33 protein-coding genes are annotated in these 44,135 nt (G+C 75.8%); 13 read left to right on the forward strand and 20 right to left on the reverse strand.

The features are described 5' to 3' along the window. The first annotated feature begins 1 nt into the window (after position 1). A complete protein-coding gene (cyoE, locus tag OZ948_09420; GenBank protein ID MEB2344949.1) occupies positions 2 to 913 on the forward strand; it encodes a heme o synthase in 912 nt (303 codons plus the stop codon). 14 nt (positions 914 to 927) lie between these two features. On the opposite strand, the gene OZ948_09425 is transcribed toward cyoE, so the two are convergent. The 4 genes from OZ948_09425 to OZ948_09440 all read right to left on the reverse strand — a co-directional run bounded on the left by OZ948_09425 (position 928) and on the right by OZ948_09440 (position 6,691). Further along, positions 928 to 2,412, reverse strand: coding sequence for a sulfatase (locus OZ948_09425; GenBank protein ID MEB2344950.1), 1,485 nt, complete (start codon positions 2,410 to 2,412; stop codon positions 928 to 930). A gap of 37 nt (positions 2,413 to 2,449) precedes the next feature. Further along, positions 2,450 to 3,634 (reverse strand): hypothetical protein, encoded by a 1,185-nt coding sequence (locus OZ948_09430; GenBank protein ID MEB2344951.1) that lies wholly within the window; start codon positions 3,632 to 3,634, stop codon positions 2,450 to 2,452. Between the two features lie 62 nt (positions 3,635 to 3,696). Then, complete coding sequence (locus OZ948_09435; protein ID MEB2344952.1) at positions 3,697 to 4,962, reverse strand: hypothetical protein; 1,266 nt, start codon at positions 4,960 to 4,962, stop codon at positions 3,697 to 3,699. Between the two features lie 55 nt (positions 4,963 to 5,017). Next, positions 5,018 to 6,691 (reverse strand): NAD(P)/FAD-dependent oxidoreductase, encoded by a 1,674-nt coding sequence (locus OZ948_09440; GenBank protein ID MEB2344953.1) that lies wholly within the window; start codon positions 6,689 to 6,691, stop codon positions 5,018 to 5,020. Positions 6,692 to 6,885: 194 nt separating this feature from the next. On the opposite strand from OZ948_09440, the gene OZ948_09445 reads away from it, so the two are divergent. Further along, positions 6,886 to 7,506, forward strand: coding sequence for a LemA family protein (locus OZ948_09445; GenBank protein MEB2344954.1), 621 nt, complete (start codon positions 6,886 to 6,888; stop codon positions 7,504 to 7,506). A 3-nt stretch (positions 7,507 to 7,509) separates the two neighbouring features. Then, positions 7,510 to 8,484, forward strand: coding sequence for a DUF3137 domain-containing protein (locus OZ948_09450; GenBank protein ID MEB2344955.1), 975 nt, complete (start codon positions 7,510 to 7,512; stop codon positions 8,482 to 8,484). A 21-nt stretch (positions 8,485 to 8,505) separates the two neighbouring features. Here OZ948_09450 and OZ948_09455 read toward each other — a convergent pair whose 3' ends face one another. Both OZ948_09455 and OZ948_09460 read right to left on the reverse strand, forming a co-directional pair. Then, on the reverse strand, positions 8,506 to 9,096 hold the full coding sequence (locus tag OZ948_09455) for a hypothetical protein (protein ID MEB2344956.1): 591 nt from the start codon (positions 9,094 to 9,096) through the stop codon (positions 8,506 to 8,508). Further along, entirely contained in the window at positions 9,093 to 12,920 is a 3,828-nt protein-coding gene (locus OZ948_09460; GenBank protein MEB2344957.1) for an NAD(P)-dependent oxidoreductase, read from the reverse strand. The genes OZ948_09455 and OZ948_09460 overlap by 4 nt, the downstream gene beginning before the upstream one ends. Positions 12,921 to 13,032: 112 nt before the next feature. Here OZ948_09460 and OZ948_09465 point away from each other — a divergent pair, with 112 nt between their 5' ends. Further along, a complete protein-coding gene (locus OZ948_09465; protein ID MEB2344958.1) occupies positions 13,033 to 15,306 on the forward strand; it encodes an MMPL family transporter in 2,274 nt (757 codons plus the stop codon). Between the two features lie 9 nt (positions 15,307 to 15,315). Here OZ948_09465 and OZ948_09470 read toward each other — a convergent pair whose 3' ends face one another. Genes OZ948_09470 through OZ948_09490 form a run of 5 tightly spaced genes read right to left on the reverse strand, consistent with a single transcriptional unit; the run spans position 15,316 to position 20,725 of the window. Then, positions 15,316 to 17,115, reverse strand: coding sequence for a TRAP transporter large permease subunit (locus tag OZ948_09470; GenBank protein MEB2344959.1), 1,800 nt, complete (start codon positions 17,113 to 17,115; stop codon positions 15,316 to 15,318). Continuing rightward, positions 17,112 to 18,125 carry a TRAP transporter substrate-binding protein DctP gene (gene dctP, locus OZ948_09475; GenBank protein ID MEB2344960.1) on the reverse strand — a complete coding sequence of 338 codons (1,014 nt, stop codon included), beginning with the start codon at positions 18,123 to 18,125 and terminating at the stop codon, positions 17,112 to 17,114. The genes OZ948_09470 and dctP overlap by 4 nt, the downstream gene beginning before the upstream one ends. Further along, entirely contained in the window at positions 18,122 to 19,066 is a 945-nt protein-coding gene (locus OZ948_09480) for a TRAP transporter TatT component family protein (GenBank protein MEB2344961.1), read from the reverse strand. The genes dctP and OZ948_09480 overlap by 4 nt, the downstream gene beginning before the upstream one ends. 30 nt (positions 19,067 to 19,096) lie before the next feature. Continuing rightward, entirely contained in the window at positions 19,097 to 19,435 is a 339-nt protein-coding gene (locus OZ948_09485; GenBank protein MEB2344962.1) for an exosortase system-associated protein, TIGR04073 family, read from the reverse strand. A gap of 33 nt (positions 19,436 to 19,468) precedes the next feature. Next, a complete protein-coding gene (locus OZ948_09490; protein ID MEB2344963.1) occupies positions 19,469 to 20,725 on the reverse strand; it encodes a DUF4185 domain-containing protein in 1,257 nt (418 codons plus the stop codon). 110 nt (positions 20,726 to 20,835) lie between these two features. Here OZ948_09490 and OZ948_09495 point away from each other — a divergent pair, with 110 nt between their 5' ends. Next, a complete protein-coding gene (locus tag OZ948_09495; protein ID MEB2344964.1) occupies positions 20,836 to 21,717 on the forward strand; it encodes an alpha/beta fold hydrolase in 882 nt (293 codons plus the stop codon). Positions 21,718 to 21,726: 9 nt separating this feature from the next. Further along, entirely contained in the window at positions 21,727 to 22,602 is an 876-nt protein-coding gene (locus OZ948_09500) for a phosphorylase (GenBank protein MEB2344965.1), read from the forward strand. Between the two features lie 4 nt (positions 22,603 to 22,606). Here OZ948_09500 and OZ948_09505 read toward each other — a convergent pair whose 3' ends face one another. From OZ948_09505 to OZ948_09525, 5 genes are read right to left on the reverse strand one after another with little or no spacing between them, the layout of a single operon-like run. Next, on the reverse strand, positions 22,607 to 23,062 hold the full coding sequence (locus OZ948_09505; protein ID MEB2344966.1) for a hypothetical protein: 456 nt from the start codon (positions 23,060 to 23,062) through the stop codon (positions 22,607 to 22,609). Beyond that, the gene (locus OZ948_09510) at positions 23,059 to 23,655 is read right to left on the reverse strand and encodes a twin-arginine translocation signal domain-containing protein (protein ID MEB2344967.1); all 597 of its coding nucleotides are present in this window, start codon (positions 23,653 to 23,655) and stop codon (positions 23,059 to 23,061) included. The genes OZ948_09505 and OZ948_09510 overlap by 4 nt, the downstream gene beginning before the upstream one ends. Next, the gene (mauD, locus tag OZ948_09515) at positions 23,652 to 24,278 is read right to left on the reverse strand and encodes a methylamine dehydrogenase accessory protein MauD (protein ID MEB2344968.1); all 627 of its coding nucleotides are present in this window, start codon (positions 24,276 to 24,278) and stop codon (positions 23,652 to 23,654) included. The genes OZ948_09510 and mauD overlap by 4 nt, the downstream gene beginning before the upstream one ends. After that, entirely contained in the window at positions 24,275 to 24,796 is a 522-nt protein-coding gene (locus tag OZ948_09520) for a methylamine utilization protein MauE (GenBank protein ID MEB2344969.1), read from the reverse strand. Before OZ948_09520 ends, mauD begins: the two co-directional genes overlap by 4 nt. Continuing rightward, positions 24,793 to 26,013 (reverse strand): amine dehydrogenase large subunit, encoded by a 1,221-nt coding sequence (locus tag OZ948_09525; GenBank protein MEB2344970.1) that lies wholly within the window; start codon positions 26,011 to 26,013, stop codon positions 24,793 to 24,795. The genes OZ948_09520 and OZ948_09525 overlap by 4 nt, the downstream gene beginning before the upstream one ends. Positions 26,014 to 26,086: 73 nt before the next feature. Here OZ948_09525 and OZ948_09530 point away from each other — a divergent pair, with 73 nt between their 5' ends. After that, positions 26,087 to 28,303 carry a response regulator gene (locus OZ948_09530; GenBank protein ID MEB2344971.1) on the forward strand — a complete coding sequence of 739 codons (2,217 nt, stop codon included), beginning with the start codon at positions 26,087 to 26,089 and terminating at the stop codon, positions 28,301 to 28,303. A gap of 28 nt (positions 28,304 to 28,331) precedes the next feature. After that, positions 28,332 to 29,660, forward strand: coding sequence for a sodium:proton antiporter (locus OZ948_09535; protein ID MEB2344972.1), 1,329 nt, complete (start codon positions 28,332 to 28,334; stop codon positions 29,658 to 29,660). A gap of 156 nt (positions 29,661 to 29,816) precedes the next feature. Here the strand turns inward: OZ948_09535 and OZ948_09540 are convergent, their stop codons facing one another. Continuing rightward, positions 29,817 to 31,985: a cation:proton antiporter gene (locus tag OZ948_09540; GenBank protein MEB2344973.1), complete on the reverse strand. Its 2,169-nt coding sequence runs from the start codon at positions 31,983 to 31,985 to the stop codon at positions 29,817 to 29,819. Positions 31,986 to 32,067: 82 nt separating this feature from the next. Between OZ948_09540 and OZ948_09545 the strand changes: the two genes are divergently transcribed. From OZ948_09545 to OZ948_09565, 5 genes are read left to right on the forward strand one after another with little or no spacing between them, the layout of a single operon-like run. Then, positions 32,068 to 33,342: an extracellular solute-binding protein gene (locus OZ948_09545; protein ID MEB2344974.1), complete on the forward strand. Its 1,275-nt coding sequence runs from the start codon at positions 32,068 to 32,070 to the stop codon at positions 33,340 to 33,342. Continuing rightward, positions 33,339 to 34,241 carry a sugar ABC transporter permease gene (locus OZ948_09550; protein ID MEB2344975.1) on the forward strand — a complete coding sequence of 301 codons (903 nt, stop codon included), beginning with the start codon at positions 33,339 to 33,341 and terminating at the stop codon, positions 34,239 to 34,241. Before OZ948_09545 ends, OZ948_09550 begins: the two co-directional genes overlap by 4 nt. Beyond that, positions 34,238 to 35,071, forward strand: coding sequence for a carbohydrate ABC transporter permease (locus OZ948_09555; protein MEB2344976.1), 834 nt, complete (start codon positions 34,238 to 34,240; stop codon positions 35,069 to 35,071). The genes OZ948_09550 and OZ948_09555 overlap by 4 nt, the downstream gene beginning before the upstream one ends. A gap of 1 nt (position 35,072) precedes the next feature. After that, entirely contained in the window at positions 35,073 to 38,300 is a 3,228-nt protein-coding gene (locus OZ948_09560; protein ID MEB2344977.1) for a discoidin domain-containing protein, read from the forward strand. A 14-nt stretch (positions 38,301 to 38,314) separates the two neighbouring features. Next, positions 38,315 to 42,130: a glycosyl transferase gene (locus OZ948_09565; protein ID MEB2344978.1), complete on the forward strand. Its 3,816-nt coding sequence runs from the start codon at positions 38,315 to 38,317 to the stop codon at positions 42,128 to 42,130. A gap of 19 nt (positions 42,131 to 42,149) precedes the next feature. Here OZ948_09565 and OZ948_09570 read toward each other — a convergent pair whose 3' ends face one another. The 3 genes from OZ948_09570 to OZ948_09580 form a co-directional block, all read right to left on the reverse strand. Further along, positions 42,150 to 43,259: an ATP-binding cassette domain-containing protein gene (locus OZ948_09570; GenBank protein MEB2344979.1), complete on the reverse strand. Its 1,110-nt coding sequence runs from the start codon at positions 43,257 to 43,259 to the stop codon at positions 42,150 to 42,152. 99 nt (positions 43,260 to 43,358) lie between these two features. Next, positions 43,359 to 43,520 (reverse strand): hypothetical protein, encoded by a 162-nt coding sequence (locus OZ948_09575; protein ID MEB2344980.1) that lies wholly within the window; start codon positions 43,518 to 43,520, stop codon positions 43,359 to 43,361. A gap of 120 nt (positions 43,521 to 43,640) precedes the next feature. After that, positions 43,641 to 43,850 (reverse strand): Rho termination factor N-terminal domain-containing protein, encoded by a 210-nt coding sequence (locus OZ948_09580; protein ID MEB2344981.1) that lies wholly within the window; start codon positions 43,848 to 43,850, stop codon positions 43,641 to 43,643. Positions 43,851 to 44,135 lie beyond the last annotated feature (285 nt).

Here is a 44,135-nt window from a genome sequence, read left to right on the forward strand (position 1 = left end):
GATGGCATCGCCGGCGTCCTCGCCGCGGATCCCGGCGGGCGCGCTCGCAGCCCCGCTCGGGCGGGCCGCCGACTTCCTGGCGCTCACGCGCCCGCGCATCGTGCTCGCGGTGGCGCTGACCGCGCCGGCCGGGCTGCTCCTCGGCGGCGCCCCGCACCCGGCCCCGGGGCTCCTGCTCGGCGTCCTCGCGGGCACCGTGCTGCTCGGGGGCGGCTCGGGCGCGCTGAATGCCTGGTGGGAGCGCGAGCGCGACGCCCGGATGCGACGGACCTGCGAGCGCCCGCTCCCGACGGGCCGGCTCGAGCCCCACGAGGCCCTGGTCTTCGGGCTCGTGACCTCGGCGACGGGCCTCGCGGCGCTCGGCCTGGCGGGCGGCGGGCTCGCGGCCGTGCTCGGGCTCGCGACCCTCGTCCACTACCTCGGCGTCTACACGCTGTGGCTCAAGCCGCGCTCGCACTGGAGCACGGTGGCCGGCGGGGTGGCCGGCGCGGCGGCGCCGCTGATCGCCGACGCGGCGGCCGACGGTGCGATCGGGCCCTGGGGCCTCGTGCTCTTCGCGATCGTCTTCACCTGGCAGCCGCCGCACGTGTGGGCGATCGCGCTCTACCGCCGCGACGAGTACGCCGCGGCGGGCTTCCCGATGCTGCCGGCCGTGAAGGGGGCCCGCGTCGCGCGCCGGCACATGCTCGGGTGGGCGCTCGTGCTCGTGGCGGTGACGCTGCTGCCTTGCCTCGGCGGTGTCGCCGGGCCGTGGTACGCGCTGGCGGCCCTCGCGGCCGGGGCCTTCTTCGTGGCGCGGATCGCCGCGGCCATCTGCGCCTGCGACCCGGCCGCCGACCGGCGCGCCTTCCGCGCCTCGCTCGTGCAGCTCGCCGTGGTCTTCGCCGCGCTCCTTGCCGACCTCCTGATCTGAGCCGGCGCGCCCGATCAGCGCCAACCGCGCGGATTGCTTCGCACCTCCTCGGTCATCGCGTCGAGCGCGCTGCGCAGGCGCGCCGCCTCCTCGGGGTGGCGCCTCACGAGGTTGTGGGCCTCCTCGTCGAGGCGCAGGTCCGAGAGGTGCGGCTTGCTGCGCAGCTCCTGGCCGGTCTCGCGCCGGTACTTGAAGCGCCCGTCGCGCACGGCGTCCGGCGCGGCGCCGATCGCCGGGAAGTAGAAGAGGAAGCGCTCCGGAACCGGTGCGCCGCCGAGCCAGACGGGCCCGATGTCCGCGCCGTCGACGATCCGGTCGCGCGGCAGGGAGAGCCCGGCCAGCGCGAGCAGAGTCGGGAAGAGGTCGATGTTCATCGCCGGGGTGTCGGTCACCGCGCCCGCCGCGATCCGGCCCGGCCAGCGCACCAGCAGGGGCACCCGCATGCCGCCCTCGTAGGTCTCCTGCTTGCGCCCGCGCAGCCCGCCCGGGCTGCCCTCGTAGTCGGGGCCGTTGTCGCTCGTCACGATCACGAGCGTGCGCTGCGCGAGGCCGAGGCGGTCGAGGGCCGCGAGCACCGCGCCCGTGCTGCGGTCGAGGTCCTCGACGAGGTCGCCGTAGGGACCACCCTCCGATCCGCCCGCGTGCGCGGGGTCCGGGAAGTGCGGGACGTGGGGGGCGTTGTGCGCGAGGTAGAGCAGGAAGGGCTCGTCCCGATGGCGCTCGAGGAAGGCGACCGCCTCCTCGGTGTAGCGGCGCCCGAGGAGGCGCTGGTCCACGCCGCGCGGCTCGCGCTCGCCGTCCTCGTCGAAGAAGCCGAGCGGGGAGAAGTCCGTCTCGTCGCGCGTCTCGATCGCGCGGTTGCGGTAGAGGTGGAGCGGCTGCATGTCGTTGCTCCAGAGCACCCCGTAGTACTCGGCGAAGCCGAAGTCGTTCGGCAGGTGCCCCGGGATCCCGCCGAGGTGCCACTTCCCGACCATGCCCGTCGCGTAGCCCGCGGCCGCGAGCGCCTCGGGCAGGAGGATCTCGTCGCGCGGCAGCTCGTTCGCGGCGCCGAGCATCTTGCGCACGGTCGCCGCCAGGCTCTCCTCGGGGAAGAAGACGTGCTGGTGGGTGCGCGAGCGCACGGGATAGCGGCCCGAGAGGAGGGCCGCGCGCGACGGCGTGCAGACCGGGGAGGCCGCGTAGAAGCGGGTCATGCGGAGCCCCTCGGCGGCGATCCGGTCGATCGAGGGCGTCCGGATCAGGCGGTTGCCCTGGACCGAGAGGTCGCCCTGGCCGAGGTCGTCGAACAGGATCACCACGAAGCTCGGTGCCGTCTCCGGGTCGACGCGCGGCAGGGAGGCCAGGTAGGCGGCCTTCGCGGCGGCATGGACGGGCTCGGTCGGCCGGTAGAGCCAGGAGACCCACGCGAGACGCAGGAGCAGCGCCACCCCGATCAGGCCGAAGGCTCCGATCCCGACGAACCCGACCCCGCTCGCGAGCCGCCGCAGCCAGCGCATGGCCCGATCCTACCCGAGCCGGGGCAGATGCGACGCCTCAGCGGCGACCCGTGCCCGGGTCGGCGAGCGGCTCGCCGAAGGACCAGATCCGCAGGTGATCGACGAAGAGCGTCTGGTCCTGGTCGAGGTCCAGGAAGCTGGTGCCGATGCCGTCCGGGGTGACCTCGAGCCGGTAGTTGTCGATCCACGCCACGAAGCCGAGGGGGTCGGCGGGGGCGGCGCTCGTGGCGGCCAGCGGCCGGTCGTCGACCGTGAAGGTGACACCGGACGGCGTCCACACGATCCCGTAGCGATGCCACCGGCGCAGGTCGGTGGGGAGCGCCTGGAGGAAGACGGGCTGGCCGCGGTCGAAGACCGTCGCGGCCAGGATGCCGAAGCCGAGGCTCTCGGGGGAGATCGAGAGGAACCAGGCGTTGGTCATCGCATCCGGCGCCCCGGGGCCTCCGCGCCCCAGGTTCCAGAAGCCGAAGCCGCGCGTCCCGCGCCCGCCGTCGCTGTCGAGCCCGTTCGAGTCCGAGGCCCGCGCGCGCAGCTCGAGCCGCAGCCCCGGGCCCCAGGGGAAGCCGCGCTCGGGGCCGCGGCGATAGTCGTTGATCTCGGCATCCGAGTAGGCGCCGGCGTGGCTCGCGCCGGTGACGGTGAAGGCCGCGCTGCCGCCCGCGAGCGCGTGGGTGCCGGTGCCGTTCTGGTACCACTCCCAGTAGGATCCCTCGTCCTCGAAGGCGTCGTCGATCACGAGCTGCGCGGGGTGCTCGCGCGGCGTGGCGAGCTCGAGGTCGCAGTCGTTCTCGGGGTTGCCGTCCGTCTCGACGGTCGCGGCGCAGGCGAAGAAGAGGACGGGCTCGCCCTCGGCGAGGCCGCCGCTCGGCGCCTTCCAGCGGAAGAAGGCGAGGGTGGAGCGCCCGGGTGCGAGCTCGATCGGCCGGACGCGGATCGGCTCCGCGGGGCCCAGGTCCGCGCCGCCTGCCGAGCGTGCGAGCAGCTCGACGCCCGTGACGTGGACGGGGAGCGGGCCCGGGTTGCGGATCCGCACGCGCAGGAAGGTCCGGAACCGGTGGCGCCGAGGAAGGATCCGAGGCGCCCGGAGATCCACGGCGACGTCGTAGACCTCGAGCGGGATCGGGTCGACCGGGACCGGGTCGATCGGGATCTGCGCCCGCGCGCTCCCGGCGGCGAGGCCGAGCAGCAGCACGGTGGGGAGGAGCAGCGCAGGCCCGCGCATCGGGTGATTCTCTCATGGCCCCGGCGATCGGCGCAAGGGTGGCGATCGCGCGTGCGGCGAGCTCAGGCGCGGGCGGAGCGCGCCCTGCGGGCTCGACAGGCTCCGAGCGCCAGCAGCGCCACGAGCGGAGCCGCAGCGGGCTCGGGCGCATGGAAGATCTGGCTGCCGGTCTCGCCGGAGCGCCGCCACACGACGACCGGACCGACCGGCGGCACGGAGCGGAAGCCGAGCACCGCGGTGCCGTCGAGCTCGGCGTCGTCGGTGATCGGTGTCACCACCGCCCCGTCGATCTCGAAGAAGGCGATGTCGAACTGCGACACCGGATGGGGGAAGATGCGCTGGAAGACCATCCAGCCGCCCGAGATCGCTTCGAGGGCGGTATACGGCGAGCCGGCCAGGAACGGATCGGACGCCGGGAGCCCGAGGACGTTCGCGGGGTCGCCATTGCACTGGGTGCAGTAGAGGAGCGCGAGCGGCCCCGTCGCCTCCCAGGCGATCGCGGCCTGCTCGTAGAGGAAGAAGCCCGTTGCGTAGCTGGTGACCTGTGGGAAGTAGTGGCTCCGTCCCGCCACAGGGGTGATCGTGGTCGTGCTGCCGCTCCACGCCAGGATCCGGGAGGAGCCGCCGGCATAGGTGGTCCAGGAGACGACGGGGTAGGTCCCCGCAAGGCCCCGCACCGCCGTCACGGTGGGGCGCTCGTCCGGGACCGCGTCGTCCGTGAGCCGCTGCGGGGTGCTCTCGGGGCTGCTCGCGTCGAGGAGCCAGACCTCGCTGGCGTCCTCCTCCCCCTCCTGCCAGACGACGTAGTCGCCGTCGAGGTGGGGGTAGGAGGCGTTCGACCCGACGACGCGGGCGGTGTCCGCGACCCGGTCGTGCACCACCACCTGGCCGCCGCGAAGCCAGACGACGCGCGTCGCGGAGATCAGCGGACAGGCGTAGAAGACGGAGTCGACGCCGGCCGCGGAGAGGACCGTCTCGCCGGCGTCGAGGTCGCGCAGCACCACCTGCCCCGCGCCGATCCCGCGCCGGAAGACCACGTCGCGGCCATGGATCGCGACGCACTCGTCCTCGACGGCGTTGTCCGTGATCGCCTGGGCCGGCCCGGAGCCGTTCGCGTCGTGGACCCAGATCTCGCAGGTCAGGGGATCCCATTCGTCGATCGGATCCGGCACGCACGAGACCCAGCCCGCCACGGCGCCGCTCATCGTGAGCGAGTTCTTGGTGAGGGCGTTGGCCGTGAGCGGGCGCATGGGGAAGTCGTAGGCGTGCGACACCCCCGCGAGCAACCCACCTGCCGCCAGCACGAGAAGGAAGCGACCCGCTTGCATCACGATCTCCTTGGTTCCGGCCCGGCCCGGGGCCGGCATCGCGCCGGCCGGAGGATCAACGGCTCGCCCGCCAGGGATCCCAGCCCGCGGCGAGCGGCGGGAGCCGGGCCGGGTCCCCGATGCGCTCGCCGGCGCGCAGCAGGGCGAGGAGATCCGTCTCGAGGACCGCGCCCGCCGCGACGACGCCGCTGCGCAGCACGTTGGCGATGCCATGGCCCGAAGGGGTGCTCGCCCCGGCCAGGAAGAGCCCGCCGATCTCGGTCTCGGGACCGATCCGCAGCGGGCCGATCTGGTCGAGTGCCGGCTCGATGCCGTAGGAGGTGCCACCCGTCGAGCGCGTGAAGCGCTCCTGGGTCACCGGCGTCGCGGACTCCTTCCACACCACGTGCTTCGCGAGCCCGGGGATCACGCCGTCGGCGATCCCGATCAGTCGCTCGACCAGCTCCGCCTTGCGGCGGCGGTACTCGCGATCGAGGTGGTAGCGGTTGTTGCCCGCCTCGTGGGGGCCCTGCCCGACGTTCCACAGCGCGTACTCGCGCGGGACGAGGGTCATGATCTGGAGGTTCGTGTGCCCCTTCGGCGCGAGGTGGGGATTGCCGGGGTCCTTCAGCGACGCCGCCGTCACGTAGGCGAGCGGCGTCGTGCTCATCTGCCCGCTCTCGAGCTCCTGGTAGATGCCCTCGATGTCCGTGCTGCCCCAGATCCAGTAGTTCGTGTTCGGCACGCCGAGGCTGGCGAGGTCGACGTCGAGGTCGAGGTAGCTCGCGAAGAGCGGCAGCGTCATCCGGAAGCCCCGCACGCGGCCGGCCGTCTCCGGGCGCAGGTGCTCGGCGCCCACCAGCTCGAGGAGTGTCCGCTTCAGGTCGGCGTTCGAGACCACGACGGGCGCCTCGATCCGCTCTCCGTTTCGCTCGAGGACGACGCCGCGGACGCGCCCGCCTTCGATCTCGATGCGCGACACCGCCGTGCGCACACGCACCTCGCCCCCGAAGGCCCGGATCGCCTCGACGAGGCGTGCCGCCAGGACCTGGCCCCCGCCTTCGGGGTAGAAGGCGCCGCGCATGTAATGGTCGGTGAGGCCGGCCGCCAGGAAGCAGGGCGTCTTCGAGGGGCGCACGCCGTAGTCGCCCTGCTCGCCGAGCAGCACCGCCTGCGCGCGCTGCGAGAGGCCGTGCGCGGCGAACAGCTCCGTCACCGGCCGCAGCGCCCAGCGCGCCACGTTCGGCGCCGACGCGAAGATCTCGCCGGCGGCCGCCTCGCGGTTCTGCAGCCTCCGTCCCTGCTCGCCGAGCTCGCGCAGGAGGTCGACGCTGCGGCCGAGCGCCTCGCGCTCCTCGGGAAAGGCCTCGAGCAGGCGCGCCTTGTAGCGGTCCCAGCCGACCGGCACCCGGAAGCGGAAGCCGGGGAAGACGAGCGTCGAGAAGCCGTCGGGGTCGAGCGGCCGGAAGACGACGCGCTCGGCGAGCCCGAGACCGTCGAGGACGCGCGTGATCACGCCGTCGCGCCCACACTCTCCGATGTAGTGGATACCGACGTCGAACTCGTATTCGTCGCCGCGTACGCGGCGACGGAAGACCTGCGAGTTGCCGCCGGCGACGGAGTGCGCCTCCAGCACGAGCGTGCGCCGGCCCGCGGCGCACAGGTACGCGGCACACGCGAGCCCACCGAGGCCCGAGCCGATCACGACGGCGTCCCAGCCCTGGCGCGGTGCGGCCGAAGCGGCGGTCACGAGTGGATCCCCTTCCGGTCCGGTGGGCCGGCGACAGCGTCCCTCCCCGGCGCGGCGCCGGCAAGGCCCCCGCGAGTCCCGCCGGCCGGCGACGGCCGGCGGAGCGGCGGGTGGCCGTCCGGACCCGGTCCGGGTCGCCGCACCTCTCAAGCCAGGCCCCCGGCGTGCCGAGGCGACGCCGGGGGTGGGGGTCCATGCACTCGATCTGGCTGATCGCCGGCGCACTGGCGCTCTTCGCGCTCTGGATGCTCGAGGTGGACGGGCGCTGGCTCGCCGCCGGCGCGGTGGCGTGGCTCGGGCTCGCCTTCAACTCCGTGATCCACGCCCGCAACGCGGCGGAGACGGCGCTCGCGAGCGTCGGCGTCATGCTGAAGAAGCGCTTCGACCTGATCCCGAACCTGGTCGACACCGTGCAGCGCTACGTCGAGCACGAAGCGGATCTGCTGGCGGAGCTGGTGCGCCTGCGCGCGCAGGCGGTACAGCTTCCGCCCGAGCAGGCGGCCGCCGTCGACGGCCAGATCGGTCCGGCCGTGAGCCGGATCCTCGCGACCGCCGAGAGCCACCCCGAGCTCGAGGCGAGCGAGACCTTCCAGCAGCTCCAGCGCTCGCTGAACGAGGTCGAGGAGCAGATCTCGGCAGCCCGGCGCAGCTACAACATGGCGGTCAAGGGCTACAACGACGTGGTCCGGATGTTCCCGACCAACCTCCTGGCGCTCGTCCTGGGCTACCGGGAGCGGCCGTACTTCGAGGTGCCCGCGGGCCACGACGCAACGCCCGAGGTGATGGCGCGCTTCCGGGCCCACCAGCGCTCCTGAGCCATGCGCTCGCCCGAGGAGTTCGAGGCGTTCCTGCGCGGCGAGCTCGCGGGCCTGCTCGCGGACGTGGAGCGCGAGCGCCAGGCGGTAGGCGCACGCAGGCAGGCAGCCCGGCTGCCGGCGCCCTGGAAGCTCGGGATCGGCGCCGCCGGCGTGGCCCTCGGTACGTGGGTGGGGAGCTTCGAGCTGGTCGTGCTCGGGATCGTGCTGCCCTTCGCGATCGACGCCCTGCGGATGCTGCGCGTTCCCGACACCGCCACCCCCCGCATCCGCCAGGAGGTGCTGCGGCGGGCCGTCGAGTTCTGGGACCCGAGCTTCCGCTATCTCCCGAAGGGCTCGATCACGCGCGCCGAGTTCGACGCGAGCCGCCTCTTCGAAGGGGAGCCGATCCATCGCTTCCGCGGCGAGGACCTGGTGCAGGGCCGCCACGGGGCCACGGCCTTCCGCTTCTCGGAGCTGCGGGCGGTGCGGGTGCGCCGGCGCGGCAAACGGGTGGAGGAGGTCCCCGTCTTCCACGGCCTCTTCTTCGTCGCCGACTTCCCCAAGCACTTCGGCGGCACGACGCTCGTGCTGCCCGACCGGGCCGAGCGGCGCCTCGGAGCCTTCGGCCGCTCGCTCCAGGCGCTCGACGGGGTCTCCGGGCTGCGCCTCGTGCAGCTCGAGGACCCCGGCTTCGAGCGCGCCTTCGCCGTCTACGCGAGCGACGACACGGAGGCCCGCTACCTGCTCTCGCCCTCGCTCATGGAGCGCCTCCGGCGCTTCCACGAGAACACGGGCTCGCAGCTCCGCGTGAGCCTCTGCAGCGGGCGCGTGGCGATCGCGATCCCGCTCGCGACCGACTTCTTCGCCGTCGACACCGCCGCTCCGCTCGAGGCCTCGACCCTGCGCCGCTGGATGGGCGAGCTGCACTTCGCGACCGGCATCGTGGACGAGCTCGACCTCGACACGCGCATCTGGTCGAAGCCCCCCGCCGCCTAGGCCGGACCGGCTGGCCGGCCGCTAGGCCGGACCGGCTGGCCGGCCGCTGCGGCGGAGCGCGCGCCACGCCACGAGCAGCGAGACGGCGATCCCGTAGGCGATCGCCGCGAGCACGATCGCGAACTTGAGCGCGGCGCAGGCGGCGGCCCACGCCGCCCGGGTGCCGTCGGCGCCGGATTCGAGCTGCGCGAGGAGCTGGCGGTTCTCGACGGCGTCGAGCGCGCCGGCAGCCAGCAGCGCCCAGGCGAGGACGACCCCGAGGCGGGACGCACCGGGGCGTCCCGCGCGCCGCGCTCCCCAGGCCACCCAGGCCGAGAGCGCGACGACGTAGAGCGGGATGAAGACGGCGCCGTCCCAGAAGGTCTGGGTGCGCGCGGCCTCGCGGGCGGCGCCGTCCCAGGAGGCGAGGATCTCGCCCGCGCGCGCGGCCGTGCCCGCGAGCTCGAAGTCGACGATCCCGGACGGGCTCGCGGGCGTGACGAGCGGCCGCCCGAGCGCGGACATCCAGGCGCTCGCGGCGAGCAGCGCGAGCAGCAGGCCGAGCACGAGCCGCGACTCGAAGCGCGCGGGGAGCGGGATCGGGACGCGCGTGCCCCGCTTCGAGGACGTCACGCCATGAGGTCGCCGAGCGCGCGCAGCTCGGCGACGACCTCGTCGGGCAGGGTGGGAGGCTCGCGGCCGACGGCGCGGCAGCCGAGGATCACCTGCGCCGAACGCTCGATGATCTCGCAGCTGTCGGCGGCGCGGCGCAGGCTGCGGCCCGCGACGAGCAGGCCGTGGTTCACCATCAGCACGGCCCAGCTCCCGCGCGCGGCCTCGCCGACCGCCTTCGCGAGCGCCTCGCTGCCCGGCATCACGAAGGGCACCCGCGGCAGCTCGCCGAAGAAGGCCGCCTCGGTCGAGATCGGCAGGAAGGGGAGGCCGGCGTTGGCGAGGATCGTCGCGTGCGGCGCGTGCGCGTGCACGACGGCCTGCGCCTCGGGTCGGGCTTGATACACCGAACAGTGCATGAGGCGCTCGCTCGACGGGGCGGCCCCCGGGGTCTCGAGCGTCGCGCCGTCGAGCCCGACCCGGACCAGGATCTCGGGCCGCAGGTCGCCCTTGAAGAGCTGGCTCGGCGTGATCCAGAGCTCGTCGCGACCCGGAATCCGCACCGAGACGTTGCCGCCGGTCGCCGTGATCAGCCCCTGGGCGTAGAGCTCGCGCACGACCTCGACGAGCTCCTCGCGCAGCGCGTCCGGTGCCGACTCGGATCGCGGCGGATCCGCGCCGAGCGCCGCCAGGTCGCCGGGATCGCCGACCTCGTCACGCGCGGCGCCGTAGTGGCGCGAGAGCGCGGGCTGGATCTGCTGCAGGGTCATCGCCTTGGCGGCGTCGCCGGTGAAGGAGAGGCGGCCCTCCATCGCGGCCTGCATCGGGTTCAACCGCCCGGTGAACATCCCGTCGAGCACGTCGGCGGGCAGCGTGAGCTCCACCTCGGGGCGCCCGTCGGGCGCGCCGAGGGCGCCCGCGAGGCCGGCCCGCAGGCGCAGCCAGAACGCGAGGCCGAGGTCGTCGAGCCGGAAGTGCAGGGTCACGTCGTGGTCGCCCGCGAAGCGGGCCAGCTCCGGGTCGGCGAGCGCGCGCGCGACGAAGCCCGCGAGCAGCCGCTCCATGTGTGCCCGCACCGGGCCGGCAGCGGCCGCCGCGCGCGAGCTGCGGCCGGGCGCTGCGCCAGCGGGCGCGGCGGCACGCCGCTCGATCCCGGAGACGGCGGGTGTGGCGGCGTCGCGCTGGAGGTCGGAGACGGCGGGGGCGGGGCGGCCGGCGAGGGCGGCCAGGCGGGCGCCGTCGGGCGCGGGGCGCGGGGCGGTCCAGGAGAAGCCGTCGAGGGTCTCGGGGTTCCGGACGTGCAGGGGGCGCTCGCCGCGGACCAGGCGGGCCAGGTCGGCGGCGACGATGCGGCCCTGGTGGGCGCCCACCTCGTGGGTGTTGCCGCCGACGTGGGGCGTTGCGATCACGTGCGGGAGCTGGAGCAGCGGGTGGTCGGCGCCGGGCGGCTCGACGGCGAAGACGTCGAGCGCGGCGCCGGCGAGGTGGCCCTCGCGCAGCGCCGCGGCGAGCGCGTCCTCGTCGACCAGCGCGGCGCGCGCGGTGTTGATCAGGAACGAGCCCGGCCGCATGCGCGCGAGGCGCGCCGCGTCGAGCAGGCCGCGGGTCGCGGCCGTCACCGGCGCGTGGAGGCTCACGACGTGGCTCAGCGACAGGAGCTCGTCGAGCTCGAGCCACTCGGTGTCGGCGAGGGCCGCGGCCTCGGGCGAGACCAGGGGATCGTGGACCACGACGCGCACGCCGAAGCCGTGCAGGCGGCGCGCGACGCCGCGCCCGACCGCGCCGAGCCCGACGAGCCCGACCGTCTTGCCGCCGAGCTCGTGGCCGCGCAGCTGCGAGAAGGCCTGCCCCATCCGGCCCAGGTCGCCGGCCGCGATCCCGGGCTGGCGCAGGAAGGCCCCGGCCTCCGGCAGCTTGCGCAGGAGCGCGAGCGCGCAGGCCACGGTCAGGTCCGCCACGGCGTCGGCGTTGCGGCCGGGCGCGTGGAGGACCGGGATGCCGTAGGCGCTGCAGGCCTCGACGTCCACGTTGACCGCGTCACCCCGGCACGCGGCGACCACCCGCAGCGCCGGCAGGCGGGCGAGCGCGGCTGCGTCCACCACGTCCACCTCGGTCACGAACACCGCGAAGCCGGCGAGCGCCTCGACCAGCGCCGGTCCGGCCAGGAGCCGCATCGCCTCGCGGAAGGGCGCGTGCTCGACCGGGCCCAACGCGCGCAGCGCGGCGAGCGAGTCCGGATCGAGGTCCGCGGTCGCGAGGATGCGCGGCGTGACGCCCGCTTCGCCTGCGACGCTCGCCCGGGCCCGCTCGCGCAGGAGCTCCGGGAGCAGGCGCTCGCCGGCGGGCGCGTCGGCCGAGGCTCGCGCCTCGGCGTGGCGGCGCCACACATGATAGTGTCGATCGTAGGCCGCGAGGCGGGCGGGGTCGGGCTCCGCGGCGACGCCGTCGGGGGCGGCGAGCCGCGCCCCCTCGCCGAGGTCGCGGAACACGCCGGCCGCGACGCCCGCGCACAGCGCCGCACCGAGGGCGCTCGCCTCGGGCGCGGGCCCGGTGCGGATCGGCACGCCGAGGACATCGGCCAGCACCGCGAGCCAGGTGGCGCTCGCGCCCATGCCGCCGGCCGCATGGACGGCGTCGGGCGTCAGGCCCGCGACCCCCGCCGCCCGCGCGAGGTTCGCGCGCACGGAGAAGGCCGCGCCTTCGACGAAGGCGCGCGCCGCGAGCCGGCGCCGATCGGGATCGCCGGCCGCGACCAGCGGCGAGAACGCGAGGCTCGTGATCGGGAGCCCGAGCGCGCGCGGGTCCGAGGCCGGCGGGCCGAAGCAGGCGAGCGTGCCGGCCGCGCCCTGCGGCGCGCGCGCCGCCTCGGCGAAGAGCCTCGCGACCGGCCGCGGCGCACCCGGGAAGAGCATGCCGGCGGCCCAGTCGAGCGCCTCGCCGAGCGGCCCCGCGTTGCTCTCGAGCACCCAGCGGTCCGGCACCACGTGGCGCTCGGTCCAGACGCGCGCCTCGGGATCGACGATCGCCCGCTCGCAGACGAGCTGCACAGGAGCGCTGGTGCCCGTCACGAGCCCCGCAGCCCCGGCGGCGATCGCACCGGCTCCGAGCAGTGCGCACTGGGTGTCGGCGCCGCCGGCTGCCACCGCGAGGCCCGCGCGCAGGCCGAGCGCGCCCGCCGCCTCCGCGCCGAGCGCGCCGATCCGCGCTCCGGAGGCCACGATCGGCGGGAGCCAGGCGCGCGGGATCGCGTTCGCGTCGGCGAGATCCCCGGCCCACGCGTCGCGAGCCAGGTCGAAGAGGCCGCTCGTGCTCGCCTGCGAGAGATCGGTGGCGAGCGCGCCGCACAGCCGGAAGGCGATCCAGTCGGAGAGCGCGAGCGCGTGGGCGACCTGCGCCGCACGCTCCTCGCGTACGAGCCAGCGCAGGCGGGAGAGCAGCGAGAACGGGGCGGGTCCGTGGCCGGTGCGCGCGTGCAGCGCTGCTCCCTCCGCGGCGGGCTCGCCACACACGCCGGCGGGGCGCGCGTCGCGGCTCGGGGCCGCGAAGAGCGGCGTCCCGTCGCGAGCGATCACGACGTTCGCGAAGCGCATCGCCGAGGCCGCGACGCCACCGATCGAACCCGGCGCGACCCCCGCTCGCCCGACGGCCTCGCGGACGGCGGCTGCGATCGCCCGCCAGGCCGCGTCGAGGTCGAGATCGACGCCCATGCCGCCCGTTCCCGAGGCCGGCCGGTACGCCCAGGGATGGCGTGCGCTCGCGAGCGGCCCGCGCGCAGGGTCGAGGATCAGCGCGCGGATCCCGCTCCCGCCCGCATCGAGTCCCAGCAGCAGCTCGCTCGGCGCCATCTGGAGAGCCCCTCTGGTCGGCCGGATCCGGGGGCATGGTAGGTCGAGCCGGAGCCGATGGCTTTCACCCACCCGGGCGCGCGCGCACACGCGCCGTTAGGCTCCGCCCTCCATGCGTGCCGAGGCCTCGCTCCGCTCGCCCTTCGCCCGCCTGGGCGCATGGGTCGGCGCCCGGCCCCGGCGGATCGTCGCCGGCTTCGCGGGGATCCTCGCGCTCGCGGCCAGCTATGGCGCGTCGGTTGCCGACCATCTGCCGACCGCCGGCCTCGAGGTGATCGGGAGCGAGTCGGCCTGGGTGCGCGAGGAGTCGGCGCGCCGCTTCGGGCTGGGCTCCGCCGACGTCGTCGTGCTCTACCGCAACCCGGAAGGCGACGTGCGCGATCCCCTGTTCGGCTCGCGCATCGTGGACGCGCTCGACGCGGTGCTCGCCGACCCCGGCGTGCTCGGCGCCACCAGCCTCTACGACACCGCCTCCCCCGCGCTGGCCTCGCGCGACGGGCGCGAGACCCTCGTCACCCTCTCGCTCGGCGGCGACAGCACCCAGAAGCTCGCGACCTACCGGCGCATCGACCCGCTGCTGCGCGCCGTCGAGCCGCCGGTCGAGATCCGGATCGGGGGCCTGGTGCCGCTCTCGGGCGCGCTCCAGGACACCGCGCGCGCGGATGCCTTCCAGGCCGAGCGCGTGGCGCTGCCGATCGCCGGCCTCCTGACGCTGCTCTTCTTCCGCAGCGTCGTGGCCGCCCTGCTCCCGATCCTGATCGGTGGCTTCTCGGTGGCGCTCTCGGCGGCCGCCATGCGCTTCGGCACCCAGTTCACCGAGATCGCGATCTTCGCGATGAGCGTGGGCTCCTTCCTCGGGCTCGGGCTCTCGCTCGACTACGCGCTCCTCCTGGTGCAGCGCTTCCGCGAGGAGAGCGCGCGCCGGACGTCACCCGTCGAGGCGGTGGCCGCGACGATGGACACCGCGGGCCGGGCCGTCTTCGTCTCGGGCATGGCGGTGGCGATCAGCATGCTGGCGCTGCTCCAGGTGCCGATGGTGGTGCTGCGCAGCATCGCGATCGGCGGCGTCGCGGTCGTGACGAGCGCCCTGGTGGGGGCGCTGCTGCTGCTCCCGGCGCTGCTCGCCTGGCTCGGGCCGAACGTGAACCGCTGGGCGCTCCACCCGCTGGGCCGCTGGGCGGGGCGGCCGCCCGAGGAGATCGCGCCGAGCCCGTTCTGGCGCCGGGTCGGCGAGCTGTCGATGCGACACCCGGTTACGACAGCGCTCATCTGTGTCGTCGTGCTGCTGGTCCTGGCGAGCCCGGCCCTGCGCATGCGGGGGGCGATGCCCGACTCCCGGGCGCTGCCCCCCGACTCCGACGTGCGGGTGATCGACGAGCGGCTCTCCGACCCGCAGCGCTTCGATCCGGGTGCCGCCGCGGCGATCCCGGTGCTGGTCGAGACGCCGGCGCCGGCGCTCGCGCCCGCGAGCCTGCGGGCGCTGCGGGAGCTCACCCGCCGCATGGAGGCGCTGCCCGGCGTCGAGGGCGTGCGGGGAGCCTTCGACGAGCTGGACCCGGCGCTACCGGCCGGGGAGCTCGAGCGGCGCATGGCGCGCGAGCCGACGGCGTCGCTGCTCGCGCGCACCGTCGAGGGCTCGACCGCGCTGCTGATCGTGGACCATCCCTACTCGTGGCGGTCCGCCGAGGCGACGGCCCTGGTCGAGGCGCTGCGCGCCCTGCCCCGCGACGGGCTCGTGGTCGGCGTCGGAGGCCCGACGGCTCAGACCCTCGACCAGATGCACGCCCTGCGCCTCCACGGCACCGCCGCCGTCCTCACGATCGCCGCCCTGAACCTCGCGATCCTGCTCTTCGCCTTCCGCTCGATCGCGGTGCCGATCAAGGCGATCGTGATGAACGTGCTCTCGCTGGGGGCCAGCTACGGGCTCCTCGTGTGGGTGTTCCAGGAGGGCCACGGCCTCGGCTGGCTCGGTGCCGTCCCGCTCGACGGCATCGACTCGACCGTGCCGCTCGTGATGTTCGCGGTGATCTTCGGCCTCTCGATGGACTACGAGGTGTTCCTGCTGAGCCGGATCCGCGAGGAATGGCTGCGCAGCGGCGACAACCGCGAGAGCGTGATCCAGGGCCTCGCCTGCACCGGACGCATCATCACGAGCGCCGCGCTGATCCTGCTGGTCGTGGTGGGCGCCTTCGCGACCGGGGACATGATCTACGTCAAGCAGATGGGCCTCGGGATGGCGGTGGCCATCGCACTCGACGTGACGCTCGTGCGCGCGCTGCTGGTCCCGGCGACGATGCAGCTCCTCGGCGTCTGGAACTGGTGGCTGCCGCGCTGGCTGCGCGCGGGCGGCGTGGCCGCCGCGGAGGAGCGGCCGGCCGAGCCCTGAGCGGGCCGGCTAGGGCGCCGGGCGCAGCGCCACCATCACGTGGGTGAGCCACGGCACGTAGGTGACGAGCAGCACGCCGAGGGCCAGGATCGCCAGCATCGGCAGCGCGGCCCGCGCCACCTCGACGAGCGGGCGGTCGAAGCGCTGCGAGGCGAGCAGCAGGTTCAGTCCCATCGGCGGCATCAGGTAGCCGAGCTCGAGGTTCGCGATGAAGAGGATCCCGAGGTGGACCGGGTCGACGCCGTAGGAGAGCGCGATCGGCACGATCAGGGGCACCACGACGACGGTGGCGGCGAAGATGTCCATCACGGAGCCGACGACCAGCAGGAACAGGTTGAGCCCGATCAGGAACACCTCGCGCGAGGCGACGTGCGAGCGCGTCCAGTCGAGGAGCTGCGCCGGCACCTGCGCGTTCACGAGCCAGCCGGTGAGGCCGACCGCGACGCACAGGATGAGGAGCACGCTGCCCTTCAGGACGTTGCACTCGGTGAGGACGCGGAAGAGCTCGCGGGGCCCGAGGTCGCGGTGGACGAGGCCCTGGACCCCGAGCGCGTAGAGCGCCGCGACCGCCGCGGACTCGACCGTCGTGGCCCAGCCGCTGAAGAGCGCCGCCATCACCACCACCGGCAGGAGGAGCTCCCACTTCGCGGCCCACAGGGCGCGCGCGGCCTCGCCGGGCACGAAGGACACGCGGGGCGTCGTGCCGCGCAGGCCTTCGCGGACGCCCCAGGCGGCGATCAGGCTCGTCATCAGGAAGCCCGGCAGCAGGCCGCCCAGGAACAGGTCCTCGACCGGCACCTGCGCGACCACCGCGTAGAGGATCAACGGCAGGGCCGGCGGGAGCAGCAGCCCGAGCGATCCCGAAGCCGTGAGCAGGCCGAGCGAGAAGCGCTCGCGGTAGCCGTCGCGCAGGAGCGCGGGCAGGAGCAGCCCGCCGAGGGCCAGGATCGTGACGCCCGAGCCGCCCGTGAAGACGGTGAAGAAGGAGCAGAGCACGGCGCAGACCACGGCCGTGCCGCCCGGCATCCAGCCGAAGCAGGCGCGGAAGACGCGCAGCAGGCGCTCCGAGGAGCGGCCCGCCGCGAGCACCAGGCCGGCCAGCGTGAAGAGCGGGATCGCGGGCAGGGTGGGCGACACCGAGAGCGCGTAGGTCTCGACCAGGATCGCGGCGGGCGTCACGCCGTCGACCAGGTAGAGCCAGGCCGCGGCGCCGCCCAGGATCGCGAAGATCGGCGCGCCGAGGACGGCGGCGGCGAGCAGCGCGAGGAGCCCGGGCCAGGCCGGCACCCCGGCGGCGGACGGCCCCTTCCACCAGAGGAGGGTGCCGAGCGCGAGGCCGAGGAGGGCGAGCGTGCGCGCCGCGGGGGTCGTCCCGGCGCGCCAGACGAGGCGCAGCGCGATCGCCGCGAGGCCCGCCGGCATCACGAGCTGCGTCACCCAGGCGGGCACTCCGGCGGCGACGATCGTGCCGGCGTCGCGCGTGATGGCGATGAACTCACCCGAGGCGAGCGCGAGCAGCGTCGCCACGGCGGCGCCGATCGCGGCGGCGTAGACGCGGGCCGCGGCCCGCGGCCGGCCGGCCGGTACGAAGGTGGCGGCGGCGAGCGCGAGCAGCCGCCCGTCGCGCGCGGCCAGCGCCGCGCCGAGGAAGCCGACCCACAGGGTCAGGTGCTGCACGAAGGGCTGCGAGCCCGGGATGCCGACGCCGGCCAGCCGGCGCACGACGATCTCGGCGATCGGCAGCACGACCATGGCCACGAGCGCGAGGGCCGCCAGGCCCTCCTCGGCCGCCCGCAGCCGGCGGGTCACCGCGCGGCGCCGTGCTCGCGGCGGAAGGCGTCGCGCGCCGCACGGGCGCGCTCGAAGACCTCGGCCGGCACGTAGCTGCCGGCCATCAGCGCGGAGAACCGCTCGCCGGCCTCGCGCCAGGCCTCCGGGTCCGAGGGCGCCGACACCTCGAGGCCCCGCTTCTGCATCTCGGCGATCGCGTCGCGGTCCTGCTCCGGCACCTCGGTGCGCAGGCGCTCCTGCATGGCCTGGGCCGCCGTGCGGACCGCCTTCTGGTCGGCCTCGCTCATCGCCTTCCAGGCCTTGCGCGTCACGATCGTGGCGCCGACCAGGGGCGAGATCCCGATCTCGAGCATGTGGGGCGCGGTCCGGTACCACTGGAGCAGGAGGGCGGCGATCGGCGTGATCGGCACGGCCTCGATCAGGCCGGTGGTGAGGGCGGTCGGGATGTCGCTGAAGGCGAGCGGCCGCGGCTGGAAGCCGTTGGCCTTGTACCACTGCACCATCCGGTCGTCGCCGGTGGCGGTGTAGATCGGCAGCGCCTTCAGCTCGGCGAGCGTCGTGATCCGGCTCTTGCTGAACACCTGCAGCCAGCCGGCGTCGCCCCAGCCGAGCAGGACGAAGCCCTTCGCCTCGAGGCGCTTCTCGAGCTCGGGCGTGAGCGCCTGGCGCACGGCCTGGAGCTCGTCGTAGGAGTCGTAGAAGAACGGCACCGCGAAGACGTTGAAGCCGGGGTCGATCTGGCCGAGGCCGATCACGGTGAGGGCCGCGCCCTGGAGCACGTCGAGCCGCATCTTCGAGACGACCGTCGCCTCCTCGCCCTGCTGGCCGCTCGCGAAGACGGTGAGCGCGACGCGCCCGCCGGTCGCCTGGCGCCACTCGTCGCCCATCTGGCGCAGGTTCTTGTCCCAGATCGAGCCCTCGGGCACGAACGAGGCCAGCTTGATGGTCACCGGCCGGCCCTGGGCCGGGGCCGCGAGCGCGGGCGCGAGCAGCGCGAGGGTCAGGGCGAGCGTGCGGGCGGTCCTCATGGAGCGTCCCCCCCGGCCGGCGCGCCCGCGAAGAGCGCGCCGGCAGAAGCGAGCAGGTGGCGGGCGCGGCGCTGCGCGATCGCGTTGGCGAGGCGCTGGCTCGGGTCGCGCTCGGGATCGACGGCGAGCGCCTGCTCGAGCAGGCGCTCGAAGCCGGCACGGTCGCCGCCGGGCAGGGCCACGCCGACCGCGTAGCTCACGTAGGGTGCGGCACTGGCGCCCTCCGAGAGCTCGACGGCGCGCTCGAAGTGCTGGCGCGCGCGCGCGCGCGAGCCGCCCATCGCCTCGGGCACCGCGTCGAGCGAGATCAGCGCGGCGTGGATCGCGCCGTGGCCCCAGCTCTCGTCGAGCGCGAGCGCGCGCGCGAAGAGGGCGCGCACGGCCGGGAGGTCGGCGACCAGGTCGGGGCGGTCGAGCCCGAGCGCGATGGCGCCGCCCCAGGAGGCGCCGGTCCAGTAGAGCAGCGGGACGTCGGCGGGCTCCGCCCAGCCGAGCGCGTCCTCGGGCGCGCGCAGGAGCGCCTCGCCGACGCCCGGGTGGCGGAGCTCGAGGGCGCGCAGGCAGTCGTCGCGCCCGCGCGTGTAGAGCCTGCGCGCGCGCGTGCGCAGCGCCTCGACGCGCGCGTAGTCGGTATTGCCTGCGAGCTCGGCGTCGGCCTGCGGGAAGGCGTAGGCGTACTGCGTGAAGCCCGAGCAGGCGGAGAGCAGCAGGCCGCGATGCTCGGGCAGCTCGACGAGCAGCGCCTCGATCAGCTTCAGCGAGAAGGGCGCCGCGTCGCGGATCAGCTCCGGGTCGTCGTCGGAAGCGAAGACGGTGGGGCCCTCGCCCGCGAGCGAGTCGGCGAGCCCCGTCATCGCCAGGCGCCGGAACGAGCAGCCCGGCGCCGTTCCCAGCGCGAGCAGCAGCAGCGGGAGCAGGAGCCGAGGGGAACGGGTGCGCACGATCGAGCCTCGCCGGCAGCGGGTGTCCTGCTAGTCGAAGTAGCCCCAGGGATACTCGGGCTTCAGGATCGGCCGGTAGCCGGCCGGCACCGGGAAGGGAGCCGTCACGAACTCGTAGACGCCGACCAGCTCGCGGACCACGAGCTTCCCGAGGCCCTCGGCGAAGCCGAGCGTCACGCCCCAGCCGGCGCCCCGCTCGCGCGAGGTCTCGACCACGTTGCCGGGCACCTCGAGGAAGCCGCAGGTCATCGCCGCGAGGCCGCGGCCGAACTTGCGGCCGGCGCTGTGCGGCGCGGCCTCGGCCGCGGCCGGGAGCAGGCTCGCGAGGAGCGCGAGCCCGAAGGCCGCCCGCCGGATCCGGATCCCCATCGCTTCCCCCTTCTTCGCGCGCGAGCGCGCAGGCTAGTGCCTGCCGGCGGTGGGGTCGAGCGGTGGCCCGCCGCGGGTGCCGCGCGCCGGCTCGGGCAGCGTCACGGCGGCTGCGACGGGCCGGTACAGGTCCATGCTCCGCTGGAGCCGGCCGAGCACCTCGTAGGGGTCCTGACCGAGGCCTGCGAAGAGGTTGCAGACGTAGGTGAAGGTGAGGCTCCCCGGCCGCGAGAACTGCGGCTGCTCCTTGGCCGCGTAGCAGCCGAGGTTCGGGTCGGCTCCCGGGCCGGGTGCCAGCTCGGGGATCCGGAACACCAGCCGCCGCTCCGACCACGGCCCTTCGGGCGCCGGCGCGCTGCGCAGGTAGACGGCGTCGGAGGGGCGCGTCCCGGGAAAGCGCCCGCTGAGCTCCGGATGGCCGTAGAGGGCGAGCCAGCGACCCGACTCCGGATGGTGTCGGATGCTCATCTCGGAGGCGCTGTCGTCCATCACGACCCGGGCCTCGCCCGGGCGGAAGCCCGCGAGCCAGCGGCCGTCGCCCGCGAAGGTCTCGAGACGATCGGGAAGCTCGGCTGGCGTCGCCTCCAGGGCCGCCAGCGGCAGGCGGGTGAGGATGCGGGGATGCCGGCCATCGGCCTCCTCGCGCCAGGTGTACAGGTAGAGATGGGGCGCGGACAGCGCGAAGGCCGACATCGGAAACCCGGCCGTTCCGCGCGCGAGCGGCAGCACCTCGACCCGCCAGCGCTGCGGCTCGTCGCCGGGGTTCTCGATCCGCGCGAGCGCCGTGGCGCCGGTGCGGAAGGGCAGGGCGAGGGAGCCCTGCGGCGCGGAGCGCTCGACCTCGAGCAGACCCAGGTAGAGCCGGCTCTCGTGTACGAAGCCTCCGAAGAGCCACCACCAGCCGGCGCTGCCCCCGGGCCGCTCGAGGAAGGCCCGGGCGGTGCCGTCGGGCGCGCGGCCCCAGGCGTAGTCGATGGCGAAGCGCCCGCCGCGGCACTCGGAGATCCCGATCGAGTTGTGCACGAGGCTCGCGCCCACCCGGTCGGCCTGGTCCGGGCGACCGACGAAGGTGTCGCCGAAGAGCCAGACGCTGCGGCGGGACGAGAGCGGGACCGAGTAGGCGCCGTCGCCGCCGAGCCAGCCCTCCTGGTAGGGGAAGCGGGGCCAGCAGGCGTGCTGGGCCGGGGGCGCACCGGGGCCGCCCGGCGCGCCGAGGCCGGCACACGCGAACCCGCCGGCGAGCGCCCCGGCGAGAGCGGTGACCCGCAGCGAGGAGCGAAGGGACGTCATCGCGCGGCGGAGGCTAGCTGCTCCGCGATCGCGCGCGCGGCCGGCGCACGCACGGTGGCCGGGAGCACGGCTCGGCTAGACTCGGCGCCCACGCCACGAGGAGGACCGGGATGCCGCGCGCACGCGCCAACGGGATCGAGCTCGAGTACGAGAGCTTCGGGCGGGCGGGCGACCCGCCGCTCCTGCTGGTGATGGGCCTCGGCGCCCAGATGATCCTCTGGCACGACGAGTTCTGCGGCGCGCTCGCCGAGCGCGGCTTCCACGTCACCCGCTTCGACAACCGCGACGTCGGCCGCTCCACCTGGCTCGATGCCGCCGGCATGCCCGACGTGCTGGGCGCCCTCGCGGCCGCGGGTGCGGGGCAGCCGATCGACGCGCCCTACCGGCTCTCCGACATGGCGGGCGACGCCGTGGCGTTGCTCGACACCCTGGGCGCCGGGTCCGCCCACGTGGTGGGCGCGTCGATGGGCGGCATGATCGCCCAGACGCTCGCCATCGAGCACCCGGCGCGGGTGCGCACCCTCACCTCGATCATGTCCACGACCGGCCACCCGGGCCTGCCGCCCGCGCGCCCCGAGGCGATGGCGCTCCTGATGACGCCGATGCCGGCCGAGCGCGCCGCGCAGATCGAGCGCAGCGTCGAGGCCTCGCGTGTGATCGGGAGCCCGGCGTACCCGAGCGATCCGGCCGAGCTGCGCGCGCTCGCCGAGCGCGCCTACGACCGCGGCGTCAACCCGCCCGGCTTCGCGCGCCAGCTCGTCGCGATCCTGGCCTCGGGGAGCCGGCGCGCGGCGCTGGCCGGGGTGCGCGCTCCCACGCTCGTGATCCACGGCGACGCCGATCCGCTGGTGCCCGTCGAGGCGGGCCGCGACACGGCGGCGGCCGTGCCGGGCGCGCGCCTGCTCGAGCTCGCCGGCATGGGCCACGACCTGCCGCGCGCGCTCTGGCCGGCCGTGGTGGACGCGATCGTCGAGCACGCCGGGAAGGCCTGAAGCGGATCGGTGTCGGAAGCACGACCCCTGCCCGCGGCCGCCGACGCGGCGATCCGCCGCGCCCGCGCGGCCGGCGCGCTCTGCCCCCTCGCAACCGCCGCCGAGGAGATCCGCGAAGGCGGCCTGCGCTTCGCCGTGCGGATCCTGGCGGATCGGCCGCCGGTGGCGCCCGCCGGCCGGGCGGACGCCGACCCCTTCGCAGACCCCGACCCGGCGCTGGTCGTCGGCGCCGTGTCCGACACCCATCTCTGTCTCCTCAACAAGTTTCCGGTGCTCGAGCGCCACCTGCTCTTCGTGACCCGCTCGGCCGCGGCCCAGGAGGCCTGGCTCGACGCTGCCGACTGGGCCGCGCTGGCCGCAGGCCTCGCTGCGATCGACGGCCTCGGCTTCTACAACGCCGGTCCCCTCGCGGGCGCGAGCCAGCGTCACAAGCACCTCCAGCTCGTCCCGCTCCCGCTCGGGGCCGCGGCGCCCGCCGGCCGCGCGGACGCCCCCGCGCTGCCGATCGCGCCCTGGCTCGACGCGGCAGCGCCCGGACCGGGCCCGGTCGCCCTGCCGGGCGCGCCCTTCCCGAGCGCCTTCGTCCGGCTGGCTGCGGGCGCGTGGCGGGATCCGTCCGCGATCGCCGCCCGTGCCGACGCCGCGCTGGCGGCGGTCGGCGTGCGGCCCTGTCCGGGCGAGGACGGCCCCCGCCAGTCCGCGCCCTACAACCTGCTCGCGACGCGCACCTGGCTGCTCGCGGTGCCGCGCGCCCGCGCGGAGGTCGAGGGCATTCCCGTCAACGCGCTCGGCTTCGCGGGCTCGTTCGTGGTGCGCGACGGCGCGGGGCTGGCGCGCCTCCGCGCGCTCGGGCCGCTCGCGGTGCTGCGCGCGGCGGCGGGCTGATCGCTCACCCGCCCCCGAGCGCGGCGAGGAGCGCGCGCCGCTCGGCGGTGGCGTCGGCGAGCGGCGCGGCGCGCAGCCGCCCGACCTCGGTGGCGTCGTAGGGGACGAAGCCGGGCGCCGCGGCGGCGGGCGGGTCGAAGCGCGCGACCATCCAGTTGAGCAGCGCGGCGAGCGCGGCGTCGCCGAGCGGGGCGTGGGCCGCGCCCGGGACGCGCACCAGGTACTCGCGGCCGCCCGGAACCCCCAGGAAGCGCCCGACACCCGAGAGCGACGGAACCCGGTCCGGAGCGCCGCTGCCGTCCTCGAGGTGGCAGCCCATGCACTGGAGCACGTAGTCGAGGCGCGGGCCGGAGATCGCCTCCGCTCCTGCGCCGCCCGGGGCGAGCATCGTGGCCGCGAAGCTCGCCGCGAGGGCGAGCGCGCCGGCCGCGGAGCTCCCGGCGCGTGCCCGGCGCCTCACGGCTCTCCGGATCCCGCCGCGGCCGGCTCCGCGGGCGCGGCGACGGCGACGCCGAGCACGATCGCGGTGGAGCAGTGGTAGACGGTGCTCGGCGCGGCCACGCACCAGTTGATGTCGTTGCTCTTCTGGGGGAGGTAGGCCGGGCGATCGCCCTCGTTGCGGTGGCAGTAGCAGCGCGCGCAGAAGCTCTTGCCGCAGCAGTCGTTGTAGCTGATCACGTAGTGCTTGCCGTCGGCCGGGTTGCGGCAGGTGCCGATCCAGGTGACCGGCGACTGGACGGTGCCGGGCGGGCAGGTGGTGTGGCTGCCGCCGCAGCAGGAGCACAGGAAGCCGTCGATCGCGCAGTGGCGCCAGTACTCGCAGCTCGCGGGGTCGCCCGCGGGCCCCGCGATGCCCTCGGGCGCGGCGGCGGGCGGCTCCGCCGCCGAGACCCGCGACACCGGGAGCAGGGGCAGCGTGGCGCCGCCCGCCAGCGCGGCGCCGAGCCGGCCCAGGAAGCTGCGCCGCGAGAGCCCGCGCGCGAGGCGCCGCACCGCGTCCTCGGCGACGTGGTCGAGGCGCTGCGACAGCTCGCGCGGGCGGAGCCTGCTCATCGTCCTCCCTCGCCGGCGCGTGCCGCCGGCTCGTGCGAGCTTGCCACGAACTCCTGGATCGAGGCCACCCCGCGCGCCTGCGCCTCGAGCAGGCTCTCGAGGTGCTCGCGCGAGTTCACGAGCCCCTTGGCGCGCACGATCCCGCCGGCGTCGGCGAGCACCGCGTGGGGGAGCCGCCCGACGCCGTGGGCGAGGCCGAGCTCGGCCGACACGACGTAGGGGAAGCGATCGAGGCCGTGCTCGGCGGCGAAGTGGCGCTGGGCCGCCTCGTCACCGTCGCTCGCGAAGACCACCCGCAGGCGCGCGGCCTCCTCGGCGGCGACGCGCCGGACGACCGGGAGCAGCGACTTGCAGACCGGGCAGCCGGGCGCGACGAAGAGCAGGAGCGTTCCGCGCCCGTCCTCGCTCGGCCCGCCGAGCCGGATCGGGCGCCCCGCCAGGTCCGCTCCCGCCCACGCCGGGGCCGGGTCCCCGACCTGCGGCCCGCCGCGCAGGAGCAGCGCGCCGGCCGGCGCGAGGCGCTCGTGGAGCACCCCGATCTGGCGCGCGAGCGCGAAGACGAGCGCGGCCAGCGCCACCACCGCGAGCCACAGGAGCAGGTTCGAGACGACGAGCGCGCTCATGCCGCACCGGGCGGAGAGGCGAGCAGCCGCGTGGCGGCCGCGTGCGCGAAGGCTGCGAAGGCGAGGGCGCCGGCGATCGTGGCGCCGTCGAGCGCGCCGAGGGGGCGCGCCGCCACCGGCAGGAAGCCCGCCCCGGCGACGAGGAGCAGGCCGGCGTTGCGCGCGAGCAGGCCGCCGCCGAGCCCCACGTGCAGGGCGGGCCCGAAGCAGCCGCAGTCGATGTCGCGCCGGCCGCGCAGGAGGTTCAGCGCGATCGCGGCGCCGTAGAGCGCGAGCAGGGCGGCGGCGCCGACGAAGCCCCAGGGCCGGGCCGCGGGCGAGAGCAGGAGCGCCGCCGCGGCCGCCTCCGCCGCGGCGAGCCCCGGCGCCGCCAGCCCGGTCAGCACCCAGGGCACGAGCTGGTAGTCGCCGAGCGCGACCCGGAAGGCGTGGAGGTCGCGCAGCTTGTGGGCGGCGGCGCCCGCGAAGAGCAGCGCCAGGCCCCCGCGCAGCACGGCGTGCAGGGCGGGGTCGATCACCGCCACGGCGCCTGGAGCGTGGACGGCGCGAGCCCGACGTTCTCGAGGTAGCGCAGGAAGGCGCCGCTGCGCGCGTCCCAGACCCCGATCGTGCCGGCGGCCGACGACACGCCGAACAGGCGCGGCTCCGCATCCTGCGACACCGCGATGCTGTCGACCCCCGCGTTCGGGACGACCCGCTCGAGGAGCCACAGGAGCGGGTCGCTCTCGAGGCCGGTCATCTGGGCGAGGAAGGCCGCCTGCAGGTTGCGCAGCCCGATCGTCTGCACGCGCGTGCGGGTGGCGAGGTCGTAGACCCAGATCGCGCTGCCGGGGTGCTTGTGGCCGTCGGGGCCGCCCTGGTGGACGAGCGCATAGAGCCGGCCCGAGTCCTCGTGGACGGCCAGGTGCTGGGTGCCGCCGACCTGCCAGGAGTCGGCGCGGTCGGCGTCGTCGAAGAGCGACCAGCGCTCGCCGAAGCGGAGCGCCTCGCCCCCGACCTCCACCGGGTGGACCACGCCCGCGAAGCTCACGAAGAGCCACTCGTTGCCGCGGCGCACCGCCTTCTCGGTGACGGGGTCGGCCATCGGGTCGAAGTGCTTCGCGCTGCGCGTGCGGCCCTGCTCGGCGCCGCCCGCGTCGAGCGTCACCACGAGCAGGCTCCCGTCGCCGCACAGCATGAAGAAGCGGCGCGGGCCGGCGCCGTAGACGAGGCTGCAGCCGGGGGTCTGGATCTCGCCCACGAAGCGCCGCTCCGCCACGTCCACGATCGTGACCGAGGTGGCGGGCGAGTAGTTGAAGAGCGCGAGGAAGCGCCCGTCGTCGAGCAGCGTCGCGAGCGCCAGCGCGTGCACGATGTCGGCCCGGCGGGGCGGGATCGCCACCTCGGCGACGGGCGCGAGGGTCGCCACGTCGTAGATCGTGACGAGGTCGCTGCGCTCGCCGCGGCTGCCGCGGGAGTAGTAGGTCTCGGGCAGGTAGATCTCGCCGCGCGCCTGCGAGAAGACCGGCGCGATCGGGCCCACGCCGGCCGAGAGCATGCCGAGGAAGCGGCCGCTGTCGCCGTCGAGGAGCGCGGTGCGCGCGAGCACGAAGTCGGCGATCCAGACCTGGTGGGGCGCCGGCGCCGGGGCCGGCGCCACCTGCCCCACGGGCTCGCTCGGGAGCTCGGCACGGGTGGCGTGCGCGCAGAGGAGGAGGGCGAAGGCGACGGCGATCGGACCCGGGGCTCGCGGCATGGCCCCACTGTACCCGGCCGCCGCCCCCGGCGACGACCCCTTCCGGCCCGGGGTGGTGATATCCTGCCGATCCGTGGCGCCCCTCTGGCCCCTCCTCTTCGCGCTCGCCACCGGCCTCTTCGGCTGGCGCGTGCTGCGGCGCCACGGGACGCCCGTGGCGTACTGGGTCGGCGGCTGGACGGCGGCCGGCATCAGCGGCGCCCTCGCGCTCGTCGATCCGGAACGCTCCTCGCTCGCGCCCTCGACGCACGTGCTCGGTGCCTTCTTCGCGGGCCTGCTGGCCGGGGGTGCGCTCTCCTTCGCCGGCCGGCGGGTTCCCGACTGGCTGCTGCCCGCAGCCCTCACCTGGGGCTCTCTACGCACGATCGTGTCGATGGCGGGCTTCGACGCCTTCGCCTGGCTGCTCGCGTTCGCCTGGGAGCCGTGGGCGGTCGCGGCCGCGGCCGGCCTCGTCTGGCGCTCGGCCCGCGCCACCCGCTCGACGCGGGCGGAGCGTTGGCTCGGCCCCGCGCTCCTGGCGCTCGCGATCGTCGGGTCGCTGCACGTGGCGTGGCTGGCCAGCGGGCGGATGTCGGCGGCGCTGGTGGCGCTGTGGGTGCTCGTGGCGCCGCCCGTCCTCTGGCTCCAGATCCAGGCGAGCGCGGACCAGCTCCGCCGGCGCCTCGGCGAGCGGCTGCGGGCGACCGTCGCCGAGCGGACGGCGGAGCTGCGCGCCAGCGAGGAGCGCTACCGCGCCATCTCCGAGCTGAACGCGGACACGAGCTTCCGCGTCCGCATCGATTCCGAGCTGCGCCTGCGGCCCGAGTGGGTGGCGGGCGGGGTCGTGGCGATGGCGGGGGTCCAGGTCGAAAGGCTCGCCGATCACGGCTGGCTCGCGCTCCTGCCGGAGGAGCTCCGCGCCGTCGCGTACGAGGGCCTCGCGCGGCTGCCGGTCGGCGAGCGCTTCGACTTCGAGCAGAGCATCGTGGCGCTCGATGGGGGGCTCCGGCGGCTCGCGTTGCGCCTCGTGGTCGCCGGCCGCGACGCCGCGGGCGTGATCGACCTCCTGGGCTCGGCCTGCGAGGTCACCGCGCGCTACGACGCCGAGCAGCGGCAGCGCGCGCTCGAGGCCCACCTCGCGCAGATCCAGCGCCTCGAGAGCCTGGGCGTCCTGGCCGGCGGCATCGCGCACGACTTCAACAACCTGCTCACGGTGATCCGCGGGCACGTGCGCCTGGGCCTGGCCGAGCTGGCGGCCGAGGCGCCGCTGCGCCCGCGCCTCGAGCGGATCGGATTGGCGGCCGACCACGCCGCGGCGCTGACCGGGCAGATGCTGACCTACGCGGGCAAGGCGGCGCCCGCCCTGGCGCCGCTCGATCCCGGCGCCGTGGTGGGCTCGCTCGGCGAGCTGCTGCGCGCTTCGCTGCCGGCGGGGTGCACGCTCGAGATCACCTGCGCGCCCGGGCTCCCGGCCGTGGAAGGTGACCCGAGCCAGCTCGGCCAGGTGGCGATGAACCTGGTCCTCAATGCCGCCGATGCGCTGGGCGGGGAGCCGGGGCGGGTGGCGCTGCGGGTCGCCGCCGCCGAGCTCGACGAGCAGGCGCTCGCGGGCGCGCTCGGGCCCCGCAAGCTGGCGGCCGGCCGCTACGTGGTGCTCGAGGTCGCCGACGAGGGCTGCGGGATGGACGCCGCCACGGCCGCGCGCGTGTGCGAGCCCTTCTTCAGCACGAAGTTCTCGGGTCGCGGGCTCGGGATGGCGGCGGTGCTCGGCATCGTGCGCGCACACGGCGGCGGCCTCACGATCGAGTCGGCGCCCGGCCTGGGCACCACCGTGCGCGTCGCGCTCCCGGTGAGCGCGCGTCCGGCGCCCGCGCCGGCGATCGTCCCTCCGTCCTGCGCTCCGGCGCGGCCCGGCACCCGGCCCGTGCCGCCGGCCCCGCCGCGGGGGTGCGTGCTCGTGGTGGACGACGATCCCGCGGTGCGCGAGCTGGCCGCCGAGATGCTCACCCGCGCCGGCTTCGAGGTGGTCCGTGCGGACGGCGGCGCGGCGGCCGTGGCGACCGTCGTCGGCGGCCAGCGGGTCGATGCGGTGCTGCTCGACCTGGTGATGCCGGACCTCGGCGGCGAGGCCGCCTTCCTGCGCCTGCGCGCCGTGCGGCCGGATCTGCCCGTCGTGCTGGTCTCCGGCTACGACGACGAGCAGGCGAGCCAGCGCTTCGCGGCCCGCGGCCTCGCCGGCTTCCTGCGCAAGCCCTTCGAGCCGGACGAGGTGGTCGCGGCCGTCGCCGCGGCGCTCGGGAATCCGGGCTAGGGTCGCGCCCCCCTCGTCCGGAGCGCCGGTGTCCCACGCGATCGAGCTGCCCGTCTGGACCGTGCTGCCCTTCGCCGGCCTGCTCCTGTGCATCGCCGTGCTGCCGCTCGTGGTGCCGCACGCCTGGGAGCGCAACCGCACGAAGGGTCTCGTGGCGGCGCTCTTCGCGGCGCCGGTGGTGGTCTACCTGGTGGCCGCCCACGGCGCGGCCGGCGTCCACCAGCTCCTCGAGAAGGCCCACGAGTACGTGGCCTTCATCGTGCTGCTCGGGGCGCTCTTCGTGGTGAGCGGCGGGATCGTGATCCGGGGCTCGCTGTCGGGGACGCCGCTCCTCAACACGGCGCTGCTCGCGATCGGCGGCGCGATCGCGAGCTTCGTCGGCACCACCGGCGCCTCGATGCTGCTGGTCCGGCCGCTGCTGCGCGCCAACGCCTCGCGCCAGCGCAAGGCCCACATCGTGGTCTTCTTCATCTTCGTGGTGTCGAACTGCGGCGGGCTCCTGACCCCCCTCGGCGACCCCCCCCTCTTCCTGGGCTTCCTGAAGGGCGTGCCCTTCGGGTGGACCTTCCGCCTCTGGCGCGAGTGGCTGCTCGTGAACGGGCTCCTGCTGCTGCTCTTCAACCTCTGGGATCAGCGCGTCTTCGACCGCGAGGAGCGCGAGCGCCCCGGCTCCCAGCTCGAGGAGGTGCAGCGCCACGCGCCGCTGCGGATCGCGGGCCAGCGCAACCTGGTCTTCCTCGCCGCGATCGTCGCGATCGTCTACGCCTCGGGCAGCGGCCTCGGGGCCGGCGGCGCGCCCTGGCCGCCGGGGCTCCAGGAGGTGCTCATGGCGGCGGTCGCGATCGCGGCCTACCTGGCCACGCCCGCCGCCTACCACCGCGAGAACGGCTTCGGCTTCGGGCCGATCATCGAGGTGGCCCTCCTCTTCGCGGGCATCTTCGTCACGATGGCGCCCGCGCTGCTGCTCCTGAACCAGCACGCCCCGAGCTTCGGCATCCGCGAGCCCTGGCAATTCTTCTGGGCGACCGGCGTGCTCTCGAGCTTCCTCGACAACGCGCCCACCTACCTGACCTTCGCCGCCACCGCCGTCGGCCTCGACGGCGTCGGCCTCGAAGGCCGCTACCTCGCCGAGTACCTGGCGCTCGGCCCGCGCGCCCACGAGATCCTGGCCGCGATCTCGACCGGCGCCGTCTTCATGGGCGCCAACACCTACATCGGCAACGGCCCGAACTTCATGGTCAAGGCGATCGCCGAGCAGAGCGGCGTCGCGATGCCGGGCTTCTTCGGGTACATGGCCTACGCGGGAGCCGTGCTGCTCCCGCTCTTCGTGCTGGTGACCTTCGTGTTCTTCGTGTAGGGCAGCCGATCGGCTGCCGATCCCGGGGAGGCTCCCGGCCACACCCGTGCGTCCGGTCGCACGAGCCGAACGCGTCGAGCTCGAGCCGGCGGCCGCGGACCTCGGGGGCGCGATGCGCCTGCCGAGATCACCGCCGGCGGGGAACCAGCGGCGGGATCAGCGCGCGAAGCCCGGCGGCGCCGTCACCACCGCGACGGCGCACTCGCTCTTCTCGAGCAGGTACTCGACGCCGTGGCCGAGGAAGGGGCGGCCCGAGAGCTGGCGCAGGTTCGCGGCCAGGACGATCAGGTCCACCTGCTCGTCGCGCGCCAGGGCGAGGAGCACGTCGGGCGTGAACAGGCCCGTGCGGATCGCGGTGCGGGCGTGCGCGCCGAACTCGCCCGCCAGCGCGCGCGCCTCGCCGACGACCCGCTCGGCAACCGAGATCGAGCCCTCGCTTGCGGTCGCGCCCGGCGCGGCCCCGAGCGTGTCGTGCATCCAGCCCGGGAGCGCCACCTCCTGGGCCGGCGTCGGCGCGGTCACCACGTGCGCGATCACGACCTCGGCGCCGAGCGCGGCCGCGAGCCCGAAGGCCATCTCCTGGGCCGCGCGCCCCGGCTGGGTGCCGATCGCGGGCACCAGGATGCGACGGATCGGCAGCTCGCCCGCGTCGGCCGGCGGGGCGCCCGCGCCGCGCCGCACCATCACGACCGGCAGCGGGCTCGCGCTCAGGAGGTCGTCGACGAGCGGCGAGACGAGCCGCCCCTCGACGCGCGCGTCGGTGGCGCCGAGTGCGATGACCCCGTAGCCGAGCGCCGCGTGGTCGAGGATGGCGCCGAGCCGGTCGCCACCCCGGATGCTCTCGCGGCGCGCCACCCGGTGGCGGAACGCCGCGGCCACGCGCTGGACGTCGGCCTCGGGCGCGTCGCCGCCCACCGAGAGCACGACGGCCTCGGCCTCGGCCGGCCACGCCAGGTCGAGCAGGCGCGCGGCCAGCACCGAGTTCGGGCCGCCGTGGCTGGGCAGCAGGATCGGGAGCGCGCGCACCAGCACGTTGGCGCCGAGCACCCGTTCGCGCTCGAGCCGCTCGCGCTCCTCCCGCGAGCCCTTCCAGGTCGACAACGCCCAGCGCAGGAGCGGCGGCGCCATCATCGAGGTGGCCATCGCGAGCAGCACCACGACGGTGTAGGACTCGGGGGAGAGCACCCCGAGCGAGAGGCCGACGGTGGCGACCACGATCTCGACGGCGCCGCGCGCGTTCAGTCCCGCGCCGAGCGCCATCCCCTCGCGCCGCGGGAGCCCCGCCAGCCGCGCGCCCAGGTAGGCGCCGGCGAACTTGGACAGGCTGGCGACCGCGAGCACGACGAGCCCCCAGACCCAGACCTCGCGCTGCGCCAGGAGGGTCAGGTCCACGCGCAGGCCGGCGGAGGCGAAGAAGAGCGGCGCGAGGAAGGAGAAGGTCACCGTGTGGAGGGCGGCGAAGGCCTCGTGCTCCTGGTAGCGGGAGCGGCCGAGCACGATGCCGGCAATGAAGGCGCCGAACACCGCCTCGAGCCCGATCGCGTGGGTCAGCGCGCCTGCCGAGAGCCCCGCCAGCACCATCACGCCGGCCGCGCCGAAGGCGCCCGAGCGCCGGATCCGGACGCCGCGCAGGAGGGCGTCCACCGCGCGCTGCCCGGGCAGGAAGGCGACGAGCAGGAAGAGCGCGAGTCCGAAGCCGGTGAAGGCGAGTCCGCTCGCGTCGAAGTGGCCCGAGCGGGCGAGCCCGGCGACCACGCCGAGCAGGACCCAGCCGGCCAGGTCGTTGGCCATCGCCGCGGTCAGGATCACCTGGGCGACGGTGCGCCGCATCAGGCCCATCTCGGAGAGCACCTTGGCGATCACCGGCAGGGCCGAGATGCCGAGCGCGATCCCGACGAAGAGCGCGAAGACGCTGCGCTCCGCACGCTCGCCCAGGAACACCGCGGGCATCACCAGCCCGACACCGACCCCGAGCGCCACCGGGAGCAGCAGGCTGCCGACGGCAACCCGCGCGGTCGCGCCGCCGAGCCGCCGGATCAGCCGCAGGTCGGTCTCGTAGCCGGTCACGATCATCAGCAGGAAGGCGCCCACCCAGCCGACCGCGGCCAGCATCGCCATCTGCACGGGCACGCCCGGGAAGAGCCAGGCCTGCGCGTCCGGTGCGAGCTGGCCGAAGACCGACGGCCCGAGCACGAGGCCCGCCGCCAGCTCGCCCACCACGGCCGGCTGCCCGATCCGCCGCAGCAGCCCGCCGAGCGAGCGCGCCACCGCCAGCAGCGCGACGAGCTGCAGCCAGAACAGGAGGAGCTGGTCGTGTGACGGCATGTGGGCCCACACCCCCGACCCGTGGAGCGAGAGCAGCCTAACCCGCGGCCTCGGGCATCGCGACCGCGTAGACTCCCGGCGCGTGCGCGCTCGTCTCGCAGTCCTCGCCCTCGTCTCCGGCCTCGTGCTGCTCGGGTGCGATCCGTCACGCGGCGGCGACACGCTCGTGTTCTGGGCGCTCGGCAGCGAGGGCGCCGCGGCCGAGGCGCTGGCGCGCGCCTACGAGGCGCGCACGCCCGGGGCGCGCGTGCGCGTGCAGCAGGTCCCCTGGAGCGCCGCGCACGAGAAGCTGCTCACGGCCTACGTCGGCGGCGCCATGCCGGACCTGTTCCAGCTCGGCAACACGTGGGTCGCCGAGTTCGTGGCGCTCGGCGCGCTCGAGCCCCTCGACGAGCGGATCGCGGCGTCGCCGGTCTTCGCCGCCGGCGGCTGGTTCCCCGGCGCGCGCGAGGCGGCGCGCGCCGGCGGTGTCACCTGGGGCGTGCCCTGGTACGTCGACACCCGCGTGCTCTTCTATCGCGCCGATCTGCTGGCCGCGGCCGGCGTCCCGGAGCCGCCCGCCACCTGGGAGGGCTGGCTCGCCGCGTGGCGGGCGATGAAGCGGCGGGACCCGGGGGCCTGGCCCGTCCTGATGCCGCTCGGCGAGTGGGAGGTGCCGGTGATCCTGGCCCTGCAACGCGGGGCCGGGCTGCTGCGCGAGGGCGGCCGCTACGGCGCCTTCCGCGACCCGCGCTTCCGCGAGGCGCTCGCGTTCTACGCGGCGCTCTTCGAGCAGGGCCTGGCGCCGCCGGCCGGCACCGGGGCGGTCGCCAACCTGTACCAGGACTTCGCCGCCGGCTTCTTCACGGCCTTCGTGACGGGGCCCTGGAACCTGGGCGAGATGGCCCGCCGCCTGCCGCCCGCGCGGCAGGACGACTGGGCGACCGCGCCGATCCCGGCGCTCGACGCCGCGCACCCGAGCGTCTCGATCGCCGGCGGCGCCTGCCTCGCGATCCGGCGCGGCTCGCCGCGCCGCGAGGCCGCCTGGCGCTTCGTCGAGTTCCTCTCCGAGCCCGCCCAGCAGATCGCCTTCCATGCCCGCACCGGCGACCTGCCGCCGCAGGCCGCCGCCTGGGAGACGCCCGCCCTGCGCGACGACCCGCGCGCCGCCGCGTTCCGCCGGCAGCTCGCGAGCCTGCGCCCGACCCCCGCGGTCCCCGAGTGGGAGCGGATCGCCGCCGGGATCGCGCGGGAGGCCGAGGCGCTGGTGCGCGGCGAGGTCACGCTCGACCGGGCGGTGGCGCGCCTCGACGAGGCCACGGACGCGATCCTCGAGAAACGCCGCTGGCTGCTCGCGCGGCAGGATGCCGCGCGGTGAGCCGCCGGCCTCCCGCCGCCTGGTGGTTCCTCGCGCCGGCGCTCGCCGCGATCGCGCTCTTCTTCCTCGTCCCCGTGCTGGCCTCGCTCCTGCTCTCGCTCACCGACTTCGACATCTACGCGATCGGCGACCCCGGCACGGTGCGCTTCACGGGCCTGCGCAACTACCGCAGGCTCCTCGGGGACGTGTCGTTCTGGACCGCGCTGCGCAACACGCTGGTCTTCGTCGGGATCGGCGGCCCGCTCTCGCTCGCGGTCTCGCTCGGTGGCGCCCTGCTCGTCGACGCCCCGGCGGTCCGCCTGCGCGGCTTCTTCCGGACCGTGTACTTCCTGCCGGTCGTGACCACGCTCGTGGCCGTCGCCGTGGTGTGGCGGGCGCTCTACCACCCGCGCGTCGGCCCGCTCGCCGTGCTCTTCGAGGCGCTCGGGCTGCCGGCCGTGGACTGGCTCGGCGATCCGCGCTTCGCGATGCCGGCGATCATCCTGATGGCGGTCTGGAAGAACTTCGGCTTCAACCTGGTGATCTTCCTGGCGGGGCTCCAGGCGATCCCGGAGCGGCTCTACGAGGCCGCCCGCATCGACGGTGCGGACGCCTGGCAGCAGCTCCGCCACGTCACCCTGCCGATGCTGGCCCCGACCTTCGTGTTCGTCTCGATCTCCACCGCGATCGGCTACTTCCAGCTCTTCGCCGAGCCCTACGTCATGACCCACGGCGGGCCGTCGGACGCGACGCTCAGCATCGTGCTCCTGATGTACCGCGAGGGCTTCCGCTGGTGGAACCTCGGCTACGCGGCGGCGGTGGCGTTCGTGCTCTTCCTGCTGATCCTGGCCGCCAGCGCGCTCCAGCTCCGCCTGCAGCGCGGCACCGCCTTCGGGGCGGGCCTGGAGCCGCGGGCGTGAGGAGCGGTCTCCTGCGCGCCGGGCGGGTCGCCGCGCTGCACGCGGCGCTCGTCGCGCTCGCCGGGGCGGCGCTGCTGCCGCTCTGGTGGATGGTGGCGGCGTCGCTGATGCCGGCCGGCGAGGCGGGCAGCGCCGGCCTGCGCCTGTGGCCCACCCGGCCGACGCTCGAGCACTACCGCGCGCTCTTCACCGAGCTCCACCTCGCCCGCCAGCTCGCCAACAGCGCGCTGCTCGCGACGGCGGTCACGGCGATCTCGCTCGCGGTGAACACCGCCGCCGGCTACGCCTTCGCGAAGCTGCGCTTCCGGGGCCGCGAGCCGCTCTTCCGCAGCCTGCTCGCCGCGATGCTGATCCCGGGCCAGGTCGCCATGCTGCCGCTCTTCCTGCTGCTCGAGGCGCTCGGGCTCGTGAACACCTTCGCGGGCGTGATCGTGCCCGGGATCGCGAGCGTCTTCGCGATCTTCCTGGTGCGCCAGTCCGCGCTCGGCATCCCCGACAGCCTGCTCGACGCGGCCCGCGTGGACGGGGCCGGCGAGGCGCGCGTGCTCTGGTCGATCGCGCTGCCCGCCCTGCGGCCGGTGCTGGCGACGCTCGCGGTCTTCACCTTCCTCGGCTCGTGGAACGACTTCCTGTGGCCCCTCATCGTGCTCTCCGACGACCGCCTCCAGACGCTCCCGGTGGCGCTCGCCAACCTGGCCGGCGAGCACGTGCAGGACACCGAGCGGATGATGGCGGGGGCGGTGCTGACCGTGCTGCCGGTGGTGCTGCTCTTCGTCGTGCTCCAGCGCCAGTATCTCGCCGGGCTCCTGGCCGGCGCGGTGAAGGAATAGGATGGCGGCGGCCGGCGCGAGGCGCGGGCGGTGGCCGGGCGTGCTGCTGGCCGTGGCCGTCGCAACGACCGCGACGGCGGCGACGATCGCGAGGATCGCAACGGCCGCGACGGGGGCCGAGTCCGTCGCGATCGACGACTTCGAGGGCGGCGCCCCGGGCTGGACGACCGCCACCTCGGAGGGAGCGCGCCTCGTGCTCTCGGTCGAGGAGGAGGCCCGGGGCCACGTGCTGCGCCTCGACTTCGACCTCGGCGGCGGCGCCGGCTGGGCGATCGCGCGCAAGGCCGTCGATCTCACGCTGCCCGAGAACTACCGGCTCGCGTTCCGGCTGCGCGGCGAGGGCCCGCCCGAGGAGCTCCAGCTCAAGCTCGTCGATCCGACGGAGACCAGCGTGTGGTGGTGGAGGCGGCGCGCGGCGCCCTTCCCGGGCGCGTGGCAGGCGATCGGCGTCCGCAAGCCGCGCTTCACCCTCGCGTGGGGCCCGGGCGGCGGCGAGCCGCGCCGGATCGGCTTCCTCGAGCTCGCCCTCGCGGCCGGGGACGGAGGGGCCGGCACGGTCTGGATCGACGACCTGCGGCTCGAGCCGCGCGAGCCCGCCGCGCGCCAGCCGACCCGGCCCGTGGCGCACGCCTCCTCGGCGGCGCCGGGCCACGAGCCGGCCGCGGCGGTCGACTCCGATCCGAGGCGGGTCTGGCGCAACGCGCCCGGCGACCCGGCGCCCTCGCTCTGGCTCGACTTCGGCCGCCCGCGCGAGTACGGCGGCCTCGTGATCGACTGGGACCCGCTCGACTACGGGGTCGCCTATCGGATCGCGACCTCGGACGACGGCGAGCACTGGGAGGCGGTGTTCCGGGCGCGTGCCGCCGAGGGCGGGCGCGACTGGATCTACCTGCCCGACCACGAGTCGCGCTTCGTGCGGCTCGAGATGCAGGAGTCGAGCCGCGGCCGGGGCTTCGGCGTCCAGTACCTCGGCGTGGTGCCGGCGGCCCTGGCCGAGTCGCCGAACCGCTTCCTGGCCGCGCAGGCGCGCGAGGCCCCGCGCGGCTACTTCCCGCGCTACCTGCTCGACGAGGCGGCGCCCTGGGCGGTGGTGGGCGCCGACGGCGACGACGCCGAGGGCCTGCTCGGCGCCGACGGTGCGCTCGAGGTGGGGCGCGAGGCGTTCTCGATCGAGCCCTTCCTGTTCGCCGACGGCCGGCTCGTGAGCTGGGCCTCCGTGCGGGCCACGCCGACCCTCGCCGAGGGCGACCTGCCGATCCCGTCGGTGACCTGGCTGGCGGGCGACGTGGTGCTCGAGATCACGGCCTTCGCGACCGGGCCGCCGGGCGCCTCGTCGCTGGTGGCGCGCTACCGCGTCGCCAACACCGGACCGGCACCACGGGCCGTGAAGCTCTTCGTCGCGGTGCGCCCCTTCCAGGTGAGCCCACCCTGGCAGAACCTCGGCATGGAGGGCGGCGTGGCGCGCATCCACCGGCTCGCGTGGGACGGCGTCGCGCTCACCGTCGATCGCGCGCGCCGCGTCCACCCGCTGGTCGAGCCGGAGGCCTTCGGCGCCTCGCGCTCCGAGGAGGGGCCCACCCCGCGCTTCTTCGCCGAGGGTCGCGTGCCGCCGCGGGCGCAGGGCGCCGCCGACCCGATCGGGCTCGTCGGCGGCGCCTTCGCCTGGCAGTTCGTGCTCGCCCCCGGTGCACACGACGAGGTGTCGCTGGTCGTGCCGCAGCACCCGGACGTCGAGCCGCCGCCGCGGCCCGGCTCGCGGCGCGCCGCCTCGCGCTGGACGGCGGGGCGCCTCGAGCAGGCGCGCCGGCACTGGCGCCGGCGGCTCGACGGCTTCGCGATCGACCTGCCGCCCTCGGCAGCGGCGCTCGAGGCGAGCGTGCGCGCCTCGCTCGCCTGGATCCTCGTCAACCGCGACGCGCCGCGCATCCAGCCCGGCTCGCGCGTCTACGAGCGCTCCTGGATCCGCGACGGCGCCATGACCGCGGCCTCGCTGCTCGAGCTCGGCTTCGCCGACGAGGCCCGCGAGTTCCTGCGCTGGTACGCGCGCCACCAGCGCGCCGACGGCCGCATCCCCTGCTGCATCGACCAGCGCGGCGCCGACTGGACGCCGGAGAACGACAGCGAGGGCGAGTTCGTCTGGGGCGTCGTCGAGACCTGGCGCCACACGCGCGACCTCGGGTTCCTGCGCGAGCTGTGGCCGGCGGTGGAGCGCGCGGCGCTCGCCATCGACGCGCTGCGCCAGGAGCGGCGCACGCCCGCCTGGCGAACGCGGGAGGGCGGGATCTTCTTCGGGCTCGTGCCCCAGTCGATCAGCCACGAGGGCTACGCCTCGCGCCCCGTCCACTCCTACTGGGACGACCTGTGGGCGGTCCGCGGGCTCGCCGACGCCGCGGCCGCTGCCGGGGCGCTCGGTCACGCCGACGCCGCGCGCCGCTTCGCGCAGGCCCACGGCGAGCTGCTCGGCGACCTCGTCGCCTCGCTGCGCACGGTCGTCGCGACGCGCGGGCTCACGACCCTGCCGGCCTCCGCGGAGCTCGCCGACTTCGATCCCAACTCGACCGCGATCGCGGTCGACCCGGTCGGCGTGGCGGGAGGCCTGCCCCAAGCCCTGCTCGCGAACACCTTCGAGCGCTGGTGGGAGGAGTTCGAGAGCCGCCAGCGGGGCGCGACCCCGCTCGAGGCCTACACCGCCTACGAGATGCGCAACGCGGTGGCCTTCCTGCTGCTCGGGCGGCCCGACCGGGCCCTCGCCCTGCTCGAAGCGCTGGTGGCCGACCAGCGCCCGCCCGCGTGGCGGCAGTGGCCGGAGATCAGCTGGCGCGATCCCGCGACGCCGCGCTTCCTCGGCGACCTGCCGCACGGCTGGATCGCCTCGACCTACCTGCGCTCGATGCGGCGGCTGCTCGTGGCCGAGCGCCACGGGGACGGGGCGCTCGTGATCGGCGCCGGGGTCCCGGAGCGCTGGGTGGACGAGGAGCCGGGCGTGCGCGCGCGCGGCCTCTCGACGCATTACGGCGTCGTCGATCTCGCCTGGCGCGCCGGCGGAGGGGATCGCGTCGAGCTGCGGATCGAGGGCAGGCTGGCGCTGCCGCCGGCCGGCATCGAGGTGGTCTCGCCGCGCGCGCGGCCGCTGCGGGCGGTCACCGTGAACGGGCGGGCGAGCGAGCGCTTCGACGCGCGCCACGCCTGGCTGGCCGAGGCGCCCGCGCGCGTCGTGCTCCACTACTAGGACCGGGGGACTGCTTGGCGCTCGACCCCGCCGCGCTCCTCGCGCGCCACCACGACCCGACGCCGCACGGCCGCTGGCTCTCGAACGGCCGCTACGCGCTCCTGCTGACGGGTGCCGGCACGGGGGTGTCGCGGCGCGGCGCGATCCAGCTCACGGGCTTTCGCGGCGACCGCGTCGAGGACGCCGAGGGCCTCTTCCTGTGGCTGCGCGACGCCGAGAGCGGAGCCTGGACGCGGATCGCCTCCGGCGGTGCGAGCGCGGCCCCCGGCCGGATGGTCTTCACCGAATCGTGGCAGGGTCTCGCGACCCGCGTCGAGGCGTGCGTGGCGCCCGATGCGGACCTCGAGCTGCGCCGCATCGAGGTCCGCAACGCCAGCGAGCGCCCGCGCCGCATCGTGCTGACCGCCGCCGCCGAGCTCGTGCTCGCGCCCCCCGCCGTCCACGCGGCGCACCCGGCCTTGGCGAAGCTCTTCGTGGAGACGGAGGCGGCGGGGGAGGGGGTCCTGCTCGCGCGGCGCCGGCCGCGCAGCGCCGGCGAGGCGCCGCTCTGGATGGGCGGCGCGCTCGCGGGCCCCGGCGGCTTCGAGGCCGAGACCGACCGCGCCCGCTTCCTGGGCCGCGGGCGGAGCTGGCCCGGCCCCCGCGCGGTCGCCGCTCCGGACGCGCTCGCGGGCAGCACCGGCAGCGTCCTCGATCCCGTGCTCGCCTTCCGCCGCAGCGTGCGGCTCGCGCCGGGCGAGGCCGCGAGCTGGCTGTTGCTGCTCGGCTCCGAGGACGAGCGGGCACCGCTCGTGGCTGCACTCGCGCGCCTCGCGCAAGCGGGCGCCGCCGACGCCGCGCTGCTCGGTGCCGCCGCGCGCGAGCGGGCGCTCGCCGCCCGCCTCGGCCTCGACGGCGCGGCCTGCGCGGCGCTGCACGAGCTCGCGGTTGCGATCACCTACGGCCACCCGGGCCTGCGCGCCGATCCGGCGCTGCGCGCGCGCGTGCGCGGGACGCGTGAGGAGCTCCTGCAGCGAGGGCACGTCCCCGAGCGGCTCCTGGTGGTCGAGCTGAGCGGCCCGGACGCGAAGCAGGCGGCCCCGGAGTGGGCGCGAGCCCAGACCTTCTGGGACGCGCAGGGCGCGTGCTTCGACCTGCTGGTGCTGGCCGACGACCCCGAGGCGCTCGCACCCGCCTTCGAGGCGGCGGGGGCGCCGCGCGTCGCGCTCCAGGCGAAGGGCGCGCTGGCGGTGCGGGAGCGGGAGCTCCTGCTGGCGGCAGCACGGCTCGCGACGACCGGCGCGCCGCCTGCGACCGCGGCGCTCGCCGGCCCCGTCCTGGCACCTCGGGACGGGCCTCGCAGCGAGCGCCTCGTCGAGCGCCCGCTCGCCCACCGGCGGCTCCCGCCCACCGACAACGGCTTCGGCCGCTTCGTCGCGGACGGGCGGGAGTACGCGATCGAGCTCGGGCCGGGGCCCGACGGCGAGCTCGCGCGCCCGCCGATGCCCTGGTGCAACGTCGTCGCGAACGAGCGCGTCGGCTTCGTGGCGAGCGAGGGCGGCGCCGCGACGACCTGGGCGGGGAACGGCCGCGAGAACCGGCTCACGCCCTGGAGCAACGATCCCGTCGCCGACCCGCCGGGCGAGGCGCTCTGGCTGCGCGACGAGGAGGCGGGGGTGTTCTGGTCGCCGCTGCCGGCGCCGGCCGCCTCGGGCGCGCCGTTCACCGTGCGTCATGGTCTGGGATACACGGTATGGAGTCACGAGACGGCGGGGCTCGCCCAGGAGGTGACCCGCTTCGTGCCGCTCGAGGATCCGCTCGCGGTGTGCCGGGTGCGGATCGAGAACCGCTCGGGACGCCCGCGGCGGCTCGCGCTCTTCGCGCTCCAACGGCTCGTGATCGGCGCGACGCCGGAGGACGGCGGGCGCACGGTCGTGACCGACGGCGAGCCCGCCGCGGGGGCGCTGGTGGCCGAGAACGCGATCGACCCGGGCTTCGGCGCCGGCGTCGCGTTCGGCACCGTGCTGGCGCCGCCGGGCGTGGCGCCCGGCTACACGACCGACCGCGCCGGCTTCGTCGGGCGCGCCGGCACGCTGGCCGCGCCGGCGGCGGTAACGGGCGGAGCGCCGCTCGACGGCGCGCTCGGTGCCGACCTGGACCCCTGCTTCGCGTGGCGGCTCGCGCTCGCCCTCGCGCCGGGCGCCGCCGTCGAGTGCAGCTTCCTGCTCGGCCAGGAGCGCGATCGCGCCGCCGTGCGCGCCCTGCTCGCGCGCTGGCGCGCACCGGGTGCGGTCGAGCGCGCGCTCGGGAAGGTGCACGCGGAGTGGGAGCGGCTCACCGGCGCCCTCCGCGTCCGCACGCCGGTCGCGGCCTTCGACCAGCTCGCCGGCGGCTGGCTCCTGCACCAGGCCCTCGGCTGCCGGCAGCGCGGCCGCTCGGGGTTCTACCAGCCGGGAGGAGCCTTCGGCTTCCGCGACCAGCTCCAGGACGCCGCCGCGCTGGTGTGGGCCGCGCCCGAGCACACCCGCTCCCAGCTCCTGCTGCACGCCGCGCACCAGTTCGTCGAGGGCGACGTGCTCCACGGGTGGCACCCGCCGGGCTCGAAGGGGATCCGCACCCGGAGGAGCGACGACCCGGCTTGGCTGCCCTACGTGACGGCGGTCTACGTGGGCGCCACCGGCGACGAGGCCGTTCTCGACGAGCCCGTGCCGTTCCTGCGCGCGCGCGAGCTCGCGCCGGGGGAGGACGAGGCCCTCCTCACGCCCGAGGCCGGCCCCGAGACCGCTCCGCTCCACGAGCACTGCCTGCGCGCGCTCGAGCGCGCGGCGACCCGCGGTGTGCACGGCCTGCCGCTGATGGGGAGCGGCGACGGGAGCGACGGCATGGACCGCGTCGGCCGCGAGGGGAGGGGCGAGAGCGTCTGGCTGGGCTTCTTCCTGTACCACGTGCTCGAGCGCTTCCTTCCGCTCGCCGAGCGCCGGGGGGAGGCCCCGCGCGCGGCCCGCCTGCGCGCCTACCAGGCGGACCTGCGCCAGGCGCTCGACGCCGAGGCCTGGGACGGCGCCTGGTACAAGCGCGCCTGGTACGACGACGGCACGCCGCTCGGTACCGCGGGCGCCGACGAGTGCCGGGTCGACGCCCTCGTGCAGGCATGGTCGGTCCTCTCGGGTGCGGCGCGTCCCGAGCGGGCCGCCGCGGCGATCGACGCCGTCGAGCGCGAGCTGGTGGACGGCGAGGCCGGCCTCGTACGCCGGCTCTGGCCGCCCTTCGACCGGAGCCCGCACGCCCCCGGCTTCCTCGAGGACCATCCCCCGGGCATCCGCGAGAACGGTGGCCAGTCCACCCACGCCGCGCTCTGGGTGGTCCGCGCGCTCGCGGAGCTCGGGCGCCGGGATCGCGCCGCCGGGCTGCTCGAGCGGATCACGCCCCAGTGGCACGCGCGCAGCCGGGAGGCGGTCGCCACCTACCAGGTCGAACCCTACGTGGTGGCCGCCGACGTCTACGGCGTGTCGCCCCATCGCGGCCGGGGGGGCTGGACCTGGTCCGCCGGCTCGGCGGGCGGCCTCTACCGGGTGCTGGTCGAGACCGTGCTCGGTCTCCGCCTCGAGGCCGGCCGCCGCCTGCGCCTGCGCCCGCGCATCCCGGACGCCTGGCCCGGCTTCGAGCTGCTGCTGCGGGCGCCCGACGGGCGCACGCGCTACGCGATCCGCGCCGACAACCCGGGCGGCCGCGCGGGGTGCGTGGTGGGCGCCCAGGTCGACGGGCGGACCGCCGCGATCGAGGACGGTGCCGCCCTGGTGCCGCTCGCGAGCGACGGCGCCCTGCACGAGGTGCGCGTCCTGCTCGGTTGAGAGGAGATCGGCATCCCGCTCAGCGCAGCGCGCGCCCGGCCGGGTCGAAGAGGTGGAGCCGCGCCCCGTCCACGGCGAGCCGGATGCGGGTGCCCGGCGCGAGCCCAACGAGCCCGGGCAGGCGCGCGACGAGCCGGAGCGGCTCGCCGGCACGGTTCGGAGCGAGTACGTAGGCGAGCACCTCGCGGCCCAGGTTCTCGAGGTAGTCGACGGTCGCCTCGAGCGCCGGGGCGCCCGGCGCGGCCGGGCCGAGTGCCTCCGGGCGCAGGCCCGCGCCCTGCACGGCGTCGGGCTGCGCGGCCAGGAGCGCGTGGGCGGCGTGTGCCTCGGGCACCGGCACGCGCTGGTCGCCGATCGCGATCGCCACGCGCCCGGCGGCGTCGCGCTCGGCCCGGGTCGGGAACAGGCTCATCGGGGGATTGCCGATGAAGCCCGCGACGAAGGCCGAGACCGGGCGCTCGTAGAGCTCGGCCGGCGCCGCCACCTGCTGGAGCCGCCCGCGGTCGAGCACCGCGACGCGCTGGCCGAGCGTCATGGCCTCGACCTGGTCGTGGGTCACGTAGAGCATCGTCGTGCGCGTGCGGCGCTGGAGCTCGCCGATCTCGGCTCGCACGCTCCCGCGCAGCCGTGCGTCGAGGTTCGAGAGCGGCTCGTCGAGCAGGAACACGCTCGGCTCGCGCACCAGGGCGCGCCCCATCGCGACGCGCTGGCGCTGGCCCCCGGAGAGCTGCCGGGGCCGGCGCTCGAGCAGCGGGGCGATCTCGAGCAGCGCCGCCACCTCCTCGGCGCGGCGGCGCACGGCCTCGGCCGGGAGTCCACGCATGCGCAGCGGGAACTCGAGGTTCCCGCGCACGGTCAGGTGCGGGTAGAGCGCGTAGTCCTGGAACACCATCGCCACGTTGCGCTCCTGCGGCGACAGCTCGTTCACGGCCCGGTCTCCGATCCGGATCGTGCCGGCGCTGGGCGCTTCGAGCCCGGCCAGCAGGCGCAGCAGGGTCGACTTGCCGCAGCCCGACGGGCCGACGACGACGAGCAGCTCGCCGTCTGCGACCGTGAGGGTGAGGTCGGCGAGCCCGACGGCGCCGCCGGGGTAGCGCTTCGTGACCGACTCGAAGGCGACCTGGGCCAACGCCGCTCCCCCCGGAGCGCACGCTAGCCGACCTCGGCTCGGAGCAGGGGGAGGGGCGGCGGCCGTCCCGGCGGTCACGCGGGGCTCACGAGACGGGCTCTAGCCCTCCGGCGGCGGCGACAGCCCTGCGCCCAGGCCGACCATGCCGAGCGCGAAGAGGAGGGTCACGTCCGGCCCCGGCAGCGCGACGGGCAGCGTGGCGGCCGAGGCGGTGGCGGCGAGCACGAGGAGCGCGAGGGGGATGGCGAGCAGGGGACGCACGGGGGCCGGACCTTTCCGGCCTCGCGTCCACACGCGCGATCGGAAGGGGCGGGAGCGGGCTTGAGGGGAAATTGCGGCGGGGGGAGCTCGCGCGCGCGGCGGATGAGCGGGCCGGCCGGCTCAGCGCCGCCGGATCGCCTCGATCAGCTCGGCCTTCGACATGTCGCCGCGGCCGGCGATGCCGAGCGCCGTGGCGAGGTCGTAGAGCTCGAGGCGGGTGCGCTCCTCGAGCGGCGGGGGTGCGACCGGAGCCGCGCGCCCCGTCCCGTCGCGCGAGCTGGGGGTCCTGGCCGTCCCGGTCCCGTTTCGCAGCGATTGCGATCCCGGCATGCTGGTTCCTCCCTCGTGGGTCTCCTGGCTGCAGGTCTCCCGTCTGCAGGTCCGACTGCAAGGACCGGGCCGGCCGCCGCACACGCGAAGGAGCGGGCTACCCGCGCCGGCCGAGACCCGGTTTGTAGAAGGTTCCCTCGCAGGTGCGTTTCGGAGCAGCCCCTTCCTTGCACCCACCTCGACCGCCGCCGGGTCGCCGGTCGGCGACGGACGGGCTCACGCCCGAGACGAGGTGCGCCGCGTCCGGGCAGCCCCGCAGACGACGATTCCTGGCAACCCTCTCAG

It is taken from the genome of Deltaproteobacteria bacterium (assembly GCA_035063765.1).
Classification (GTDB): Bacteria; Myxococcota_A; UBA9160; order UBA9160; family PR03; genus CAADGG01.

What these genes read in the sequence shown, in the direction of transcription:
- cyoE (MEB2344949.1), top strand. Translation starts at nt 2, where the DNA reads ATGGCATCGCCGGCGTCCTCGCCGCGGATCCCGGCGGGCGCGCTCGCA.
- OZ948_09425 (MEB2344950.1), bottom strand. Translation starts at nt 2,412, where the DNA reads ATGCGCTGGCTGCGGCGGCTCGCGAGCGGGGTCGGGTTCGTCGGGATC.
- OZ948_09430 (MEB2344951.1), bottom strand. Translation starts at nt 3,634, where the DNA reads ATGCGCGGGCCTGCGCTGCTCCTCCCCACCGTGCTGCTGCTCGGCCTC.
- OZ948_09435 (MEB2344952.1), bottom strand. Translation starts at nt 4,962, where the DNA reads ATGCAAGCGGGTCGCTTCCTTCTCGTGCTGGCGGCAGGTGGGTTGCTC.
- OZ948_09445 (MEB2344954.1), top strand. Translation starts at nt 6,886, where the DNA reads ATGCACTCGATCTGGCTGATCGCCGGCGCACTGGCGCTCTTCGCGCTC.
- OZ948_09450 (MEB2344955.1), top strand. Translation starts at nt 7,510, where the DNA reads ATGCGCTCGCCCGAGGAGTTCGAGGCGTTCCTGCGCGGCGAGCTCGCG.
- OZ948_09460 (MEB2344957.1), bottom strand. Translation starts at nt 12,920, where the DNA reads ATGGCGCCGAGCGAGCTGCTGCTGGGACTCGATGCGGGCGGGAGCGGG.
- OZ948_09465 (MEB2344958.1), top strand. Translation starts at nt 13,033, where the DNA reads ATGCGTGCCGAGGCCTCGCTCCGCTCGCCCTTCGCCCGCCTGGGCGCA.
- dctP (MEB2344960.1), bottom strand. Translation starts at nt 18,125, where the DNA reads ATGAGGACCGCCCGCACGCTCGCCCTGACCCTCGCGCTGCTCGCGCCC.
- OZ948_09485 (MEB2344962.1), bottom strand. Translation starts at nt 19,435, where the DNA reads ATGGGGATCCGGATCCGGCGGGCGGCCTTCGGGCTCGCGCTCCTCGCG.
- OZ948_09490 (MEB2344963.1), bottom strand. Translation starts at nt 20,725, where the DNA reads ATGACGTCCCTTCGCTCCTCGCTGCGGGTCACCGCTCTCGCCGGGGCG.
- OZ948_09495 (MEB2344964.1), top strand. Translation starts at nt 20,836, where the DNA reads ATGCCGCGCGCACGCGCCAACGGGATCGAGCTCGAGTACGAGAGCTTC.
- OZ948_09510 (MEB2344967.1), bottom strand. Translation starts at nt 23,655, where the DNA reads ATGAGCAGGCTCCGCCCGCGCGAGCTGTCGCAGCGCCTCGACCACGTC.
- mauD (MEB2344968.1), bottom strand. Translation starts at nt 24,278, where the DNA reads ATGAGCGCGCTCGTCGTCTCGAACCTGCTCCTGTGGCTCGCGGTGGTG.
- OZ948_09525 (MEB2344970.1), bottom strand. Translation starts at nt 26,013, where the DNA reads ATGCCGCGAGCCCCGGGTCCGATCGCCGTCGCCTTCGCCCTCCTCCTC.
- OZ948_09540 (MEB2344973.1), bottom strand. Translation starts at nt 31,985, where the DNA reads ATGCCGTCACACGACCAGCTCCTCCTGTTCTGGCTGCAGCTCGTCGCG.
- OZ948_09560 (MEB2344977.1), top strand. Translation starts at nt 35,073, where the DNA reads ATGGCGGCGGCCGGCGCGAGGCGCGGGCGGTGGCCGGGCGTGCTGCTG.
- OZ948_09580 (MEB2344981.1), bottom strand. Translation starts at nt 43,850, where the DNA reads ATGCCGGGATCGCAATCGCTGCGAAACGGGACCGGGACGGCCAGGACC.